General features: G+C 57.3%; 51 protein-coding genes (1 of these 51 running past the window's edge). 27 read left to right on the top strand and 24 right to left on the bottom strand.

From position 1 onward, the window contains the following. On the top strand, positions 1-1,420 hold the 3' portion of the coding sequence (locus ARC85_RS15915) for a dihydrolipoyllysine-residue acetyltransferase (RefSeq protein ID WP_286715404.1). The gene continues 167 nt to the left of window position 1, outside the view; the window shows 1,420 of its 1,587 coding nt (coding positions 168-1,587); the start codon falls outside the window, past its left edge; it ends in the stop codon at positions 1,418-1,420. Positions 1,421-1,429: 9 nt separating this feature from the next. Continuing rightward, positions 1,430-3,271 carry a protein kinase domain-containing protein gene (locus ARC85_RS15910; RefSeq protein ID WP_286715414.1) on the top strand — a complete coding sequence of 614 codons (1,842 nt, stop codon included), beginning with the start codon at positions 1,430-1,432 and terminating at the stop codon, positions 3,269-3,271. Here ARC85_RS15910 and ARC85_RS15905 read toward each other — a convergent pair. After that, entirely contained in the window at positions 3,264-4,253 is a 990-nt protein-coding gene (locus tag ARC85_RS15905; protein ID WP_286715402.1) for an XdhC family protein, read from the bottom strand. The genes ARC85_RS15910 and ARC85_RS15905 overlap by 8 nt on opposite strands. A gap of 209 nt (positions 4,254-4,462) precedes the next feature. Between ARC85_RS15905 and ARC85_RS15900 the strand changes: the two genes are divergently transcribed. Further along, the gene (locus tag ARC85_RS15900) at positions 4,463-5,362 is read left to right on the top strand and encodes a peptidoglycan-binding domain-containing protein (protein WP_286715400.1); all 900 of its coding nucleotides are present in this window, start codon (positions 4,463-4,465) and stop codon (positions 5,360-5,362) included. 17 nt (positions 5,363-5,379) lie between these two features. On the opposite strand, the gene ARC85_RS15895 is transcribed toward ARC85_RS15900, so the two are convergent. Continuing rightward, on the bottom strand, positions 5,380-5,961 hold the full coding sequence (locus tag ARC85_RS15895) for a hypothetical protein (RefSeq protein WP_222197780.1): 582 nt from the start codon (positions 5,959-5,961) through the stop codon (positions 5,380-5,382). 123 nt (positions 5,962-6,084) lie between these two features. Here ARC85_RS15895 and ARC85_RS15890 point away from each other — a divergent pair, with 123 nt between their 5' ends. The 6 genes from ARC85_RS15890 to ARC85_RS15865 all read left to right on the top strand — a co-directional run bounded on the left by ARC85_RS15890 (position 6,085) and on the right by ARC85_RS15865 (position 12,222). Then, positions 6,085-7,140: an NAD(P)-dependent alcohol dehydrogenase gene (locus ARC85_RS15890; RefSeq protein ID WP_222533682.1), complete on the top strand. Its 1,056-nt coding sequence runs from the start codon at positions 6,085-6,087 to the stop codon at positions 7,138-7,140. 128 nt (positions 7,141-7,268) lie between these two features. After that, positions 7,269-8,237 carry a beta-ketoacyl-ACP synthase III gene (locus tag ARC85_RS15885; RefSeq protein ID WP_286715398.1) on the top strand — a complete coding sequence of 323 codons (969 nt, stop codon included), beginning with the start codon at positions 7,269-7,271 and terminating at the stop codon, positions 8,235-8,237. Positions 8,238-8,354: 117 nt separating this feature from the next. After that, complete coding sequence (cysP, locus tag ARC85_RS15880; protein WP_011784865.1) at positions 8,355-9,359, top strand: thiosulfate ABC transporter substrate-binding protein CysP; 1,005 nt, start codon at positions 8,355-8,357, stop codon at positions 9,357-9,359. A gap of 9 nt (positions 9,360-9,368) precedes the next feature. Further along, positions 9,369-10,241: a sulfate/thiosulfate ABC transporter permease CysT gene (gene cysT, locus ARC85_RS15875; RefSeq protein ID WP_011784864.1), complete on the top strand. Its 873-nt coding sequence runs from the start codon at positions 9,369-9,371 to the stop codon at positions 10,239-10,241. Beyond that, on the top strand, positions 10,242-11,099 hold the full coding sequence (cysW, locus tag ARC85_RS15870) for a sulfate ABC transporter permease subunit CysW (RefSeq protein ID WP_011784863.1): 858 nt from the start codon (positions 10,242-10,244) through the stop codon (positions 11,097-11,099). Position 11,100: 1 nt separating this feature from the next. Further along, the gene (locus tag ARC85_RS15865) at positions 11,101-12,222 is read left to right on the top strand and encodes a sulfate/molybdate ABC transporter ATP-binding protein (RefSeq protein WP_014421629.1); all 1,122 of its coding nucleotides are present in this window, start codon (positions 11,101-11,103) and stop codon (positions 12,220-12,222) included. A gap of 7 nt (positions 12,223-12,229) precedes the next feature. On the opposite strand, the gene ARC85_RS15860 is transcribed toward ARC85_RS15865, so the two are convergent. Then, positions 12,230-14,635, bottom strand: coding sequence for a YbcC family protein (locus ARC85_RS15860; protein ID WP_286715397.1), 2,406 nt, complete (start codon positions 14,633-14,635; stop codon positions 12,230-12,232). Then, positions 14,632-16,245 (bottom strand): NADH-quinone oxidoreductase subunit L, encoded by a 1,614-nt coding sequence (locus ARC85_RS15855; protein WP_041656279.1) that lies wholly within the window; start codon positions 16,243-16,245, stop codon positions 14,632-14,634. The genes ARC85_RS15860 and ARC85_RS15855 overlap by 4 nt, the downstream gene beginning before the upstream one ends. Before the next feature lie 107 nt (positions 16,246-16,352). Here ARC85_RS15855 and ARC85_RS15850 point away from each other — a divergent pair, with 107 nt between their 5' ends. The 4 genes from ARC85_RS15850 to ARC85_RS15835 all read left to right on the top strand — a co-directional run bounded on the left by ARC85_RS15850 (position 16,353) and on the right by ARC85_RS15835 (position 20,624). Next, positions 16,353-17,261 carry a LysR family transcriptional regulator gene (locus ARC85_RS15850; RefSeq protein WP_011784859.1) on the top strand — a complete coding sequence of 303 codons (909 nt, stop codon included), beginning with the start codon at positions 16,353-16,355 and terminating at the stop codon, positions 17,259-17,261. A 67-nt stretch (positions 17,262-17,328) separates the two neighbouring features. Beyond that, a complete protein-coding gene (locus tag ARC85_RS15845) occupies positions 17,329-18,810 on the top strand; it encodes a flavin-containing monooxygenase (protein ID WP_011784858.1) in 1,482 nt (493 codons plus the stop codon). Between the two features lie 113 nt (positions 18,811-18,923). Next, a complete protein-coding gene (locus tag ARC85_RS15840; RefSeq protein ID WP_011784857.1) occupies positions 18,924-19,598 on the top strand; it encodes a FadR/GntR family transcriptional regulator in 675 nt (224 codons plus the stop codon). A gap of 3 nt (positions 19,599-19,601) precedes the next feature. Further along, positions 19,602-20,624, top strand: coding sequence for a bile acid:sodium symporter family protein (locus ARC85_RS15835; RefSeq protein ID WP_286715396.1), 1,023 nt, complete (start codon positions 19,602-19,604; stop codon positions 20,622-20,624). On the opposite strand, the gene ARC85_RS15830 is transcribed toward ARC85_RS15835, so the two are convergent. Next, positions 20,580-21,272: a J domain-containing protein gene (locus ARC85_RS15830; protein WP_011784855.1), complete on the bottom strand. Its 693-nt coding sequence runs from the start codon at positions 21,270-21,272 to the stop codon at positions 20,580-20,582. The genes ARC85_RS15835 and ARC85_RS15830 overlap by 45 nt on opposite strands. 189 nt (positions 21,273-21,461) lie before the next feature. On the opposite strand from ARC85_RS15830, the gene ARC85_RS15825 reads away from it, so the two are divergent. The 3 genes from ARC85_RS15825 (at position 21,462) to ARC85_RS15815 (ending at position 26,572) form a co-directional block, all read left to right on the top strand. After that, positions 21,462-23,609 carry a TonB-dependent receptor plug domain-containing protein gene (locus tag ARC85_RS15825; RefSeq protein ID WP_486429119.1) on the top strand — a complete coding sequence of 716 codons (2,148 nt, stop codon included), beginning with the start codon at positions 21,462-21,464 and terminating at the stop codon, positions 23,607-23,609. A gap of 117 nt (positions 23,610-23,726) precedes the next feature. Next, entirely contained in the window at positions 23,727-24,641 is a 915-nt protein-coding gene (locus ARC85_RS15820; protein ID WP_041656790.1) for an ABC transporter substrate-binding protein, read from the top strand. Beyond that, the gene (locus tag ARC85_RS15815; RefSeq protein ID WP_011784852.1) at positions 24,638-26,572 is read left to right on the top strand and encodes an ATP-binding protein; all 1,935 of its coding nucleotides are present in this window, start codon (positions 24,638-24,640) and stop codon (positions 26,570-26,572) included. The genes ARC85_RS15820 and ARC85_RS15815 overlap by 4 nt, the downstream gene beginning before the upstream one ends. Before the next feature lie 50 nt (positions 26,573-26,622). On the opposite strand, the gene gorA is transcribed toward ARC85_RS15815, so the two are convergent. From gorA to gspE, 11 genes are all read right to left on the bottom strand, one after another. Beyond that, the gene (gorA, locus tag ARC85_RS15810) at positions 26,623-27,984 is read right to left on the bottom strand and encodes a glutathione-disulfide reductase (RefSeq protein WP_011784851.1); all 1,362 of its coding nucleotides are present in this window, start codon (positions 27,982-27,984) and stop codon (positions 26,623-26,625) included. Positions 27,985-28,001: 17 nt separating this feature from the next. Continuing rightward, a complete protein-coding gene (locus ARC85_RS15805; RefSeq protein WP_011784850.1) occupies positions 28,002-28,673 on the bottom strand; it encodes a GNAT family N-acetyltransferase in 672 nt (223 codons plus the stop codon). A 39-nt stretch (positions 28,674-28,712) separates the two neighbouring features. Further along, on the bottom strand, positions 28,713-29,246 hold the full coding sequence (locus ARC85_RS15800; protein WP_011784849.1) for a type II secretion system protein M: 534 nt from the start codon (positions 29,244-29,246) through the stop codon (positions 28,713-28,715). A gap of 4 nt (positions 29,247-29,250) precedes the next feature. Further along, on the bottom strand, positions 29,251-30,558 hold the full coding sequence (gene gspL, locus ARC85_RS15795; RefSeq protein ID WP_011784848.1) for a type II secretion system protein GspL: 1,308 nt from the start codon (positions 30,556-30,558) through the stop codon (positions 29,251-29,253). A gap of 2 nt (positions 30,559-30,560) precedes the next feature. Further along, entirely contained in the window at positions 30,561-31,559 is a 999-nt protein-coding gene (gene gspK, locus ARC85_RS15790; RefSeq protein ID WP_011784847.1) for a type II secretion system minor pseudopilin GspK, read from the bottom strand. Further along, complete coding sequence (gene gspJ / locus ARC85_RS15785; RefSeq protein ID WP_286715394.1) at positions 31,552-32,316, bottom strand: type II secretion system minor pseudopilin GspJ; 765 nt, start codon at positions 32,314-32,316, stop codon at positions 31,552-31,554. Before gspJ ends, gspK begins: the two co-directional genes overlap by 8 nt. Next, positions 32,316-32,693 (bottom strand): type II secretion system minor pseudopilin GspI, encoded by a 378-nt coding sequence (gspI, locus tag ARC85_RS15780; protein ID WP_011784845.1) that lies wholly within the window; start codon positions 32,691-32,693, stop codon positions 32,316-32,318. Before gspI ends, gspJ begins: the two co-directional genes overlap by 1 nt. After that, the gene (gene gspH / locus ARC85_RS15775; RefSeq protein WP_014421646.1) at positions 32,690-33,217 is read right to left on the bottom strand and encodes a type II secretion system minor pseudopilin GspH; all 528 of its coding nucleotides are present in this window, start codon (positions 33,215-33,217) and stop codon (positions 32,690-32,692) included. Before gspH ends, gspI begins: the two co-directional genes overlap by 4 nt. Positions 33,218-33,223: 6 nt before the next feature. Beyond that, positions 33,224-33,670, bottom strand: coding sequence for a type II secretion system major pseudopilin GspG (gene gspG, locus ARC85_RS15770; protein WP_031210904.1), 447 nt, complete (start codon positions 33,668-33,670; stop codon positions 33,224-33,226). Positions 33,671-33,758: 88 nt separating this feature from the next. Continuing rightward, positions 33,759-34,970 carry a type II secretion system inner membrane protein GspF gene (gene gspF, locus ARC85_RS15765; RefSeq protein WP_286715393.1) on the bottom strand — a complete coding sequence of 404 codons (1,212 nt, stop codon included), beginning with the start codon at positions 34,968-34,970 and terminating at the stop codon, positions 33,759-33,761. A 3-nt stretch (positions 34,971-34,973) separates the two neighbouring features. Continuing rightward, positions 34,974-36,482 carry a type II secretion system ATPase GspE gene (gene gspE / locus ARC85_RS15760; RefSeq protein ID WP_014421649.1) on the bottom strand — a complete coding sequence of 503 codons (1,509 nt, stop codon included), beginning with the start codon at positions 36,480-36,482 and terminating at the stop codon, positions 34,974-34,976. A gap of 206 nt (positions 36,483-36,688) precedes the next feature. On the opposite strand from gspE, the gene ARC85_RS15755 reads away from it, so the two are divergent. From ARC85_RS15755 to ARC85_RS15725, 7 genes are all read left to right on the top strand, one after another. Beyond that, positions 36,689-37,345, top strand: coding sequence for a type II secretion system protein N (locus ARC85_RS15755; protein WP_011784840.1), 657 nt, complete (start codon positions 36,689-36,691; stop codon positions 37,343-37,345). An 8-nt stretch (positions 37,346-37,353) separates the two neighbouring features. Then, complete coding sequence (locus ARC85_RS15750) at positions 37,354-38,013, top strand: transglutaminase-like cysteine peptidase (protein WP_286715392.1); 660 nt, start codon at positions 37,354-37,356, stop codon at positions 38,011-38,013. 123 nt (positions 38,014-38,136) lie between these two features. Further along, on the top strand, positions 38,137-39,741 hold the full coding sequence (locus tag ARC85_RS15745; RefSeq protein WP_286715390.1) for an FAD-binding oxidoreductase: 1,605 nt from the start codon (positions 38,137-38,139) through the stop codon (positions 39,739-39,741). A gap of 7 nt (positions 39,742-39,748) precedes the next feature. Continuing rightward, entirely contained in the window at positions 39,749-41,347 is a 1,599-nt protein-coding gene (locus ARC85_RS15740) for a glycerol-3-phosphate dehydrogenase/oxidase (RefSeq protein WP_286715388.1), read from the top strand. Then, the gene (locus ARC85_RS15735) at positions 41,340-42,899 is read left to right on the top strand and encodes an FGGY-family carbohydrate kinase (protein ID WP_286715386.1); all 1,560 of its coding nucleotides are present in this window, start codon (positions 41,340-41,342) and stop codon (positions 42,897-42,899) included. The genes ARC85_RS15740 and ARC85_RS15735 overlap by 8 nt, the downstream gene beginning before the upstream one ends. 66 nt (positions 42,900-42,965) lie before the next feature. Next, positions 42,966-43,331, top strand: a complete 366-nt coding sequence (locus ARC85_RS15730) for an MbcA/ParS/Xre antitoxin family protein (RefSeq protein ID WP_278349981.1) — start codon at positions 42,966-42,968, stop codon at positions 43,329-43,331. Beyond that, positions 43,328-44,122, top strand: a complete 795-nt coding sequence (locus ARC85_RS15725; RefSeq protein WP_278349982.1) for an RES family NAD+ phosphorylase — start codon at positions 43,328-43,330, stop codon at positions 44,120-44,122. Before ARC85_RS15730 ends, ARC85_RS15725 begins: the two co-directional genes overlap by 4 nt. Here ARC85_RS15725 and ARC85_RS15720 read toward each other — a convergent pair. The 4 genes from ARC85_RS15720 to ARC85_RS15705 all read right to left on the bottom strand — a co-directional run bounded on the left by ARC85_RS15720 (position 44,070) and on the right by ARC85_RS15705 (position 49,336). Beyond that, a complete protein-coding gene (locus tag ARC85_RS15720; RefSeq protein ID WP_278349983.1) occupies positions 44,070-45,515 on the bottom strand; it encodes an efflux transporter outer membrane subunit in 1,446 nt (481 codons plus the stop codon). The genes ARC85_RS15725 and ARC85_RS15720 overlap by 53 nt on opposite strands. A 4-nt stretch (positions 45,516-45,519) precedes the next feature. Continuing rightward, positions 45,520-47,454 (bottom strand): MacB family efflux pump subunit, encoded by a 1,935-nt coding sequence (locus ARC85_RS15715; RefSeq protein ID WP_286715383.1) that lies wholly within the window; start codon positions 47,452-47,454, stop codon positions 45,520-45,522. Then, on the bottom strand, positions 47,451-48,605 hold the full coding sequence (locus tag ARC85_RS15710; RefSeq protein WP_286715381.1) for an efflux RND transporter periplasmic adaptor subunit: 1,155 nt from the start codon (positions 48,603-48,605) through the stop codon (positions 47,451-47,453). The genes ARC85_RS15715 and ARC85_RS15710 overlap by 4 nt, the downstream gene beginning before the upstream one ends. A gap of 125 nt (positions 48,606-48,730) precedes the next feature. Beyond that, positions 48,731-49,336 (bottom strand): LysE/ArgO family amino acid transporter, encoded by a 606-nt coding sequence (locus ARC85_RS15705; RefSeq protein ID WP_278349986.1) that lies wholly within the window; start codon positions 49,334-49,336, stop codon positions 48,731-48,733. 89 nt (positions 49,337-49,425) lie between these two features. Here ARC85_RS15705 and ARC85_RS15700 point away from each other — a divergent pair, with 89 nt between their 5' ends. From ARC85_RS15700 to ARC85_RS15690, 3 genes are all read left to right on the top strand, one after another. After that, on the top strand, positions 49,426-50,298 hold the full coding sequence (locus ARC85_RS15700; RefSeq protein WP_278349987.1) for a LysR family transcriptional regulator ArgP: 873 nt from the start codon (positions 49,426-49,428) through the stop codon (positions 50,296-50,298). A gap of 246 nt (positions 50,299-50,544) precedes the next feature. Continuing rightward, positions 50,545-50,751, top strand: a complete 207-nt coding sequence (locus ARC85_RS15695) for a cold-shock protein (RefSeq protein WP_011784828.1) — start codon at positions 50,545-50,547, stop codon at positions 50,749-50,751. Positions 50,752-50,944: 193 nt separating this feature from the next. Beyond that, on the top strand, positions 50,945-51,691 hold the full coding sequence (locus ARC85_RS15690) for a DUF3581 family protein (protein ID WP_278349988.1): 747 nt from the start codon (positions 50,945-50,947) through the stop codon (positions 51,689-51,691). On the opposite strand, the gene ARC85_RS15685 is transcribed toward ARC85_RS15690, so the two are convergent. Continuing rightward, on the bottom strand, positions 51,673-52,524 hold the full coding sequence (locus tag ARC85_RS15685) for a putative RNA methyltransferase (protein ID WP_286715378.1): 852 nt from the start codon (positions 52,522-52,524) through the stop codon (positions 51,673-51,675). The genes ARC85_RS15690 and ARC85_RS15685 overlap by 19 nt on opposite strands. A 149-nt stretch (positions 52,525-52,673) precedes the next feature. Between ARC85_RS15685 and ARC85_RS15680 the strand changes: the two genes are divergently transcribed. Beyond that, positions 52,674-54,404 (top strand): putative bifunctional diguanylate cyclase/phosphodiesterase, encoded by a 1,731-nt coding sequence (locus tag ARC85_RS15680; RefSeq protein WP_286715376.1) that lies wholly within the window; start codon positions 52,674-52,676, stop codon positions 54,402-54,404. A 29-nt stretch (positions 54,405-54,433) separates the two neighbouring features. On the opposite strand, the gene ARC85_RS15675 is transcribed toward ARC85_RS15680, so the two are convergent. From ARC85_RS15675 to ARC85_RS15665, 3 genes are all read right to left on the bottom strand, one after another. Then, positions 54,434-54,754 (bottom strand): metallophosphoesterase, encoded by a 321-nt coding sequence (locus tag ARC85_RS15675; protein ID WP_379944482.1) that lies wholly within the window; start codon positions 54,752-54,754, stop codon positions 54,434-54,436. 118 nt (positions 54,755-54,872) lie between these two features. Then, positions 54,873-56,363, bottom strand: coding sequence for a Fic family protein (locus ARC85_RS15670; protein ID WP_199452636.1), 1,491 nt, complete (start codon positions 56,361-56,363; stop codon positions 54,873-54,875). A 528-nt stretch (positions 56,364-56,891) separates the two neighbouring features. Beyond that, positions 56,892-57,152, bottom strand: a complete 261-nt coding sequence (locus ARC85_RS15665; protein ID WP_286715375.1) for a hypothetical protein — start codon at positions 57,150-57,152, stop codon at positions 56,892-56,894. Positions 57,153-57,671: the final 519 nt, after the last annotated feature.

Below are 57,671 nucleotides of genomic sequence, written 5' to 3'. Positions count from 1 at the left end.
GCGTCTCTATTACAAGGAAGGCGATATCGCGAAGGTGCATGCGCCACTGTTCGAGTTGGTGGATGAGAGTGGCGAGGCCGGGGCGCCGGCACCAGCAAGCGCTGAAGAGTCGTCGAAGGTAGACTCTGCCCCGGAAGCTGTAGCCAAAGCGGAACCCGCACAAGGCGGGGACGATATTGCGACTGAAGACTTTATTTTGCCGGACATCGGCGAAGGCATTGTCGAGTGCGAGGTGGTTGAATGGCGCGTGGCCGAGGGCGATGAGATCGAAGAAGATCAGCCGGTGGTGGACGTCATGACCGACAAGGCCATGGTTGAAATCACCGCCCCCAAGGCCGGCCGAATCACCAAGCTCTACCATGAGCAGCAATCCATGGCGCGGGTGCATTCACCGCTGTTTGCCTTCGTCCCGCGAGATCGTGAAGAGGCCCCACAGCCAAAGGCCGAATCCAGGCCGGCGGCAGACACTGCGCCCACAAAAGCGACACCGGTGGCAACCGGCACCCGGGCCCGGATTCCAGCAAGCCCGGCGGTCCGTCGGTTGGTGCGCGAGCACGAGCTGAACCTGGGCGACATTGCCGGTTCCGGCAAGGATGGCCGGGTGCTTAAGGCAGATGTTCTGGCGCATTTGGAACAGCCCAAATCAGAGCCCAGCGCCACCGAACGTCAGGTTGACCCCGGCACGGCGCCTCGCCGCCACGCCGAAGGTGATCAGCAAGTCCGCGTGGAACCGATCAAAGGCATGAAAACGGCCATGGCCAAGGCGATGGTTCAGTCGGCAACCACCATCCCTCACTTTATCTACAGTGAGGATATTGATGTAACCGACTTGCTCATGCTGCGGGAACAGCTGAAGCCGGAGGCTGAAGCCAAAGGCACCCGGCTAACGCTCATGCCATTCTTCATGAAGGCCATGGCTCTGGCTGTTCAGGAATACCCGGTATTGAACAGTCAGTTAAACGAGGACGTGACCGAAATCCACTACCTGCCCCACTGCAACATTGGCATGGCGGTAGATGGCAAAGCTGGCCTGGTGGTGCCCAACGTCAAGCACGTTGAACAGCTCACGCTGCTGGGGATCGCCGAGGAAATCGCCCGGTTGACTGAGGCCGCCCGTTCCGGACGTGTCAGCCAGGATGATCTCAAAGGCGGCACCATCACCATTTCCAATATCGGCGCATTGGGCGGCACCTACGCTGCGCCCATCATCAACGCACCGGAAGTGGCGATTGTGGCGCTGGGCCGCACCCAGAAGCTACCGCGTTTCGATGCCAATGGTCAGGTGGTTGAGCGGGCGATCATGACGATCAGCTGGGCCGGCGATCACCGCATTATTGACGGCGGCACCATCGCGCGGTTCTGCAACCTCTGGAAGAGCTATCTGGAGTCGCCCCAGACCATGCTGTTGCATATGGGCTAACGGGCTGTGATGGAGCAGGAAAAGCATCTTCAGCAATTCTATATACCGGAAGAGCAGTCGATCTACCTGCTCAGCCACGATGATGCCAAGAAGCTCAAGGACTGGGTGGCGCTTTGCGTTGCCCAGCTCCGCCAACTGGGTTACCGGGATGTTGAACTGATTGGCAAGGGTGCCTATGGCTTTGTGTTTGCCGGCCGCTTTCCTGGTCTGGATACGCCGGGGCCGGAACATGTGTTCAAGTTCACCCGCATCAACCTGCCCCAGCACCTCCAGGATCGTCTGGAAGACGAAGCCTTCATTCTGGAGCAGGTGCACCACCCCAGAGTACCGCGACTGATCGCCTTCCAGCGCGCCAACAACCAACCTATCCTGGTCATGGAGCGCGCTGCAGGGCTCAACCTGGAAGAGGTCTCCCTGCAGGAAGGCCGCCTGAAACCCCGGCTTATTATTCGAATTGCCGATCAACTGGCGGATATCCTGCGCTGCCTGCGCCGGGAAAACGGGCCCGCCGGCCGCCCCATTGTTCACGGCGACATCAAACCGTCCAATCTGGTGTTTGATGCCCGTACCGAGAACATCGCGCTGATTGACTGGGGGTCCTCGGTGTTCGCCCAGCTGGATGCCAATCAACAGTTCGTCACCGCCAATGTGATGGAACTGATGTCGGATAACCTGCAGCAAACCAATGCCAGACTGGGCGATGTCTATTTTATCGGCGAGGAGCAGCTGAACGGCGGGCTCTCCTCGCCCCGCTTTGATGAACAGGGGGCTGCCGGAACCCTGTATGCCCTCGCCTCTGCCCAATCCTGTCGGTTTGGGCACCGGGCGATTCCAGCTGCGTCTCTGGGGCTTCCCATGGAATTTGCCCGAATGCTTGATGGCATGCTGTCGCCCGACCCGGAGACTCGCCGCAAGGCTGGTGATTACTACTTGCGGGAAATGCCCCGAATGGCCCGCACGGTGATGATTGACCTTCCGGCACGGCCGACCACTCCGCAGGTGCCGGTATGGGTGCGGGCGTCCGGGCAGGAAATTGATACCGTGGTATACAGTTCCCGGAAGTCGTTTTTGCGGGAGGAAGGTGCCCCGGAGACCCTGAGTGATGTGAACGACGTCCAACTCGACCGCTACTACAAGAACTTCATGCAGGGCATGGGAGAAACCGAGAAAGCGTTTCTGGCGGCGGTTAGTCGGCTCGGACGCTACCCCGTAGAAGGTGGCCTGGCGGTACGCTGGGAAACCGACGGCATCTATATCGATACCTCTCTGAACCTGCATGATCCGACGTTGAAATCGGCCTTTGTCCAGGCCGTCAACAACATGGTGTACCTGGCCCAGGCCATCTACCGCAAAGGAATATTCAAAAGCTGCCTGTTCAACGCCCGTAACACCCTGCACATTGATCGTGAAGATCCGGGCAAGCCGTTTCTCGTCTCCCCCGGCATGAATCTACACTACGAAGTGAGCGCAGCACCGGAAGTGGAAGATGAAAGCCGCGTGCACTCCTATTTCGAGGATGGACCAGACCCGGAAGAATTCCTGGTATTGCCCGAGACGATTATCCGGGCACTGGAACGTCTGAACGACATTCACCACACCGGTATGATCATCTTCGAAGCCCTGCCCCGGCACCTGAAGATCCACAGTCATTACCGGCTGCTGGACCCCGAACGGGAGCCGGAATTCCGGACGCTGCTGGGCGAGATCCTGTCTGCGGTGGAACAGATCACCGGACTTGGTGTGTCCGGGTATATGAAGATGCCCTACAAGGACACCCGGTTTTTCCCCCACATTGAGCGGCTACCCGACCGGTACTACCCCCGAAACCCGAGAACCGAGAGCGTTAGCTGACCGCCCGGGATAACTGGCGCCGGGCACGAACCACATCTGCCATAATCGACAGGGCAATCTCGGCCGGTGTTTTGCTGCCGATATCCAGTCCTACCGGCATATGAATGCGCTGAATCTCGGCCTCAGTGAGCCCACCACTGCGCCTCAACCGTTCCGCCCGGGCTTTTGAGGTGCGCATTGAGCCCATGACACCGATATAGCCCGCTGGCGTTTTGACCGCGGCCATCATCGCCAGGTCATCAATCCTTGGATCGTGCGTGGTGGCCACTACGGCCGTCGAGGGAGCACAGGCACCGTCTTTGCCGAGGTATACGGAGGGCAGTTGAGCAATAAACTCGACACCTTCGGGCAAATTGTGGGTGCCGGCGATGTCTTCCCGTGGGTCGCAAAGCACCACCTCATAACCCAGACCCAGAGCAAACCGGGCGCAGGCGTCCGCTACGGTTGAATATCCGGCCAGAATCAATCGCGCGACGGGTGCGACGACAATCTTTATGGTCTCGCTACCCTGCTCCCAAATGACCCGGCTACCGTGATCATCGACAGGGTGGAGACTGACGTTGCCACCAGCCAGGCCTACTTCCCGCTCCAAAGCTTCACCACTTGAAAGCCGTTGCAGCAGCGTCCGCAGCTGATCGACAAAATGTGACTCCGGAGATCGCTTTTCCACCAGTACTTCCAATGCGCCTCCACAGGGCAGCTTCACCTTTGGATTGCGGTTTTCCTCGCTGTCGCCACCATATCTAATAACAACGGATGGCAAGGTATATTCCCCCTGCACCAGTCGATCTAGGAAATCCTCTTCAACACAGCCGCCGGACAATGACCCAACATGCGCTCCGTCGGCTTTCGCTACCATCATCGCTCCGGGTTCCCGGGGGGAAGAGCCGAACGTGGACAGCACGGTGCACAGCCAGATCGTCTGCCCTTGCTCCAGCCAGTCAATGGCCTGCTGTATAACGCGATAATCGAGATTCTGCATGCTTGCTCTACCAAAACTGCCGGGGACGCCCTGCCCGTTCTGTGCCTGATGGGTTGTGACAATACCAGCAACCTCCGCAACATCCTACGGGCACCTTGCGCCAACTTGTTAACCACTTCATAGGCGCAACTATTAATCCCTGATACCGTGAAGACACTCGGTAACAATATGTAAACAACAATACCAAAGAGCCTCTGGAGGGATTCGCCATGAAACGCTCACCGTTGCAGGGACGCTGCAAGACTACCGCGCAAGGCATGGCCCTTTTTTCAAGCATAGCCATCTGTGGCTGGGCCCAGGCTAATTCTCCAGTTCACACCGTCTTTGCTGCTGAAAATGCGCTCTATGGGTCCGGCTACGATATCGGTACGGCTGACGGTTGGATAGACGACAAGCTGCGCACGGCCGTTCGTCAGTACCAGTCCGATCGCCCAGAACTTTCAGCAAGTGGAAATCTGGATTCAGCCACCCTCAAATCCCTTGGTGTGGCGGCGGCTCCGGCCCTAACGATCCAGAGCAATTCTGTGGCTTCCCGGTCTGCCGCTCGCGATCAGCTCGGTCTTGCCGCAAAGGTCCCGTCACCCGCCCGTTCCGTTGCCGCTATTGCACCAAAGCCCAAGCCGGAACCGGCCCCCAAAGTTCAGGAGCCTGAACCGGAAACCGTCGAGCCGGAGGTCGTGGATACTACGGAACCGCGAGAAAATCAGGTGGCGGCCGTGGAGATGGCAGAACAATCGCTCCCCGCAGAAAACCCTGAACCAAACCCGGATGAAAACACGCCAGAACAGCATGTTATGGAGCTTTCTTCATCCGTTTCCGAAAGTTATCAAACGCCAGTCACCGCAGATCAGGAGCCGGCAGAAGTCGTCGAGGTGGTCACTGGCGATAACGAAGAACTGATCGCCCAACTGCCCACCGAGCCCACCGCAGCGGGCCCGGACGAGCCGCTCGTCGTTGAAGAAGAACCGGAACCCGTGATTGTTGATGCGCCAGTGGCAAACGCCAGCAAGCCGGTTGCTAACCAGGAAGCAAAGGCCGAACCGCGCCCACAGAGCAGCGGCGGCTTCTTCTCCTGGCTGTTTGATTTCTTCTTCGGCTGGATAGCCTGATATTGAAGGCGGCAGGCTCAGTCCTGCCGCTTCATGCGCTCCACATCGGCTTTCGCATCTCTCAGGAAGGATTCAACCGTCTCGCCGGGCAGCAGCAACTGCTGTTCAATCATTGAATCCCGCCAGTCTGATTCTTCAAAGATGCAACGATACTCGTTGGGAAATTCTACATACAGGCGCTTGAAGTACTCCCGCGCGAGCACCTTGTTGGGTTCCTTGCGGCGCGACTGCAACACCGCCATGTTGTACAGGGCACCGGCCCGGATATGATCCGGCTGACTTTCATCCTGATAGATCTTATCCAGTCGGCCCAGCACTTCCTTCAAACCGGTTAACCGGTATTCCTTGAGAATCTCCGCCGCAGACTCCATTACCCGGTCTTCCCCGTGCCTGCACGGAGAGTTGGCGTGGTCTTCGACGTACTGATCCACCGCCCGCTCCACTTCATGGCGGTGCTTGTGGTCCTGTTTCTGCTCATACACAAAACCGGTGCCAACGCCGGTGGCAATGGTTCCCGGCATACAACCGCCGACCAGGCCCGCGCCCAGCGCGATTGCGCTCGCCAGCCACACAGCTTTAAGAGATTGCGTGTTTGTCATCTGGTCATCCCTGATGGAGTGGAATACGTAGGTTACAATTGATATGTGCTGAGTAACACAAGGTAACTGTCCTGCTGCAACAGAACCGTGATCCTTGTTCTAAAACTGAAAAGGAGTGAACGAATGGCCAATACCAAAGCATACGCCGCCACTGCCCCGGACTCCGGCCTGGCCCCCTACGCCATTGATCGCCGGGAACTCCGTGCTGACGATGTAGCGATCGAGATCGACTACTGCGGTGTCTGCCACAGTGACCTCCACACCGTTGAAAATGACTGGGGCGGCTCAAAATATCCGGTCATTCCGGGCCACGAAATTGTTGGCCGGGTCACCGCCGTTGGGCCGGAGGTCAGTCACTTCAAAGCCGGCGACCTGGTGGGCGTGGGCTGCATGGTAGACAGCTGTCGCAGTTGTTCCGCCTGCGACTCCGGCCTGGAGCAGTACTGCATTGAAGGCTCCACCATGACCTACGGCAGCCTGGATCGTCACGATGGCTCGGTCACCCACGGCGGCTATTCCGAGCGGATTGTTGTCAGCGAACGTTTTGTGGTCCGGGTACCGGAAAAACTCGACCCCGCCAGTGCGGCTCCCATTCTGTGCGCAGGCATCACCACCTATTCCCCCCTCAAGCACTTCAATGTCGGCAAAGGCCACAAGGTAGGCGTACTGGGGATGGGCGGTCTCGGCCACATGGGCGTAAAATTTGCCAAAGCGCTGGGCGCCGAAGTCACTATCTTCACACGTTCCGAAGCCAAGGTGGCGGAAGCGAAGAAGCAGGGCGCGGACCACGTCATCATCTCCACCGACAAGGAGCAGATGAAAGCCGCCGCAGATTCCTTCGATTTTCTGCTCGACACCATTCCTGTAGCCCACGACCTCAACCCGTACCTGAAGTGTCTGAAGTACGACGGCACACATATTCTCGTGGGTTTGCTCACCCCAATTGAACCCGCCCTTCAGGCTGGCCTGCTGGTGACCAAGCGCCGCGTGGTAGCCGGCTCTCTCATTGGCGGAATGCCGGAAACACAGGAGGTTCTGGATTTCTGTGCGGAGCACGACATCACCTGTGATATCGAGATGCTGGATATCCGGAACATCAACGAAGCCTACGTGCGCATGAAGAAAGGCGATGTGAAGTACCGCTTCGTCATTGATATGAAAACGTTGAAAGAAGGCTAATATCCCACCCCTTGCCCGGGCGCCCAATGTGTCGCCCGGGCAGTCTTTGACAATCCGCTAATAACCAATCCGGTTGCAAAGGTTTAGCATGGGTCTATCGTTACCCTATAAACCCCTGGAAATTGTCCATGACCTTTGCACGCATTGCCGGAACCGGTTCCTATCTGCCGGACAACATCGTTACCAATCGCGACCTGGAACAGAAGATGGAAACCTCTGACCAGTGGATTCGCGAACGCACCGGTATCGAGCAACGGCATATTGCCCTGCCCGGACAAAGCACGGTGGATCTTGCTGAGCAAGCGGCCCTGAACGCCATTGAAGCCGCCGGCATTGAAACCACCGATATTGATCTGATTGTTTTTGCCACCACCACGCCAGACAAGGTATTCCCCAGTTGCGCCTGTATCCTGCAGGCCCGGCTCGGCATTCAGGGCTGCCCCGCCTTTGATATTCAGGCCGTGTGCAGCGGTTTCGTCTATGCGCTGGCCACTGCCGAGAAGTTCATCCGTACCGGTTCAAGCAAAAAAGCGCTGGTGATCGGCGCGGAGGTATTCTCCCGCATCCTTAACTGGGAAGACCGTACCACCTGCGTGCTTTTTGGCGACGGCGCCGGCGCTGTTGTGCTGGAGGCCAGTGAGGAGACCGGCATTCTGTCTACACACCTGCACGCCGATGGACGGTATGAAGAGTTGCTGCACGTCCCCTGTGGCATCGCCAACGATTTTGAGGCTGTAAAGGCCGGCCAGGCGTTTGTGGAGATGAAAGGCAACGAAGTCTTCAAGGTGGCAGTGAATACTCTCGGCCGGATTGTCGATGAAACCCTGGAAGCGAACCAGATGCAGAAATCCGATATCGACTGGCTGGTTCCGCATCAGGCCAACCTGCGGATTATCGCAGCCACGGCCCGCAAACTGGACATGCCGATGGATCAGGTGGTGGTAACCGTCAACCGCCACGGCAACACCTCGGCGGCCTCCATCCCGTTGGCGCTTGATGAAGCCGTTCGCGATGGGCGAATCCAGCGTGGGCAGGTTGTTCTGCTGGAGGCCTTTGGCGGCGGGTTCACCTGGGGCTCGGCACTGCTACGCTATTAATTGCTGACGCTCATATACCAAACAAGCCTTTCAATATTTATTTTTAATATTTTTCGTTCTTAAAACCTTTTGTTAGATTGCTCCTCAGATTAGAACCATCATTCTGAGGAGCTCGTTATGAAGCAATTGTTCAAGGGAATCGCGCTCGGCGCCGCCCTGCTCTCCGCCCAACCGGTACTGGCTGCAGACCGGGAGCTGCTCAACACCTCTTACGACATCGCCCGCGAACTGTTCGCTGCCTACAACGAAGAGTTTAAAAAGCACTGGCAGGAAAAGACCGGTGAAACGGTCGAAATCAAACAGTCCCACGCAGGTTCATCCAAGCAGGCGCAGGCCATTATCCAGGGCCTGAAAGCCGATGTTGCAACGTTTAACCAGGTGACCGACATCGACATCCTGCACCAGCGCGGTCGTCTGATTCCTGAAGACTGGGCCGATCGCCTGCCGAACAACAGCTCGCCTTATTACTCAACCATGGCGTTCCTGGTACGCGAGGGTAACCCAAAGAATATCGAGAACTGGGACGATCTTGTTCGCGAAGACGTTCAACTGGTGATGCCGAACCCTAAGACCTCTGGAAACGGCCGTTACACCTACCTTGCCGCTCTGGGCTACGCCCAGGACCAGTTTGGCGACGATCAGGAAAAAATTGATCAGTTCATGGCGGACCTGCTCGGTCAGGTACGCGTTTTTGACAGCGGCGGTCGTGGTGCCACCACCACATTCGTTGAGCGCGGCATTGGCGATGTCCTGCTGACCTTCGAGTCGGAGGTTCTGAACATTGCAGACCGTTTCGAGAACGGTGAATACGTGGCTGTCACGCCGAAGGTAAGCTTCCTGGCTGAATTCCCGGTGACCTGGATTGACGACTACGTTGAACAGAATGGCACCGCCGAGCTGGCCAAGGAGTACCTGGAGCACCTCTATACCGAAGACTCCCAGCGCCTGCTGGCAGGCTTCAACTACCGTGTTCACAACGACGCCGTGAAAGCCGAGAATGCCGATCGCTTCCCGGAACTGAAACTGCTGTCCATCGAAGAGATTGCCGGTGGCTGGGAAAACGCTATGAGCACCCATTTCAGCAGTGGCGGCAAGCTGGACCAGTTGCAGCGGCGCCGGTAAGAGCAAGCTATGCCCACCTCCGCTCAAGCAGGCGTCGCCCCCGTGCGGCGCCTTGGTCGTCGTAACAAACGGGTATTGCCGGGGTTCGGTCTGAGCCTCGGCATTTCGCTGTTTTTTGTCAGCCTGGTTTTGCTGCTGCCGATGACCGGGCTGGTCGTTGAAACCTCCGGCATGACCTGGGACCAGTTCTGGTTCACCATCACCGATCCGCGCGTGGTGGAGTCCTACAAGGTTACCTTATGGACGGCCCTTGCAGCGTCACTGTTCAATGGCCTGTTCGGGTTGCTGTTGGCCTGGGTGCTGGTTCGCTATGAGTTTCCGGGCAAGCGCATTGTCGACGCCGTGGTCGACCTGCCCTTTGCCTTGCCAACTGCTGTCGCCGGCATCACCCTGGCAACGCTGTTTTCCCAGAATGGCTGGTACGGCCAATGGCTGGCCAAAATCGGTGTGGAGGTTGCATTTACACCCCTGGGCATCGTTGTAGCCATGGCATTTACCAGCATCCCGTTTGTGGTGCGTACGGTGCAGCCAGTGCTTGAGGAGCTGTCGCCAGCCGATGAAGAAGCTGCTGTTAGCCTGGGGGCATCTGACGGGCGTGTGTTCCGCAAGGTTATATTCCCATCACTCTGGCCCGCCCTGGTAACTGGAATCGCGTTGTCCTTCACGCGGAGCCTAGGAGAGTTCGGTGCGATTATCTTTATCGCCGGCAACACGCCCTATGTCAGCGAAGTCACCAGCCTGATGATCTTCATCCGTCTGCAGGAGTATGACTACGCGGCCGCCAGTGCCATTGCCTCGCTGGTATTGCTGGCGTCGCTGATTCTGCTGTTCTCCATCAACCTCTGGCAGGGTCGCTACCTGCGCAGGCTGGAGGGTCGATAGATGGCTGCGCAAAACCGCCGTATTGGCGACCAACCCTGGGTGCGCCGCAGCCTGATCGGGCTGGCCCTCGCAATTACTCTGATCATGCTGGTGATTCCCGTAGTGGTGATCTTTACGCAGGCGCTGAGCACAGGCTGGAGCGCTTTTGCCGGCAATGTCCTGGATGAATACACCCTGGATGCCATCGGCCTGACTTTGTTTGTGGCCGCACTCACGGTGCCGCTTAACCTGGTTTTCGGGACAGCCCTCGCCTGGTCTGTTACTCGGTTCCGTTTTCCCGGGCGCAAGCTGTTGATCACCCTGATCGATATTCCATTTGCGGTATCACCGGTTGTTGCCGGTCTGCTGTACCTGCTGCTCTATGGCCGGAACGGCTGGCTGGGCAGTTGGCTGAGCAACTACGACGTTCAGTTGATGTTCTCCTGGCCCGGCATCGTGATGGTCACCGTATTCGTAACCTGTCCGTTTGTGGCCAGGGAGCTGATCCCCTTGATGCAGCAACAAGGCAGCGAGGAGGAAGAAGCCGGCGTGGTGCTGGGCGCTTCCGGCTGGCGGATTTTTCGCAAGATCACACTGCCTAATATCAAGTGGGCATTGATCTACGGTGTGGTGCTGACCAACGCCCGGGCCGTGGGTGAATTCGGCGCGGTCTCGGTGGTATCCGGCAATGTTCGCGGAGAAACCAATACCTTACCGCTGCATGTTGAACTGCTTTATCAGGATTACAATATTGTCGGGGCCTTTGCCAGCGCTTCGCTGCTGGCCGGTATCGCCATCCTGACACTGATTGCAAAAGCATTTGTCGAATGGCGTCAGTCCCGAGCTGAACACGCGACGCCCGAAGAAGGAGGTGCGTGACATGAGTATCACCATTGACCAGATCAACAAGCACTTCGGCGGCTTTCAGGCGCTGAAGAATGTCTCTCTGGATATTCCCGAAGGCCAGCTCACCGCCCTTCTCGGCCCCTCTGGCTCCGGCAAAACCACCTTACTCCGGATTATTGCCGGACTGGAGTCTTCGGATTCCGGCCGCATCCTGTTCGGTGGTGACGATGTCAGCCAGTTACACGTTCGCGACCGCAACATCGGGTTTGTGTTTCAGCATTACGCCCTGTTCCGGCACCTGACCGTTGCCGAGAACATCGCGTTCGGCCTGGAGTCGCTCCCCAAAAAGCAGCGTCCCTCGAAACCGGAAATCCGCCAACGGGTGGCCAAGCTGCTCGAGATGATTCAGTTGCCCGAACTGGCCAAACGCTATCCGGCACAGCTGTCTGGTGGGCAGAAACAGCGTGTTGCTCTGGCTCGCGCGCTGGCAACTCAGCCTCGTATTCTGCTGCTGGATGAGCCCTTCGGCGCCCTGGATGCCAAAGTAAGAAAGGATTTGCGCCGCTGGCTGCGAGCGTTGCATGACGAGTACCACTTCACCAGCATTTTCGTGACCCACGATCAGGAAGAAGCGCTGGAGCTGTCAGACCAGGTGGTGGTTATGAGCCAGGGTCAGGTGGAACAGGTGAATTCACCGACCGGACTATATGCCCGGCCAGAAAGCCGGTTCGTTTTCGACTTCCTGGGCCACGTCAACGTGTTGTCGGGCTTGGTGAAAGGTCAGAAACTGGTTCAGGGCGATGCCTGGGTATCCTTGCCGGGGATTCGTCAAGATCAGGAAGCCCAGCTCTACCTGCGTCCCCACGAAGTTCAGCTGTCCCGATCCCCCGCGGCCAAGGCCCGCCTGCCCCTGCGCATTGAAGCCATCAGCCTGATCGGCTCGGAAGTGCGTATCGAACTTGCCCCGGAAGGCTGGCAGAGCGATGAAATCTGGGAAATCGGCATGAGCCATGCGGAGTTTGCGCGCCAGAACCCCACCCGTGGTGAACTCTGGTACGCGGTACCAGACGTTGGCCACCTCTTTGTCGCCGACAGCGTTCAACCGAGAACGATCGACTGGCAATACACCGAGGCAGCCAACGCCAGCAATATGTGATCGGCGGTCAGGTGGTTACCCACCTGCCGTCGTCGTAACGCAGCGTCTGGTCGCCCTCCACTCGGTGCAGCCAGAGCCAGCGGTTTTCCACCAGAGCCCGGACATCCGCGTTACCCCGGATGACCGCTTCAATGCGTTCCGCTGGTGCATCGATCACCACCGCAAGGCGCATTGGCTCATGGCGCCAGTGCTCACCGTCGAATACTGACTGCAACGGAAGTCCGATCTTGAGATCGACGCCATTCCCCTCGATGACACCCAGGTTGCCGCCAACCACCGAGTGCAGCAGTTTGTTGCCGGCACCGAAGATATCCGGCCTGGCAACCGAACCGAAGTACTGCAGATTAATCCAGTTTGCCACTACCATGGGCGCAGACATCAGCAGGGTCAGAACCTCTCCGGACGGGTCCTGCGACGGATCATAGTCGTGCAGGAAGCAGCGCCCCCCGAGATCCAGTGAGCGAGTAAGTGAACGGGGGCCGATCACCATCCCGGCATTGTTGGCCAGGCCCCACTCAGGCCGCACTTCCGCCCAGTTGCAAGTCCGGCGTTTGAGTTCGGCAAGCAGGTCATCATCGCTCTTGCCATTAAGCCCAAGACTGGTGGCTCTTTCTCTGCGACAGGCCTGGCCAGCAGCCTCAAGCTTCTCAACCAGCGTATTCAGTACCCGATGATGGCTGTCGGGTATCTGGTCCCGCCCGTAAATGGTTATTCTGTCCGTGATCGTGCAATGCTCAGCCGCCAGAGCAATGGTGCTCTCGGGCATAACAACGCCGCGCTCTGCCAGGCCCGCCCTCACCTGCCGGTCATTCAGCAGCTCGGCAGCCACTCTGGCATTTACCCCTCCATTTTTGCCGCCACAGGCTCCGCAGGCCAGACCAGCTTCGTTGGGGTTGTTGTCCGTATGGGCACCATGGCCCACCAGCAACAACACGCTGGCGAAGCCTTTGGTCAGGGACATCGCCCGCAAAAGCCCCTCCGCCAGATTTACCCGCTCAAGGTCTGACAAAGGATAGCCGTCCACGCAGTGGTGGAGCCTGCCGGGCTCCACCGCCTCTACTTTTGCAGAGTTTCTGTTCAGGCTGTCGCGAACCAGCTTCCAGGCCCAGGCAAGGCCAGTGGTTTCCACCAGTGTGAATGTAGACAGGCTGGAGTATTTGGCCCGGCGTACGGACTCCCGAACCTGTTCGCGGCTGTCCAGTTTCCGGTCCAGCTCCCGGTCTTCTGACGGACTGCCCAGGGTTTCCGAGTACCGATACACCGGCGCCAGCAGACCTGGCAGCCGGGCTTCGTCATCGGTTGGACCATGCCTGTGGTGAACAATGGGCATGCCGAAAAAGCCCGCCACTCCCAGCGTTCTGATTTCAGGGTATACCTTCTCCAGCTGTCGACGAATGACTTCGGACCTTACGTCTATGCAGAAGGCGGCCTGCACTTCAGCCACAGTATCCGGTTCCGCCAGCGGGCTCCGCTCACCGGAGCGGATATCGTCGATGAAACGGGACTGCCAGGCCAGCTCATAGGCCCGGTGCCATATCCAGAGTGCCTGTTCATTAGCGGAGGCCGGCGCCAGATCGAACGCATTGACGTAACGATTCTGCCAGCTCTCACGCTCTGCCTCAGTCATATTGATCAGCGCATGGGCCTCATGAATGAGCCAGATGGTCGCCAATTGCGCGCAGAAGTGTTCGGTACCGCTTTCATGAGGATCGCCCAGTGCTGCTCGCCAGTCCACACCTCTGCACCAGGATGCCCAGCCCAGCAACTGTCCGAGCAAATGGTGGATCACCAGGGGCAGTTGGCGGCTGCTGTAAGGCAGCTCACGAGCTACCGTTGTAGCGGCTTCCTGCCAGTCAGGCTTCAGCAACATTTCCATGCTGGCTTTCCGGGCCAGTGAGCGTCCGGACTGACTAAGCCAGAACTGATACAGATCCTGTTTTGTACCAGAAACCCGCCAGCGATTCTGACGCAGGTCGAAGTAGCGCGCACAGGCGCGGCCGATCTCTTCCCGGACCTCCTCGAGGGACGGTTCCTGTTGACCACGGCGGGTGTAACCAAGAGCCGACACAAACCCGGGCTGATTTGATGCCGCCCCGGAAAGCTGGGCCAGGAGCGCCTGGCTATCATCTTTCAAACCCGCTTCGCGGGCAGCTTCCTCAAGGTGCGGACGCTGAATACGACCGCCATCCCAGGCTTCCCGGTAGAAAGCCGGAGGCATCAACAACCCTGCCCCGAACAGGTTGTCCAGTTCTCGGGAAACCTTTTCGACAGGTCCAGTCCTGCTGCCCCACCAGGGGTTAACTGCGATCCAGCGATCTAACGGCCAGATGGGCGCAATTCGTTCGCAGGCTTCATTAACAAGCTCCGGAATGACCTGTTCACAGGAAGCAGAATACGTAACAGGTGCGTTCATGATCTTTCTCCAGTCAGAGCCCCGTGCCGCAATCGGATGTCGGCCGGTTTACCGTGGGCATTGAGCCAGGTTTGTGCCCAGCGGCGGGTAAGCTTTTCGAAAGGCTTGTCGAGATAGAGTCCTTGGCTGAAGTGCCAGTGGAGCTTCTGCGCCACCACGCCCTGCGGGCGGGCGAATAGCACCAGCGACAACATAAACAGCACGGCCAGAATTACCCAGGCGAACCACTCAGCACCAACCGGCAAGGCTGTGTGCGCGGTCTGAGGCAAAGCGGTGCTCAGCAGCCAGTTAAGCACCCCGTACAGGGGGACCAGGGTAACGGCCAGCAGCAACACGACGACACGGGCGCCTTTTTGGCTTGCTCCCGGTGTACCCAGAACGGCAGCGCCAACGGCGAACACCAGCAAGGCCGCCAGTACCGGCTTGTGGGCCACCAGTTGTGGGGCCTGCCACAGCAGGGCGGCGGCCAGACCAGAGGCCAGCAGTGCGAGACCGGCTTGCGACTTGCTGATTTGCTCTGAAAACGCAATCCGGGAGACTTTGACGGTACGGCCAACGGCCAGGAACGAGTGCGCCTTGTACAGGGAGTGAGCCAGCAGGTGCAGTAGTGCCAGCGTGTAGGCGCCCAGCGCAATCTCGAACAGCATGAAGCCCATCTGGGCATTCGTGGACCAGACCAGGCCATGTTTCGCTGAATTCTGGGTCATCATGGTGAACACGGCGACGATGGCGGTTGCCCCGCCAACAACCAGCAGGATCATGTGCCCTGCCGTGAAGCCTTCAAACACCGGGAACAGTCGCAGCCAAAGGAAACCGCCCAGGTTGACTACGCCCGCATGCAGAAGTGCTGACACAGGGGTGGGAGCTTCCATCACCCGGATCAGCCAACCGTGGAACGGTAGCTGGGCACATTTGAGCGCAGCAGCCACCGCCAGCAAAACAGAAGCGATGGTAAGCGACTGGGATTCACGGCCCAGGTCTTCGCCCAAAGCATAGATTTCAGGGATGCGGAAGCTGCCGTAGTGATTCCAGATTAACAGTACGGCTGCCAGAATGGCGGCATCGCCAAGCCGGCTGGCAATAAATTTCTGAGCTGCCGCGAGGCGAGCCTGTGGCCTTTCCGCATACAGCGTCAGGAGCTGGTGCAATGAGAGGCTTACACCCACCCAGGCCCCAGCCAGCACCAGCAGGTGATCGGTAAACACCAGCACCAGTACACTGACCACTGTAGTGAGGAACCAGGGCAAAAACGCATTATAAGCCGGGTCGCCACGCAGGTAGTCCCGGGTATAACGAAGAATGACCCAGGCAATGAAACAGACCATCAGAGCCATCCATACCGCCAGACCGTCCGGGTACAACCCCAGTCGAATGCCGAGCTCCGGCAGACCGGTATCAAACACCAGCCGGTCAAACAACAGGACTGCACCAATGGTGGCAGTTGCCAGCAGCAACAGCCTGAAACCGCTTTCCGCCAGGCGCCAGCAATGAGCCAGTTTGAGAGGGTTTTTCGTCCAGTTGGCGAATCCAGCCAGCGCCAGCAGGGCAACAGGCAGGGCCAGCCAGGCCATCAACAGCACGAGCGAAGCAGTCGTGGTAAGTGTTGTCATGTTGGGCTCCTTCAGGTTCACGCCTACTTTGCCGTTAATGCACTCATACATAAAATGGTTTATAAAGATCAAATCGTTCACTTTTAAAGAACAGACAAGAGACCACCATGCGTCTGAACTACCATCACCTCTACTATTTCTGGACTGTGGCTCGAACCGGACACCTCACCCGGGCAGCCGAATCACTGCATATCTCACAGTCCGCATTGTCCGGCCAGATACGAAAGCTGGAGGAAAGCCTTGGCTACGATCTTTTTGTCCGGGAGGGGCGGCGACTGCGACTATCGGAGGCCGGGCGGGTAGCCTTTACCTACGCTGAGGAGATTTTCCGCCAGGGGGAGGAACTGGAGGCGCTGTTTCGTACCGGGCGTCAGGCCAACCGGGAAACTCTGAAAGTCGGTGCGGTCGCAACCCTCTCCAGAAACTTTCAGGAAGGCTTCCTGCGGCCCCTGCTGGGACGAAAAGATCTGGAGCTCAAGCTGCAAAGCGGGAGCCTTGACGACCTTCTTCGCCGTTTATCAGCGCACCGACTCGATCTGATTCTGTCGAATCAGCCAGTACAAGGTGACGAAGAAACGCCCTGGCGCTCACGCCGTATAGCCCGCCAGTCGGTCAGCGTAATCGGGCCACCGGGCAGCCAGGATGCCCCCGGGTTTCCCGATATTCTGCGCGACCGACCTCTGATTCTGCCCGGGCCTGACAACAACATCCGGCAGGCCTTCGATCAGCTCTGTGATCACCACCACATTCACCCTGTAATCATCGCTGAAGTTGACGACATGGCCATGATGCGTTTGCTGACCCGGGACAGCGGCCACTACGCCATACTGCCGCCGGTGGTGGTCCGGGATGAGTTGAGAAACGGCGAGTTGAAAGACTACGGCGCCCTGCCCGGCGTATTCGAGGAGTTTTACGCCATTCGTATCCGGCGCCAGTTTGAGTCGCCGGTATTGCGGGAGTTGATGGCTCAGAAAGCCGAGGAGTTACTGACCTTTTCGGACAATCAATCTGGTTGATTCGGCCTATGTATTACACAAACGGGCCGTTATAGTCGTTGGTGTACAACAATAACAAGGATTATCCATGGTCCACGCTCGCACCCGAAAACCCTCTGTTCTCATTATCGGTACCGGATTCGGCGGAATCGGTATGGCCATCAAACTCAAACAGGCAGGATTTACGGACCTGACTCTGCTGGAAAAAGCCGGCGGTGTGGGCGGAACCTGGCGTGACAACACATACCCCGGCGCGGCCTGCGATGTTCAGTCCCACCTCTACTCCTACTCGTTCGAGCCCAAACACGACTGGAGCCGGAAATTCGGAGCTCAGCCTGAAATCCTCGAATACATGGAAGCCTGTGTTACCAAATACCAACTGGAGCCTCACATCCAGTTCAATCAGGCGGTAACGTCCGCAACATTTGACGATCACAGCAACCAGTGGCGCGTGGTGACCGAAACCGGCGACACATTCAACGCCGACGTGTTAATCACCGCCACTGGCCAGTTGAACCGGCCAGCCATACCGAACATTCCGGGGCTCGAGACCTTCCGGGGCGCCTGCTTTCACTCCGCCCGATGGCAGCACCACACCGAGCTTCGCAACAAGCGCGTTGCGGTAATAGGAACCGGCGCCAGCGCGATTCAGTTTGTGCCCGAAATTACGCCACTGGTCGGGCAACTGGACCTTTACCAGCGCTCAGCCGCCTGGGTATTGCCCAAGCCGGACCGGCCGTTTCACCAGTTTGAGCAAGCACTGTTTAAAAAGCTGCCACTGTGGGACCGACTCTACCGGGGCCTCATCTACTGGAAGAACGAATCCCGGGCTCTGGCATTTACCCGTTTCTCGTGGATTCTGGATCTGTTCGCCCACCAGGCCCGGAAAGAAGCCCGCCGCTGGGTAACAGACCCGGATAAGCTCCACCATTTGATTCCCGATTACCGCATTGGCTGCAAGCGAATCCTTATATCCAATGATTGGTACCGAGCGGTCAATCAGCCCCACGTGAACTTGCTCACAGACGGCATCGCCCGAATAGACGAGACCGGGATTGTGTCTGAAACAGGCGAGCACCGGCCTGCCGACATCATCATCTTCGGTACTGGCTTTCGGGCCAGCGAGTTTCTCTCGCCCATCCACATTGCCGGCCGTGAGGGTCTGACGCTGAATGACGCGTGGACCAACGGCAGCAAAGCCTTCAAAGGCATCTCAGTCAGCGGATTCCCCAATCTTTTCATGCTCTATGGCCCGAATACCAACCTGGCCCACAATTCGATACTGTTCATGCTCGAATCTCAGTACCGGTACGTGTTAAGTGCCCTGGACGCCCTCTCCCGCTACCCCGGCGCGGCCATGGATGTGCGGGAGGATCGCCAGAGCCGATACTGCCAGGTGGTCCAGCGCGGCCTGGAAGGCAGTGTATGGGATGCTGGCTGCAGCTCCTGGTATCTGGACGAGCATGGGCGAAACACCGTGAACTGGCCCGGCTTCACCTTCAGTTACCGGTTTGCGACCCGGTCAGTGGATACCGCCGACTACCAGTTTCTTGACCCGGTGAACGCCTGAGCCCGGCAGCACGGAACCGCCCCGCCGAGGTCTCTCATGAATTTCAACGCCAGGGTTGAACCGCGCTCTTATACATAGGATGATTGGATCACCATATAGAGGGATGATCCATTATGCTGACACCAATCCGCAAAGGTTCGCTGGTCGAAACCGCCATTGACAGTCTCCGGAAAACGATTGAGAGCGGGGAATGGCCGGTAGGTACTCGCTTACCCGTCGAGGCAGAGCTCTCGGAGGCTTTAGGGATCAGTCGCAATACAATCCGCGAAGCCGTAAGGGTTCTGGTGCACGTTGGCATGCTGGAAACCCGACAGGGAGACGGGACCTACGTGCGCGCAAACAGGGACGCCGGAGAAACACTTAGGAGAATTGCCCGGAGCCGACTGGCAGAGCAGATTGAGGTCCGGATTACGCTGGAGACGGAAGCGGCGCGCCTGGCAGCAAGGCGCCGCAACGAAGCGGACCTTAAAGCCATGACCGAGGCCCTGGATGCGCGAGCGGCGGCCGGAGAAGTCATTACGGACCGTATACGGCACGACGAGCGGTTTCATCACTCATTGGTGCGTGCATCTCACAATTCTGCCCTGATTGAGCTCTACGACTATTTCTCTCACGCGGTCAGCCAGACCATCGAGCGAACCGAAATGGATTCAGACCTCCCGGAACCCAGCCAGGAAGCCCACGAACTGCTGTTGGCAGCCATTCGCCGGAAAGATGCCGATAAAGCGGAGGCACTGTCGAGGGCGCTTCTGACACCAAGCCTCAATGCCCTCAGTGGTAAGGAGTAAGCTGTGAAATTCCGGATAGACACCTTTACCCTGCTGTTACTTGGCGCCATTGTTCTCGCCTCGTTCCTGCCGGTGACGGGACAGGCGGCAGAAGCGCTCGGCACCGCAGGCACCATCGCAGTGGCCTTACTGTTTTTCTTTCATGGCGCAGCCCTGTCCAGACAGCAGATCATCGACGGCGCCACCCATTGGCGGCTGCACATCCTGATTACCGCCCTCACCTTCGTGTTTTTCCCCCTTGCCGTACTGCCGGTCAATGAGCTGAACACTATTGCGCCCGAGTGGATGCCCAAAGACCTGGGGCTGGGTTTTCTGTATCTGGGCGTACTTCCATCCGCTGTATCTTCTTCGATTGCCTACACCGCCATGGCCCGGGGCAACGTACCGGCTGCCATCTGCAGTGCGGCCGCATCCAATGTGTTCGGCATGATGCTGACACCGTTTCTGTTGCTGCTCCTGGTATCCACCTCGGGTGCCGGAGAGTTCTCGGTTGCCGTGGCACTGAAAGACATCGTGCTTCAGCTACTGCTGCCATTTGCGGTTGGCCATGCCCTGCGCCCCTGGCTCGGCGGCTACCTGTCACGCAATGAGTCACTGATGGCGCGCTATGACCAGTGTGTGATCTGGATCATCGTATACTCCGCCTTCTCTCACTCCGTGGTTAGCGGGTTGTGGCAGAACCTTCCGGTACAGGCCATCGTCCTGGCGATTCTGATCTGCTTCGGCTTGTTGGGGCTGTTTATGCTGATCGCTCGATTGATGGTGAGAAAGCTGGGGTTCAGTCTGGAGGATGAAGCCGCGGTGGTTTTCTGTGGTTCGAAGAAGAGCCTGGCATCTGGATTGCCGATGGCCAAAGTGCTGTTCTCTGGCCATCCGGGGTTTGGCATGATCGTGTTGCCGATTATGTGCTACAACCAGATCCAGGTGATTGTCGGGGCCATTCTTGCGCAGAAGTATCGTGAGAAAATTCAACAGGCAAAATCAGCCCCCGCCCATGCCTCCGAAAATGGTTGCCAGAATCGCTAAACCCACAATCCAGCCAATAACCGCCGGCCAGAAATTGACCATCTGTGGAGGCTGGTCGGCGGAATCGCTTTCCCCCTCCCCCATGCCTCGGCCAGATAGCATATCCGACTCCGGGTAAGTCCGTGGATCCGGTTCTTCAACAACATCTTTCAGGCTGAACCACTCGAACCAGTCCCCCAGAAAGCGCGCGACCGGAGCCGGAAGCGCGCCGTTTTCTGCCAGCGGGCGAACCTGGGGCTCCAACTGGCGACCAATCTCCCGGCGAACATCAACACGATCTGCCGGGGGTTCACACAGGATGGCCTTCCAGATAGCAACGTCCTGCTGGCGGTAATTATCGTTCATCAACGCCCTGATCTGGATAATGACTTCCCGGGTAACCTGGGCCTCTTCGGACGTCAGCGCCCGGGAATCAGCGTCTTCATAGCGGAGTTGTCCGGAATCATTGTCTGTCGGGCTTGATGACGGGCCCCCGTCCGGCGCATTGGCCGTCGATTGGGGCTCCGCGCCACCGGTCGCTTCACGGTAGGCCCGCTCCAGGGCTTGAGCCTCATCGCCTGACGCAAACTTCAACTGACGCTCGTAGGCCTGGCGTATCCGATCCTGGTCGCCCGTCGGCTCGATTCCGAGAAGATCCCAACAGTTCATACAACAGCAACTCCGATAATGGAAAATCTGTATTCTTTATAGAGACAAACGAGGCTCTCTCACTTAGGATTAGTTGAGAACCATAACAATATTTTCATCTCGGCAAATTATAGAACGACACACATGGCCATTACGAATTACCTGTTTGCAAAGCAACGCTCTCTTCATCGCTTGCAAGGACGCATATGGTTGTCGGTTTCTCTCTCTGCGGCCCTGAGCGGGACGGCATTACCCGGCACCGCACAAACTCTCGATTCCGGTTTCGAGGACAGTATTCCCGGCTTGAACGCCGCGATACCGGAAGTGCTGACCACCACCAGACTGCGGCAGCCCAAAACCCGAGTGCCCGGCAGTACGACGGTGATTGCCGGAGACCTGATTCGGGACCTGGGTATCAGAAGCCTGTATGAAGTCTTCCGGCTGGTGCCAGGCATGGTGGTGAACTTTGTTGGCAGCCATCAGCCCGTGGTTACCTACCACGGCACAGTCCACTACGAACAGCGGAGAATGCAGGTTCTGGTAGACGGCCGGACGGCTCACCGGGCAACCCTGTCCGACATGGACTGGGAAACCATGCCTGTGCCCCTCGAGCTGATCGAGCGCATTGAGGTTGCCAGAGGACCGAATTCGGCCGCCTATGGTATCAACGCATTTCTGGGCACCATCAACATCATTACTCGGGATCCTGCGGACAGCGCCAACCTGGAAACGACGGTCACCAGTGGCTCCAGAGGCTACCTGCGCACGTTTGCCTCCACCGGCAATGCGGATTCGAGTTACGACTGGCGCCTGAGTTTCGAGAGACGCAAGTTCGACGGATTTGATTATCAGGTCGATGACGATGAACGCTTCCCGTTCAATGATGGCCACGATATCAACTCTTTTATCTACGATTCTCGACTGACATTTACGCCGGGGACTAACCTGGAACTTCAGGGCGGCGTGGTCGATGGCACCAAATACCAGGACAAGGACAAAAGCGGCGAACTCAATCCGCTGGACCATCCGGACATCGACGTGCGGGACTACTATCTGCAAAGCAAGCTCAACCATAGTTTCTCAAGCGAGCATTTCATCCACTTGCAGGCCAGCGTTGAGAACTTTGACCGGCGCCAGGAATATGCCATCAGTTTCCCGGACAGCACGGTGGAATGCCTCCGAAACAACACTCCATTGTACGAGTACACGTACACGGCCGGCGGGCGGGAACGGCGCTGTTTCATATCCCAGGGCGGTCCCGACGCTTTTGCAGTAGTGGATGCAGATTCCGAAGATACCCGGATTGAACTGGAAGCTCAGGATACGCTGATTGTCAGCGACAGCCTGAAACTGGTTTCCGGCGCGGGTTTCCGTAAAGATATCTTCCGTTCAGAAACCTACTTCAACGGGCGCGGAAACAACTATCAGTCCCGCTTGTTCGGCAACCTGGAATACAGTCCCTGGCAATGGGTCACCTTTAATGCCGGCGGCAACTGGGAGCGAACCAGCACCACAGGCGACAGCTATTTCTCTCCCCGCGCAGCCGCAAACTTCGTGGTGAACAATAACCACGCCCTGAGGTTTGTGTTCTCCCAGGCTGTCAGAACTCCTGATGGCTTTGAACAAAGCCCTGACTGGGGATACACCCTGCGTAATGTCAGACCGGCAATCTATTCTGACCTTGATGGTCGCCGCGTCACGATTGAGGACGCCGCCCAGGAAACAGGTATCCTCACACTGGGTAACGATCTTGAGGAGGAGACCATAACCTCTCACGAAATCAGCTACTTCGGGCAGTTTCCTCTGGATCAAGCGTTGTTCTCGCTTGAAGTCAGAGGCTTTCGCGATGAGCTCAGAGACATGATCAGTGGCGTTATCCAGCTCAAGGAGTGGACGCTGGAAAACAACGTGGCCGTTGACCAGAAGGGCTTTGAGGTTGAAGCCAGCCTCGATTTTCCCGGCACCCTGCTTCGAGCAAGCTACGGTTATCTTGATCAGGAGACCTGGTATACCGGCGCGCCGATTCTGGAATCTGACGGCACGGTAAACGAAAACGAGCAGCGCTACATGACCGAACTGCTGGAGCGGATGTCTGTCCGGCACTCGGGTAGCCTGGCGATTATTCAGGATCTTCCCGCAGGCTTTAAGTGGTCTGGTGCATTTTACTGGGCCGACGAATTCAACACCCGGTTTGAACGCTTTGATACCCGGTTGGTGAAACAGATATTCCAGCCCCGTTATACGGCTGAAATCGCGCTATCCATGCAACATTACCTGAACCGGGAACCTGAGCTAAGCTCAGACAACAACATCGAAGATCATAACCAGTTTTTTGTTGAAGCCGGTATTCGCTTTTGACGGTGTGCAGGGCAGGAAACTAAACAGTCAATGGAATGGGCCAGCTGTCAGACGATGCTCAACCCTAACGGTAACGTTACAACGGGCCGTACACTCAAACTTGCCAGATTCACCTCTATGTTGGTCTGGCTGATGGCTTTGCTGTTCGTGAATTCTGGTCTCGCGCTAGGCCAGGAATCGGGGACCGGATCAGCCTATATTGCTGGATCTGGAAACGCGGCTCTGGATGACCACGTTGCTCGCCTGCTGACAGAACAGCTTGGCGACCAGGTCACACTGGAGCCACTGACTGAAAGCCAGCTCGCCGTTCTCGAGAATGAACCAGTGATCGCAATAGGGCCTGCCGCATTCTCACGGGTGCGCCAGGCCAACAGAGATCTTCCGGTTTTGGCATTACTGGTTGATAAGGATTTCATCGAGGGGTATACCACACGATTTTCCGGCCAGGTTTCTGCCGTCTATTACGATGCGCCCTTATTACGGCAAGCCTTGACCGGCAAGGTCATCCTGCCCCAGGCAACCCGCGTCGCCTTGCTTGCCACGACCGAAAGCGTAGAACTTTACGAACCCCTCATCGATCAACTGGCACCCTACGGCCTGGAGGCCAAGGTCTTTATTGCCGATACCGAGGATCAACTTATCCCAAGCCTGATTCGTGCCCTCAGCTTCGGTGATTTTCTGCTTGCCGGACAGGATGATGCCATTTACAACCCACGCAATATCAAACACATTCTGCTAACCGCCTATCGCAGGAACAAGATCCTGATCGGCCCGAGCCAGGCCTACGTCAAGGCCGGCGCCCTCGCCTCCAGCTACGCGCCGTTCATTGAGATGGCTGAGCTTGCAGCCGGTCACCTGATAGCCTATTTCGACTCCGGTACCTTCCCGGCGCCAACCTACCCGGACGAATACCGGGTTGAGGTAAACCAGCAGGTTGCGCGATCCCTGAACATCCCGATGCCAGAACGGGAGTGGATTGCCCAGGCGGTACAAAACATGATTAGCGAGAACAACCAGGAGGCCGGCCAATGAGCAACACAGCCAACACTCCCGGCATGTCGCTCTCGCGGCGCCTTCTCCTGCTTGGCGCCCTGCCCGCGGTCGTGATTTTTGTGGCGTTGATGGTTTTCTTTACCTCAGCCCGTCTCGAAGATGCCCGTCTGGATCTGGCCCAAAGCAGTCAGATGCTCGCAGACAGCCTCGCCCCAGCACTTGAGTATGCCGTGGTCTCCGGTAACTCAACGGCTCTGGAGCAGGTCCTCGGGCAGTCCCTGAAACGCAGCAAAGCAGACTGGATTCGCGTGACCGACGTCGTTGGCGAAGAGCTCGGTTTTGTCAGCCGAGGTATCGAATCGGAACATACAGCAGACGGAATCTTCGACATCTATGACGCCGAGATTCTGCAGGAACCACTGGAGATCGGTTCTGGTGGAGCGGGTGACTGGTTTACCGGCGGCTGGAACTTCAATTCCGGATCGCTTCGGGTGGGACTGGTGCAAGTCGGGGTGAACCCCGACGTTCTGGAAACCCGAAGGCAGGATATTCTCTGGAGCTCCCTGACCGTGGGCTTTGCCTTGCTGGTGTTCAGCCTGCTGCTGGCAAACCATTTCCTGAACAATATCCTTCAGCCCATGCGACAACTGTCCAGCCGCGTTGGCAAGCTGATTGTTGGTGACTACACCACGCAACCGGTCTCCAGCAAGGGCAGTGCCCGGGAAATTGCGGAGATACAGCAACAGTTGAACGAACTCGCAGTTCATCTGGAACAACTTCGGTCTGCCCGGGACCAGACACTGGCGATTTCTGAAAGTGCCCGGGAGAAAGCGGAACACGCCAGCCAGGCCAAGTCAGAGTTTCTTGCCACCATGAGCCACGAACTTCGGACTCCCCTGAACGGCGTGCTCGGCATGGTTGACCTGATTCATGAAGAGCCGTTGACCAAGCGCCAGAGCGACTACCTGACCACGGCCCGGCAATCCACGGAAGACCTGCTGACCGTGATCTCCGATATCCTGGACTACGCCAGAATGGACAATGGCAATCTGGTATTGGACCAACAGGCCTTCGATCTTCAGAGCCTGTTCACCAATTGCGTCGCCTCCTACCGTCACGCCGCAGAAAAGCAGGGGCTGAGCCTGGATCTCCAGTTCCTCGGTGAATGGCCACGGCATCCTGCCGTGCTTGGAGATGCGCCGCGGGTGAGGCAGATTCTTGCCGGGCTGATCGACAACTCACTGAAGTTCACCAGCGAAGGATTCGTCGGCATCCGGGTGAACTGGCTTGAGCTTGAAAACCACTGCGTACTCGTCCAATGCTCGGTTAAGGATTCAGGCTCTGGTATTCCTGCGGAACGACTGCAAAGTGTCTTCAACAGCTTTGAGCAGCTGGACGCCGGCGATAACCGGGCTCACGGTGGCACAGGGCTTGGGCTGTCGCTGGTTCAGCGCCTGGTCGAATTGATGGGTGGGCATGTGCAGGTGGAGTCCGACATCGGCCAGGGATCCTCATTCCGGTTCGAGCTGCCTTTCGAGCTAGCCTATCAGAATCCTCCAACCGATGAGCCACGGGAACAGGTGACCGGTACCGCCCGGGCCCTGGTGGTCGAGGATAACCTGGTGAACCAGAAAGTAACGGAAGCGCTGTTGCGGAAGTTCGGATTCCAGACCGAATGCGTGACCAATGGTACCGATGCTGTTAGACGAATCAAAAATGACCACGAAGGTTATGATGTCATTCTGATGGACTGCCAGATGCCAGTAATGGATGGCTATGATGCCACCCGTATGATCCGCGACTGGGAACAGGGAAATGGTCAGAGCGGCGTACCCATTATCGCACTGACCGCCGATGTGTCTGAGGATACTGAGAAAGCCTGCAAAGAAGCAGGTATGAACGACTATCTGACCAAGCCCGTGCGAAGGGATACGTTGCGGGAGGTACTCTCTCGCTGGATTCGCGTGTAATAACGAGCGCCGGAGCTGGCAGGCTTTGCACTCCGGCGCTATCCACCCTGTCAGGCCACCGGCTCTCGCATGGTGACAAACTCTTCAGCGGATGTCGGGTGAATGCCCATCGTAGCGTCAAACTGGGCCTTGGTGGCACCGGCTTTAATAGCCACCGCCAGTCCCTGGATGATTTCACCGGCATCCGGCCCAACCATATGGGCGCCCAGTACCTTGTCTGAACTATCATCCACAATCAGCTTCATCAGACAGCGCTCATCACGGCCGCTCAGGGTGTACTTCATGGGGCGAAACTCGGAACGGTAAATCCGCAGCGAATGCCCCGCGTCCCGCGCTTCTTTCTCGGTCAACCCGACCGTTCCGATATTAGGCTGACAGAAGACAGCGGTCGGTATTGCGCTGTAGTCCATATCACCCTGGCCATCACCAAACAGCCGCCGGGACAGCACCATGGCCTGCGCCAGCGCAACCGGCGTTAGCTGCGGCGTTCCGATGACATCACCAAGGGCGGAGATGGACGGTACCGCCGTCTGGAAATGATCGTTCACCTCAACATGACCCGAAGCATTGAGTTCCACTCCCAGATCGGTCAGCCCGAGTCCGTCTACGAGCGCGCGGCGACCTGTCGCAGCCATAACCAGCCCGGTCTCCATGCTGCTGCCATCGCTCAGATTCACCTGGTAGTGAGCATTCAACTGCTCGACAGATTCAATCGTGACATTGAACCGGAGATCCACGCCTTTCTTGCGCATCTCCTGTTCCGTGAACTTGCGGATATCCTCGTCAAACCCTCGCAGGAACAGCTCGCCCCGGTACAGCAGCGTGGTCTCCACACCAAGACCCGCGAGAATGCCGGCGAACTCGACGGCAATGTAACCACCGCCCCAGACCACGGCGTGGCGAGGTAACTGTGGCAGGTAAAACATCTCATTGGAGGTGAGCAGAAATTCCTTGCCGGGAACATCCGGAACCACTGGCCAGCTGCCCGTGGCAACTGTGATGTGCGCTGCCGAAAAAGCTCTATCACCAACGATCACCGTGTGAGGGTCGCGGAGACTGGCCGTACCCTCAATGATGGTGACGCCGGCATTCTCGAGCAATCGGCCATAAATGCCATTCAAGCGCTCTATCTCGGCATTCTTGTTGGCGACCAGCGTTGGCCAGTCAAACGAGACATCGTCTGTTGGCACAGACCAGCCATATCCATTTGCATCTTCGAGCTCTTCCCTGACGTGCGCTCCATAGACAAAGAGTTTTTTCGGAACACAACCCACGTTAACGCAGGTTCCTCCCAGATAACGGGATTCAACCACCGCCACCCGCGCACCGCGCTGGGCCGACATGCGGGCGAGCCGGACACCGCCGGAACCGGCCCCGATAACGATCAGATCAAAATCATGGCTCTCAGACACTGTTTCTCCTGTTTACTTCAAGATTGCTGCTGCCGGGGCTCACTCGACTGATCTTCGTCTGCGAGCACTTCCCGGAACAACACGTGGTCTTCAAAATCACCAAGCCGGATCTTGCCCAGGCTTCGGAACCCCTCGGATTCATAAAACGGCAGGTAACGGCTGTTCCCGGTATCGAGCACCAATCCACTGCCCCGGGGGGTTTCCTCACACAGGCGCTCCACTGCCTGCAGCAACATCCGACCATACCCCTTGTGCTGGTATTTTGGGTTGACTCCCATCAACGGCAACTGATGCGCCTGCCTCTGCGGCAAAAGGTCGCGAATCCTGCGATGATACTCCAGATACCGGCGCGTAGATGAAAAGCCCGCCGTCAGAACCATACGCACCCGCCAGCCAAGCTGGTCTGCCAGATTCAGCCTGAGTTCCGGCTCACCTACAAACGCAACCGCGACCAGTGTTTCGTCCACCATCACACCGATGGCATCCTGATTCAGCTCCAGATAAAGGTCGATCAGTTCCCGGATGGTCGCCCTCACCCTCTGGCTGTAACCGGGTTTCCGGTGATCGAACAGGTACTGGAATGTCGGCTCCTCCCGATAGGCATGAAAAAGCACCGACTGGGCCTCGTTTCGTGCCGTCTCGTCCAGGCGAACCAGAACAGCTTCAGCATTATTGTTGTTGTCTGCCATCGTGTTGCTCCCTCGCTAGTGTGGGGTCACGCTTGCCGGTCAGATCGCCAGCGTAAGCCTCACGGATACCTGCCCGGGCCCATTGCCCCGATCAAGTGCGGCCTGGTCAATCACCACGCCATGATTACTGTGCAAACGCTCAAGCCAGGCTGCCACATCCGCATAGGCGGCGTTTTCAAGCCAGACCCGGATGGCACCCTCACCGCTGGGCTCGAAGCGTTGCAAAGAAAGCCCCGCCTCTCCGGCTGAACGAGTCACCAGGGCCATCAATGCCCGCCCGTCTTCCGGCTTGTCAGCCCCTGCCGCAGTTGTCGCTGCGCCACCAGCCGAGCCCAGGCGCTGAATGGTCGTCTCGTTAGCCCGCATCCAGGCCAGGAGTTCTGCGGCATTCTCACGACTCGAGGCAGCCCGGTCATGAAACTGAGTCACCGGCTGCCAGATCAGCAGATAAATCAATGCCAGCAACAGGGCTATACCCAGAGCAGTCAATGCCTGACGGTCGCGGGTGGGTAACTGATCATAGCGAGCAATCAGTTTGCCCACGGCTGGTTGATCCTTGATGCGTGACCACATGGGCTTATCCTCCTGAGACCGTGAGGCGGCCTCGGGCGCCGCTGGATTCGTTGACCACGGAACCGATCTGGGCCTGCAGCCCTTCGCTGGCCAGTCCGTTACGCAGACGGCTTAACCGATCATAACTGTCGGCCCGGATATCCACCACGAGTTCGCCCCGGCTCCGGCTGTAGTTGATCGAGTTAAAGGTAACAGCTCCGGGATTCTGCAGCCGGCCGTACTGATCGCCGGTGTATTTCATCAGGGTGATAAAATCGACGTCAGAGCCCTGGGAGCCAGCAACCCGTAACTGGCCTTCGATCACACGTCGTACGTTTCCGGCATGGGTTCGGCGGTCCGAGGGAAAGGCATTCCGGTAAACTGCCATGGCCTGGCTTTCAAGCTGCTCCGCTTGCTGCTGCTGGTAGATTCCCATACCGATCTCCAGCCCCATCTGGATCACGAACCAGAGTGATGCTACGGCGATAAGCGGCTTCCAGGGTTTCAGGGGGCTGCTGCCCTCCGCCTTGAACGCGAACGCCCCCTGGCACAGATTAATGGGCTGGCTCAGGTGATGGTGGTACGACCACGCCAGGAACTCGGTTACTGAAAACTCCAACGGCTTCTTTTCGATACGAAGAAGCCCGGTGGTTCCCGAAAGCTCGCTCACCAGGGCCTGGCTCGCGTCCAGATCTGCCTCGGTGCCATATAGCTGCACCGGAATTTCGGCCACCACTTCGTCAGACGAAGGCGCAGCAAGTGTCACTGCAAGCAGCGGAAGATTATCTGCCTGCATGCGCAGCCACTCTCCCCGCTGGCTCTGCAGAAGTGCCGACTCTGCATCCAGGCAGATGACCCATCCGGATTCCGCCGCTGGCAACAGTGAAGCGTCTGGATAGACGGCCTCCAGACGGGCGTGGTACCAGCCAGAAAACAGTTGGCGCCAGCGAGCCATCTGCTCGCGATCGATGGCAGCAACCCGGTAGCCCTCAGGCGTGTGCGGCCCCAGCGCGAGATGAACCGAGTCAATGTCCTGGGCTATCTGCTCCTCAACGGCATACGGCAAGGCCTGCTGAATAAAACGGGTCTGTTTCGCCGGTATATCCGCCAGACAGAAAACTGCCTCATCACCGGGAATCAGTCCGATCAGCAGCACTTTCTCCAGCGCATTCTGTGCCAGCGTTTGCTCGATATGCTCCCGTGTATCAGCCGTGCCTCTGGCCTGAGCATCGCCACTGGCATCCTGGAGCACCCAGCTGAACAGCTGGGCATCGGGGCTCTGGTCCGGGTCCGCATACGGAGGCACCGGCCGGACAAAAAGGCGGTAAGACATGGTTATCCTTCTGAGAAAGTGTAAGGTTCCTTGGTAATGCGATTCTTCTGCCCGGTATCCCTGTGAACCGTCCGGACTTCGCCCTCCGGGTTTCTATACACGGTGCTGACCATATTGACGACACGATTATCGTAGGTAATCCGTGAGACAACTTCAAAAAAACGGGTCTGAAGCGTTAACCCGTTGGCTTTCAGCCCCATCCCCGAGAACTCCGGCAGTGCCAGGAAATCCTGAAGGTTTTCGAATCGTTCTTCTTCGCGCTTGGCAATAATCGATTCCGCCTGAGCCTCATTCATATCCTCGTGCAGACTCATCAGAACCTGGGCCGTCGCGGTATTCACGTTAATGCCGACGCCGGAGACTGGCAGCGCCACCAGATGAGGCCGCAGCGCAGCATAGATTTCCTCGGTCATGCCCTCAATCAGACGCAACTCGGTAATGGAAACAAAGGGCTGGTTGCCAGTGCGATACGGAGGGTCTGCCATCAGATACTGGCCGTCTTCGGCGCCATAAGCACTGATGGCCTGGTCGTCGGCGTCCATCCAGTCAATGAGCGGGTCTACGGTGAGGCCGGTGATACCCAGAGCACGAAATAACCGGGTGAGCCGGTCTTTGGTGATGGGGTCCACTTCTCCGCTCGCGGTAACCAGATTATTCAGGTTGATTCTTCCTCCAAGATCATCGATCTGGACCTCGGCAACACCACTGTCGTCCAGAGGCAGAATGGCAGCGTGCATGGCCCAGAACTCATCCGGGCTGTCGACCATCACACTGTTTTCCTTATCCTCTTCGTAGTCCCGAACCAGAATACGCTTGGCAAATTCCTCGGCACCCAGAGCAATACTCTGGCCTTGTTGCTGGGCCAGGTAATGGCCAGCCTTGAACACCCGCAGGCTTTGCTGGCGGGTCATGCCCGATGCCATCAATACCACCAGAGCCATCGCCAACAGCACCATGATCAGGGCGACGCCCTGCTGCCTGCTCCCGGCAAACTTAATCATTGCCGGTCACCCCGCCCGCGGCCTGGCCAGATCCGTCTTCAGTCGCGTCATCTTCCGACTCGGCCTGGGTCTCCTGTTGCTGATTGATCACCGCCTGAGCCTGCGACGGTTCAAAATCCGGCAAACTGAACGTGCGGACCAACTCACCAAAGCGTTCATGTTCCAGTGTAATCTCAATCCCGCGAGGCAATGAGATGTCGGGTCGGGTTCCCGGCGTCATCTGCGCCAGAGCATCATCTTCCGGCCATTGCTCCTGCCAGTTACCGTTCTCATCCAGAAACCGGATTTCAAACTCCAGAACCCCGTCCAGCATCAGAATGTCCAGGCTTTCGTCTTCCTGCCCCTGATCCACCACAGGCCAATACCGACGGCGCAGTTCAGTTCCGGTATATTCCCAGCCGACGCGCTGCAGACCGCTACGCCGGAGACCAAGCGGATTGCGCCAACCCTGGCGGGTCAGCATCAACGCAAACGCATCATCCCTTGAGGTTAAGGACGGTGAATAATCACCATAAACATCCCGGGCGGGCCGGTTGATGATCTGGGTGATGTCACGTTCCAGCAGCAACATGGTTTTCTGCAAACCGTCGAACGCCTGGGCAACCTCATCCACCCGGTCCCGGGAGTTCATTACACTGCTCACCACCTGCCAAACACCCAGCCCGATCACGGCTGTGATAGTGACGGCAATCAGCACCTCCATCAGCGTAAAACCGGACTCCCCGGCTAACCTGACCTGGCGCGCGGGCATGCTCATCAGGTTTCTCCCAGGAAGGCAGCCAGGGTATGGACGGCAAACGGTTCCGATTGCGCCCCGGAGTATTTGGCTACGGTTACCTCAATCCGCCGCATCGTGGGCTCTGCCGTAGCCTCAACAACGGTGGTGACGCGCCAGCGGAAATTTCCGAAGTCGGTATCTTCCGAATTCTCCGAAATCCCCGGCAGCTCATCCTGAAGCCGTAGTTCGTTAATCCGGTTTTCCGCCACCCAGCCTGCCAGCGTCTTGTCACGTATGCGCTCGAAACTGGTGATGTAATTCCCGCCGACTTCGGCGGCGGCCGTTGCAATCAGACCGAACACGAGCAATGCGACGAGGACTTCAATCAGGGTGAAACCACGCTGAGGCCGACTCATGACTCATCCCCGGAACCAGGTTTGCGCCATTCCAACGGCGAGACGCCATCTGAAGCAACCACGTGCATCAGGTCAGTGTCCCGGCCCAGGGTGAATTCGATTTCAAACGGTGTGGTTTCCCCACTGGAGAAGAACACCACGTCTGGCCTGAGCCGATCCTCGGCCGAGGCCAGTCGCGGAGCGTCACTTTCGATATACTGGGTAACGGTCAACCATTCCGGGAGGGTTCGCTTGTGGAATATGCGCTCACCTGAGGATTTCCACTCGCCTGTCTTATCCTGAAACGCCACGAACCGATAGCCGTCTTCTTCCAGCAGCAAACCCATTTCCAGGTTATTGAGAACCGCCTGTTCCTGTGCCGTTTGCATCAGGAGGTAGAGCTCCCGAACCTGGCTTTCCAGCTCGCGCTGCTGGGAGCTGCCGGCCATATTGAACACCGCCAGTGCCGCCAGCAGTCCGACGATGATCAGGACAACCAGAATCTCGATCAGCGTAAAGCCGTTTTGGTCAGCCCTGCGGCCCACAATCAATCAGTTCCCGCTGTCCCAGACGCTGATATCAGCTGCGTCGCCATCCCCGCCTTCCTGGCCGTCAGAACCATAGGAATACAGATCGTACGGCCCGTCCACACCAGGGCTGACATACTGGTAGTTGTTACCCCAGGGGTCTTCGGGAACATTTTTCAGGTAGCCGTCCGGGTTCCAGTTTTTCGGCTCAGGGCTGCCGCTGGGCTTGTTGACCAGAGCTTCAAGGCCCTGCTGGGTAGAGGGATAATGGCTGTTGTCCAGGCGATACAGGTCCAGTGCGTTGGCGATGTTACTGATCTGGGTTTCGGCCACCGTCACTTTGGCCTGATCACTCCGCCCCATGATGTTGGGCGCCACAATTGCCACCAACAGGCCGAGAATGACCATCACTACCATGATTTCGATCAGGGTGAAGCCCTTGGTCCGGGCCAGCGCTTTCGGTTGGTTCATGCTCATAGTTTCACTCATCTTGGGTCCGTTGTTTCTCGTCACTTTCAGAAAGATTGTCTGGCTTCCTTGCTGGCCCGACGGTGGGCCATTATCCCACCAGGTTGCTCATGTTCAGAATCGGCAGCATGATCGCCAGAACAATAATCAGCACCACCGCCCCCATGAACAGCAGCATCATGGGTTCAAACAGCCCCACAATAGCGGCGATCTTGGATTGCAGGGTGTTTTCCTGCATGCGGGCCGTGCGTTCAAGCATACTGTCCAGCTCGCCACTGGCCTCGCCACTGGCAATCATATGCAGCATCATTGGCGGGAAGTAACCGGTCTGGTCCAGTGAACGGTGCAACGATCCCCCTTCACTGACCTTCCGGGCAGCCTCCCGCAGTTCCTGCCGGAGATAATCGTTGGAAAGCACCTCCCCGGCAATGCGCATCGCTTCAACCAGTGGTACACCACTGGTGGTCAGAATGCTCAGGGTACTGGCGTAGCGGGCCGTATTCACGCCTCGTACCATGCCTGCAAACAGCGGCAGGTGAAGTAGCCGCTTGTGAAACTTCAGACGCACCGCCGGCTTGGTCAACGCGAAACGGAACCCGATGATCGCCACCACCAGCAAGACTAGAAGGTAGACTCCGAAATTGCCGAGAAATTCCGACACCGAGAGCATAGCTACCGTCAGCGCGGGCAGCTCCTGCCCCTGCTTAAGAAAGACTTCGATAATGTCGGGCACCACATAGGTGAGCAGGAACACCACAATGGCAATAGCTACGACACTCAGGATAATCGGGTAAATGGCAGCCAGCTGAATCTTCTGGCGGGCTTCCTGGCGGCTTTCCGTGTAGTCCGCCAGCCGGTTCAGCACCAGGTCAAGATGCCCGGCATGTTCACCGGCAGCGACCGTGGAGCGGTAGAGCCGGGGAAAGGCCTTGGGGAATTCACCGAAGCTGTCCGCCAGTGTGTAGCCTTCCATCACCTTGGCCCGGATAGCAATCAGCATGCTGCGAATCCGCGGCTTGGTGGATTGCTGGGCGGCCGCACTCAGTGCCTGCTCGACCGGAATCCCGGACTGGATTAGCGTGGCCAGCTGTCGGGTGACCAGCGCGAGATCAGCTGCGCTCAGAGAACCGCGGCTACTTAGTGGGTTGCTACGGGCCTGTTTTTCTACGGCCGCTTCCACCGCCAGCGGGGTCAGCCCCTTTTCCCGGAGTTGCTGGCGCACCGCCCTGGGCGCGTCGGCTTCCAGCACGCCCTGTTTCTGCTTGCCTCTGGCATCCAGTGCTTTGTATTCGTAGGCCGGCATGGATTACTGGCTCCGGTGGGTCACACGCAGTACTTCTTCCACCGTGGTTACGCCATCCAGAATCTTCTGAACGCCATCGGCATGAATACTCGGGCTGTGCAGGCGGGCCTCCCGTTCCAGATCCAGCTCCCCTGCGCGTTTATGAATAAGGGTGCTGATTTCTTCCGTGATCTCGACCACCTCGTAGATACCAATCCGGCCCCGATAGCCCAACTGGTTACAATGCTCACAGCCTTTGGCGCGGAAGATGGTGGGCGGGTTGGCCGGGTCCTGCTGGAGGAACTCACAATGCTCTTCGGTAGGAATATAGGGCTCGCGGCAGTGGGTACAGAGTACCCGCACCAGCCGTTGCGCAACGATACCGACAAGACTGGAGGAGATCAGGAAAGGCTCGATACCCATGTCCATCAAACGGGTAATGGCACCCACGGCGGTATTTGTGTGCAGGGTAGACAACACCAGGTGCCCGGTCAGACTCGCCTGAACGGCAATCTCCGCGGTTTCCAGATCCCGGATTTCCCCGATCATCACCACATCCGGATCCTGGCGCAGAATGGCTCGCAGGCCCCGAGCAAAGGTCATATCCACTTTCGGGTTCACCTGGGTCTGCCCAATCCCCGGCAGGTTGTACTCGATCGGATCCTCGACCGTCAGTATGTTGCGGCTGCGATCATTGATTTCCTGCAGAGAGGCGTAAAGCGTGGTGGATTTACCGGAACCTGTGGGACCGGTCACCAGCAGAATACCGTACGGACGATAGATCAGCTTGCGCAGGGTTTTCAGATCCTGCCCGGCCATGCCGAGTGACTCCAGCCGAATGGTGCCCGCCTGTTTGTCGAGCAGGCGCAGTACCACCCGTTCACCACTGGACGAAGGCATGGTCGACACCCGGATATCAACTTCCCGGCCGGCCACCCTCAAAGCAATGCGGCCGTCCTGGGGTACCCGCTTTTCTGCAATATCGAGTTTTGCCATAACCTTGATCCGCGAGACCAATAATGGTGCCAGCGCCCGCTTGGGCTGGACCACTTCCCGCAACACGCCGTCAATCCGGAACCGGACAATCAGCTGTTTCTCATAGGTTTCGATGTGAACGTCCGAGGCGTTGGTTTTGACCGCCTCGGTAAGAATGGCGTTAATGAGGCGGATAATGGGAGCGTCGTCTTCCTGCTCCAGCAGATCCTCCGTTTCCGGAACTGAGTCCGCCAGGGAGGCCAGATCCATGTCGTCACCGATCCCCTCCACCATTTGCATGGCTTCCGCCGAATCGTTCTGATAGGCGGCATTCAGGGCCTGGTCGAAGCGGTCCGGCTCAACGGTAGAGAACTTCGCCCGGCCACCGCTCACGCGGTTTGCCTCGGCCAGTGCGGTGTGGGAAGCCCCCGGGCGCACGAGAATGACCGGCTCGCCCTCTTCGTTGCGGGTAAGGATGACTCCGTTACGCTTGGCGAAGGTAAAGGGAAGTCTGCCCAGCGGCGCATCCTGCGGCTGAATGTCGGTTTGGGTGGTCAAGCTCGTCCTCGTTAAATCCGTCTGGTCACTGATTGTTCTTATGGGGCCACCCATTACGACGGCCCTCCACGTTGTCAGCGTAAGCAAAAAGGCTACCACAGGAATGGGAACCACTGAACAACTCTATACACTATACTGCCACTAATTCATTGCAGTCTGATAACCTGTGAGCTTTTTACGATTTCCCAATGCATTCAGGAACGACAATGCTTGCAATTGATCGAAGGACTCCGCTGCTTCTGGCCATAGCAGCAGCAACGGCCATGCTGGCGCTGACCGGCTGGCAAGGCTATCAGTTCTGGCAGAATGAAACCCAACGTACCCCGCCCCAACCGACCCGGGAAGCTTCAACAGGTGCAGATCAGGCCAGAACCGTGCCTGATGTTCAGTTGTCGGATCTGGAAGTGTTCGGCTCGGCGACTGCCACCCCGCAAAGTGAAGACACCAACACAGAAAATCTGCCGGAAACCAATCTGCGCCTGTCCCTGCGTGGTGTCCTGGCAGCAGACGGCGACTTCCCCGGCAGCGCCCTGATCGAAGATGACAAAGGCAAAACCGAGGCCTTTCTGGTAGGTGATGAACTGCCCGGAAATGCCAGGCTTCGTACTGTGTTTGCCAATCGGGTCATCATTGAGCGATCCGGCAAACTGGAAAACCTCTACTTCCCGGAGACCGAAGATCGCTCCGGGGTCGATTTCGCAAGCAATGACGAGCCTGCTTACGAAGCTCCCCCACAGCAAGAGGTTCAGGTGCAGAGAGCACGCCCCCAGACCAGCGCCTCGTCGGCCGACCAGCAACAGCGGCGAGAGGAAATTCGTCAACGGCTGGAACAGTTACGCCAGCGGCTTCAGAACAACAACTGAGGCCCGCCATGGAAGCAGCAAGCAGACTCACACGTTGCCAGTCCCTGTTGCTTCCCCTCATCCTTACCGTGTCTGTTGTCAGCGCTCTTGAACTAAGCAGCCGCCTGATGACCTATGTGCTGGAAGAGTTCGGCGAAGCCGCGCACCAGCGACTTGAGAACTGGCAACGCCTGCACGCGCTGGCTGCCAACGCTCCGACAGATCGCCAGCTTCGGCTGGTTAATTCCTTCTTCAATCGGGTGACGTTTGTCAGCGACATCCGCCACTGGGGCCAGGAAGACTACTGGGCCACGCCGGTGGAGTTGCTCACCACCAACGGCGGTGACTGTGAAGACTTCTCCATCGCCAAGTACCTCACCTTGAGGGCCATGGGCGTCCCCGATGACCAACTCCGGATTGTCTACGTCAAGGCACTGGAGTTGAACCAGGCCCATATGGTCCTGGCCTGGTATAAAACGCCGGGCTCCGACCCGTTGATTCTCGACAACCTGATCAATGACATCAAACCGGCATCCCAGAGAAACGATCTGGAACCGGTATACAGCTTCAACGGTGAAGGCCTGTGGCTGAACCGCACATCCGGCGACAATGCCAGAATTGGCGATGCCCGGAAGCTGGAGCATTGGCGGGATCTTAACGACAGGCTGACCGAAGCCCTCCGCCCTTAAAAAGAAGGCGCTATGAGTACCGATTGTCGGTAAATGACAGCGAGCTTGTCGCTCTCTGACACTGGTAACGGCCGGCCAGCCGTTAGAATGCCCGCAATTCGATAAACGATGGAGCAGTACAGAATGCGACGCTGGAATGGATGGGGTGACGAACAGTTCTCACTGGAATTACCGGAGCAAGGTCAGGCCTTTCTCGCTGACCGTGTGGGCGGCGGCTCCCCGCTGGCGGATATCACCCTGCATGCAGCCTGTGAGCAGGTTCCGGAATCCCGGTTGCCCTCAGCCCCACAGGTTGACGACCTGATCGACCGAAGCCCGGAAACCCGGGTCCGGCACGCCCGGGGCCAAAGCCTCCCAGACTGGCTGGCCATGCGCAGCGGTGATATTGGCGAGTTCCCGGACGGCGTGGCCTTCCCGAATACCAGTACCGATGTACGCGCCCTGCTCCATTACGCCAACGACAAGGATATCCAACTGATCCCCTACGGGGGTGGCACCAGCGTGGCTGGCCACATCAACCCGGTAGACCAGGGCAAACCGGTTCTGACCGTCAGTCTTGCAAATCTTAACCGCCTGATGGACCTGGATCGGGAAAGCCAGATCGCCACCTTCGGAGCAGGCACCCCCGGCCCACTGGTGGAATCCCAGTTAAGAGCCCATGGCTATACCCTGGGACACTTCCCTCAGTCGTTCGAGCTCTCCACGATTGGCGGCTGGGTGGCATCCCGCTCCAGTGGCCAGCAGTCACTGCGTTACGGCCGCATAGAACAGCTGTTTGCCGGCGGCCGGATTGAAACCCTGCAAGGCACCCTGACAATCCCCACCATTCCGGCCTCCAGCGCCGGCCCGGATGTCAGGGAAATGATCCTCGGTTCGGAGGGCCGGCTGGGCCTGATTACCGAGGTCAAAGCCCGGATCAGCCGTCTGCCTGAACAGGAAAGCTTTCATGTGGTGTTCTTCCCGGACTGGGACAAGGCCCGAACCGCCGCTCGCAAGCTGGTTCAGAACCGGGTTCAGCTTTCCATGCTACGACTGAGCAACGCCATTGAAACCGAAACCCAGCTGGCACTGGCCGGGCATCCGAAACTGATCGGGCTACTGGAACGTTTTCTGGCTTTCCGCGGTGCGGAAGACGGCAAATGCATGATGACCTTTGGCGTAACCGGCAGCAAAGCCCAGTGCCGGGGAGCACTTGCGGAGGCCCGCAAACTCTGCAGTGACTACAAAGGGGTCTATACCGGCACAAAACTTGGCGCCAAGTGGGCGGAGAAACGCTTCACCATGCCCTACCTGCGCGAAGCCCTGTGGCAAATGGGCTACGCCGTGGACACCCTGGAAACCGCCACCGACTGGGACAACGTTGATACCCTGATGAACCGGATTGAAACCAATCTCAGGGAAGGTCTGGCAGACAGGAACGAGCGAACCCACGTATTTACCCACCTGTCTCACTTTTACGGCCAGGGTTGTTCCATCTACACAACCTATGTTTTCCGGGTTGCGGATAGCTATGACGAGACCCTGAGCCGCTGGCAACATCTGAAGAACACCACCTCAGACCTGATCGTGCGGAACCGGGGCACCATCAGCCATCAGCATGGCGTAGGGAAGGACCATGCCCCCTTCCTCCCTGTCGAAAAGGGAGAGCTGGGTATGCGTGCAATTCGTTCGCTGACCCAGAGCTTTGATCCGGACCAGCGCCTGAATCCCAAAACACTGCTGGATTGAAGTGATCATGGATCGACAACAGATACTGGAAAACCTGAAGGGCGAAACGCAGACCTTCGATGTGGTAGTGGTGGGCGGCGGCATTACCGGCGCCGGAGTTGCCCGCGAAGCCGCGGGCAGCGGATTGAAGACGTTGCTGGTGGAGCAGAAAGATTTCGCCTGGGGCACCTCCAGCCGCTCTTCCAAGATGGTCCATGGCGGACTTCGCTATCTGGCCAGCGGACACATCGGGTTAACCCGCGATGCTGTCCGGGAACGCGAACGCATGTTGCTGGAAGCGCCTGGACTGGTCGATCCACTGCCTTTCCTGATGCCCCACTACAAAGGCAGTTTCCCGGGCCCCGGGCTGTTCCAGATACTGCTGGCCATGTACGACCGCCTGGCCGGCACCCGCAGCCATCAGAAATATACGCCAGCGGAAACCCTGAACTGGGCCCCGGGGCTCGATACTACCAACCTGCGCGCCACCAGTCGTTTTACCGATGCGGTGACAGACGATGCCCGCCTGGTCCAAAGGCTTATTGCCGAAGCCTCCCACGACGGCGCCATGTGCCTGAACTATGTCGCCGCGACCGCCGTCGATCGGGATGATAACGGAACTGTCTGCGGATTAAGACTGACTGCCGAAGAAAATGCAGAGCAGAGCGCCATCACGGTCAATACCCGATGCGTTATTAACGCTACCGGCGCCTGGGCCGATCGGTTGCAGAAACAATCAGCGACGGATCACCCGCTCACCATCCGACCGCTGAGAGGCAGTCACCTGGTCATTCCGTGGCACAAGCTGCCGGTGACCTGCGCGGTTTCTCTGATGCACCCGGATGACCGAAGGCCAGTATTTGCCTTCCCCTGGGCAGGTGCCACGGTTCTGGGAACAACCGATCTCGAACACGCCAAAGATCTTAACGAGGAGCCGGCCATCACCGGTGGGGAAGTAAATTATCTGCTGCAAATTGCCACCCGTTTATTCCCCGGTGCGACCATTGAACGGGCCGACGTGCTATCCACCTGGGCGGGCGTTCGACCTGTGGTCACCGACGGCGGAGGTAAAGCTCCGTCCCGGGAGAATCGGGAACACGCCATCCGGCACGACAAGGGCCTGATCAGCATCGCCGGCGGGAAGCTCACCACCTTCCGCCAGATGGCACGACAGGCGTTGGCCATGGCCCTGGGTGATCAGCATGAAGATCGGCTTCGTAGCGACGAGCAACGGGTATTCACGGCCACGCCAAACGACCGTAAACCCGATGATATTCCGGCGCTGGCCTGGCATCGGCTGGGCGGCTATTACGGCCCGCACCGCCAGTCTATCCTGAAAAGCGGTGACGCCACCGGAATCCCGGACACCGGTGTGCTCTGGGCCGAACTGGAATGGGCCTGTCGCCATGAACAGGTTCAGCATCTGGATGATCTGATGCTGCGGCGTACCCGCCTGGGGCTGATCCTGCCTGACGGGGCGGCCAGTTTGCTTCCTGAAATCCGTAACCGATGCCAGAGCCTGCTTGGCTGGGATGATGCCCGCTGGCATCAGGAGCAAGAGCGATATCTGGCAACCTACCGTAAGGGCTATCAACTGCCGATGGGCGAGGATGCCCGGGATGCCTGAGACCCCACTGATACTGGCGATCGACAACGGCACCCAGAGCATCCGCGCCCTGCTGTTTGACACCCAGGGTAACTTGTTGGGTAAGGGCAAGCAGGAAATCGAGCCTTACTTTTCCGAGCAACCCGGCTGGGCAGAACAGCACCCGGAGTACTTCTGGGACAACCTTGGCATTGCTTGCCAGCAACTCTGGCAAACCACCAGCGCCCGCCCGGAGCAGGTGGTGGGCGTGACCGTCACCACGCAACGCGGCACGGTGGTCAACCTCGATCGTGGGGGCAAGCCCCTGCGGCCCGCCATCATCTGGCTGGATCAGCGGCATGCACGGGTAGACGGGGCGGTGAAAGGCCCCTGGGGCTGGCTGTTCAAGCTTGCCCGCCTGGAGGAGACCATTGGCCGCTTCCGGGAAAAAACCCAGGCGAACTGGATCGCGCAGAATCAGACGGACATCTGGGCGAAAACCCACAAGTACCTGCTGTTATCAGGCTATCTGAATTACCGATTGACCGGTGAATACCGCGATTCCACCGGCAGTCAGGTGGGCTACCTGCCCTTTGATTATAAACGCCAGCGTTGGGCGGGGCCCCGGGATTTCAAATGGCAGGTGATGCCGGTGACCCCGGGTATGCTGCCTGAACTGATACCGCCTGGTGAACAGATCGGAACCCTGCTGCCTGAGGCGGCGGCGCACCTTGGCCTGCCGGGTGGACTGCCCGTCATCGCCGCGGCATCAGACAAAGCCTGCGAAATTCTCGGCTCCGGCGGTCTGTCTCCGGAGACCGGCTGCATGAGCTATGGAACCACGGCCACCATCAACACCACCAATGCCCGCTATGTGGAACCCACCCGGTTCATGCCGCCGTATCCGTCTGCCCTGCCCGGCCACTACTCCACCGAAGTCATGATCTATCGGGGTTTCTGGATGGTGAGCTGGTTCAAGCGGGAATTCGGGCTGCGTGAGCAAAAGCTGGCAGAACAGAAAGGCATTGAACCCGAAGCCCTGTTTGACGAACTGGTGAATGCGGTGCCGCCAGGCTCCATGGGTTTGATGCTACAGCCCTACTGGAGCCCCGGCGTGCGCCAACCTGGCCCGGAAGCCAAGGGGTCCATTATCGGCTTTGGCGACGTGCACACACGAGCTCACGTCTATCGGGCCATACTGGAAGGGCTGGCCTACGCCTTGAAGGAAGGCAAGGAACGCATCGAGAAACGCAGCGGCCAGGCTATCAAGCGGCTTCGAGTGGCAGGCGGCGGGTCCCAGAGTGATGCGGCCATGCAATTGACGGCGGATATATTTGGCCTGCCGGCGGAACGCCCGCATACCTATGAAACCTCCGGACTGGGAGCGGCTATTGATGCCGCCGTGGGGCTGGGATTACACCCGGATTTCGACACGGCGGTCACGGCTATGACCAGAACCGGCCGGGTATTCGAGCCCAACCCCGAAGCGTCTGCGCTCTATCAACGCCTCTACCGGGAGGTATATCAGGATATGTACCCCCGCCTGCAGCCACTGTACAAAAAGATCAGGGAAATTACTGGCTATCCGCGCTAGCTCTATTGGTGACTTTTTATTCACCCGCGCCTATAATGATGAAAATTCATCAAAGGAGGCCAGAGCATGCCAGAAGCGGTTAGCGTAGCACCGGAAACCAGCGATAAAGCTCTGCTGTCCAAAGCCCTGCTGAACGCAGCGAAAGCCTTTGGTCTGCCACAAGCGGAAATCGCAGCCGTGGTTGGCCGAAACCGCACAGGTCTGACCCGCGACGGCATCGATCCGGCCAGCAAGTCCGGTGAACTGGCATTGTTGTTTATCCGGCTTTACCGCAGCGTCTATGCATTGACCGGCGGTGAAAGGGAGGCCATGACCCATTGGCTGAACACGCCCAACCACTATTTTGAGGATACACCCAGAGAGATGATCCAGAGTACGGAAGGCCTGGTTCGGGTGGTTCACTACCTGGACGCCATGCGGGGGCGGATTTGAATTATCGGGAACGGATTGCCCAGTCCATCGCACCGCTGCAAGGCAGCCTGTTCCGGGTAGTGGAAAGCCAGGAAGACATCGCGACGGCGCGCATTGTCGACAGTATGCAGGAACAGAATCGACTGGAGGAACTGCTGGAAAGCAACAAGCCACCGGTACCCGGCACGGCACGAAAACGCCATTACCTGCTGACCACACCGTTCCGCTACCCGCCCCTGAAATACGGCTCACGTTTTGGCCGCAATTTCGAGCCAAGCCTGTTCTACGGAGCCATGGCCATTCCCGCTGCCCTGGCGGAAACCGCGTTTTACCGGTTTGTGTTCATGAGCCACCTGAAAACCCCGTTCAAGCGCCCGTTAACCACCTTGCACACGGTGTTCAGCGCGCGATTCCGAACGGAACGAGGTGTTCGGCTGCAGTCTGAACGCTGGCAGGATCTTCATCATACGCTGACAGATCCAGTCAGCTACCGGGAAAGCCAGGCTGTGGGTACCGACATGCGTAGCCTGCAAGTGGGCGCCTTCCAGTTTCTCTCAGCCCGCGCCCTGCAAGCCGGCCTTTACGCTCTTCCGTACCATCCAGACAACGGCGTTGAGGGCGTCAATGTGGCCTTGTTTAACGTCAGCGTGTTCCGGGACGCCGCACCCAGGAGTTATCAAAAACTGATTGCCGTGACGTCGCCCAGCCAGGTGTCCATGAGCCTGTCGGAACCGGATGGCAGTAAACAGGTTTACGAATTCAGCCTGGATCAGTTTCTGATCGAAGGCGAACTGCCTCAGCCGGCGCCGTAGCTTCTGCCGTTTCTCTCTTCTGATGATCGGCCTGCCAGCCGCCTCCCAGCGCCTTGTACAGATCCACCGCTGCAATCAGCCGATTCAACCGCACCTGGCTCAGCTGCTGGCGAGCATCAAACACGGTCCGCTGGCTTTCCAGCAAGGTGAGCAAGTCATCTGCCCCTTCCCGGTAACGCACCTCGGTCAACCGCAAGGCCTCTTCCGCCTGAGTCAGAATACTCTGTAACCGCTGCTCCTGGTCCAGGTACAGCGCTTCTCTGTCGAGTGCATCCCCTACTTCCTGGAATGCCGAGAGCAGGCTGGCACGGTAACTCGCCAACAACGCCACCCGCCGAGATTCCGAAATGGCAACATTGTTGCGACGCTGGCCTCCATCAAACAGAGTCTGGCTGAGGGCAATCAGGCCATTGGCGGTTTGCAGTGGGTCCGCCAGGCTTACAAAACTATTGGTGGAGAAGCGAACCGCGCCGCTGAGCGACACCGATGGCATCAAGGCCGCCCTGGCCTGCTCGACGTCCGCACTGGCGGCCATCAGCCGAGCCTCCTCAGCCGCCAGGTCCGGTCTTCGGGTAACCAGGCTGGCCGGCGTTTCCGGGTTGATCTCCGGCACTTGAACCGCAAGTAGCCCAGCCTCCGGAATCTCTTCCGTAAACGGATAATCCCCGGTCAGTAGCCGCAAGGCCGCTAACCGTTGCCGGGCCTGATACTCCAGTGGCGGCACCGCATTCTTCAGGTTCAGTACGGAGGTTTGCTGGCGGGACAATTCCGAGCGATCGGCCACACCGTTACGATACCGGGCCTCGACGAGGGCCAGTGTTTTTTCACCCAGTTCCAGATTCCGACGCGCAATATCCACGCGCTGCTGCAACTCCTGCCATTCGAACCAGGTACTGGCTACCGAGGCCACCAGCGTCATTCGGGCGGCGTCATAGTCATACTCCGAGCCCTGGAAACCCGCGAGAGCCCCGGCTTCCGCGGCGGACAGGCGACCCCAGAGATCCAGCTCGTAGTCAACCGACAGCCCGAGGCTACTCGAACCACTGGTGACACGATCCTGGCCGGAGGCCTCGCTTGCCTGTTTACCCGTGCTTCCCGACGCACCAAGGGTCGGCAGCAAGGCAGCTCCGGCGTTGCGCAACTGCAAGTCTGCCTGAATCACTGCCTGAGCGGTGGCGGCCAGGTCCGGATTATTCGAGAGTGCCCGGTCGACCAAACGGTTGAGCTCTTCGTCACCGAAGGCATACCACCAACGCGAACCAACCGCTTCACCGGCGCCAGCCCCGATGTGCCAATGGGCTGGCGGATTCAACGGCAGCTCAATGGGTTGTGGCGGAAAGCTCGCGCACCCGGTCAACAACACCGACAACAGTGCAATATGGCGAAGGCTCATAACATTACTCCGAGGCCAGGGCATGAACAGGGTCCAGATGGGCGGCCTTACGGGCGGGCAGAAACCCGAACAGCAGGCCTGTGGCAAAAGCGCAACCAAAGGCCAGAGCCATGGGTAGCAGCGTCGTGTGAATGGGTGTGCCCAGAGAGCCAATAATCCGGGTTGCGGCAATGCCGATGACAACACCAATCAACCCGCCTATGGCCGATACCAGCCAGGCCTCGGTCAGAAACTGCTGCAGGATATTCCACGCCCGGGCACCGGTGGCCATGCGAATACCGATTTCGCGGGTACGTTCAGTGACGCTCACCAGCATGATATTCATCACCCCGATGCCACCCACAAGGAGGGAAATTGCTGCAATAGAGCCCAGCAGCCAGGTGAGTGTATTCTGGGTTTCCGAAATGGTTTCAATCAATGAAGCCATGTTGCGGATAGTAAAGTCCTCAATGCCATGGCGGGCCATCAGAGTGTCGTGAATGAGGGCTTCGATCTCATCCATACGGTCGATGTCGGCCACAGCCACGGTGATGTTGCGCAGGTGCGTTTGCCCGAAAATGCGCAGGCTGCCCGTGGTGTAGGGAACAAACACCACATCGTCCTGGTCCTGTCCCATGGGAGAGGCGCCTTTTTCATCCATCACGCCAATCACCTGAAACAGCACGTTGTTAACCATCAGGTGTTTACCAAGGGGGCTTTCGTCAGGAAACAGAGCGTTGGCGGTGGTTTTGCCCAATACTGCTACGGCTGCGTAACTGGCTTCATCCTGGGCGCTGAAGAAGGTGCCCTCAACAACAGGCCACTGGCGGGCCACCGGGAACCGGAAGGAGGTGGCATTGATCTCAGCCGAGTGATCCCGGTTGGAATAGCGCAGCGTCTGGCCGCCAGTAAGCTCAGGTATTGCTGCAAGAACACCCTCTATCTCATTGATTGCTTTGAAGTCAGATGGCACCAGTGTGGTCACGCTCCAGCGCCCACCCCGCTGATCGGGACCACCCGGGCGCACCAGCAGCAGATCACTGCCCATGGTGCTGATTCGGTCGACGACATCCTTTCGGGCCCCCTCCCCGATCGCCAGCATGGTGATCACCGAGGCAACCCCGATCACGATGCCAAGCAGTGTCAACGCCGTCCGAAACAGGTTGCTGTGCAGGGAACGCACAGCGCTTTTCAGGGCCTCCTGCCAATCCCCAAGACGAGAGTGGCGACGGCCATTCTGGTCAGTTTCTGGTATTTGCGCGGATGGCATTTCGGCGCCGGTGTCCTCAACAAGCTCACCATCGGCAATGCGGATTTGACGGCGGGCCACTTTTGCCACGTCGGGATCGTGGGTAATCAAGATGATGGTATGGCCTTGTCTGGAAAGATCGGTTAACAGCCGGATCACTTCCTGGCTGCTTTTGCTGTCCAAAGCACCAGTCGGTTCGTCTGCGAAGATTAACTGGCCGCCGTTCATCAGGGCCCGGGCAATTGACACTCGCTGTTGCTGACCACCCGATAACTGTGCCGGCCTGTGCGACAGACGCTCGCCCAGCCCAAGCCCGGTGAGTAACCGTTCTGCCCTTGCGTGCCGCTCGGCCGGCGCCATTCCGGCGTAAATGGCGGGGATCTCCACATTCTCACGGGCAGTCATCCCGCGCAGCAGGTTGTAACTCTGGAATACAAAACCAAAGGCGTCACGCCGAAGCAGTGCCAGTTCGTCCCGGTTCAGGGCGGATACGTCCCTGCCATTGAATCGGTACTGGCCAGCGCTGGGCTGATCCAGACAGCCGAGGATGTTCATCAGGGTAGACTTGCCGGAGCCCGATGGCCCCATGATGGCCACAAACTCACCGGGCCAGACCTTCAGATCAATGCCCTTGAGTACCGGAACCGCCAGTTCACCCTCACCAAAGGAACGGGTAATGCCTTGAAGCTCAATCAACGGCCGCGGACTCATCTCAGCATACCCCGAAAGGCAGATCTGCCCTCACCCTGAGCGGCCCGTGGATCACGGTTTGCGAGCACCACCTGATCGCCCTCGCTCACCCCGGACCGCACCTCCACGTATACCCGGTTGCTGATGCCGGTTTCGATGTCCCGAATCTGTGGCTGCCCCTTTGCATCCAGGACCTTGACCTGGTTTCTCGCCACCGCACTGACTGGCACCCGCAATACATTCAGTGCCTCCTCCTGAATAAAGAACACCTGGGCGGTCATCTGGGGCAGCAACCGCCCCTCCTGGTTATCGACCGTAAACAGGGCGTTGTAGAGCACCACGTTGTTGGTTACTTCGGGAGTTGGCTCAATGTACTGCAACTCTCCATAGAGCTTATGCTCGGCATCACCGAGTGTGGTGAAGTACACCCGCATGCCCGGTTGCAGCTTGCCGACGTCGGCCTCGGACACCTGGGCACGCACCCGCATGGTGCTCAGGTTGGCAATGCGCATAAGCAACGGCGCGGTCTGACTGGCGTTCAGGGTTTGTCCCTGGCGGGCTTCAATGGACACCACGGTCCCGTCCATCGGCGCATAGATTCGCGCATAACCCAGGTTGGCTTCTTCGGCCCGCAGTGTGGAGGAGGTCTGTTCAATCTGGGCTTCAAGCATGGCCAACTGCGCCCGGGCGGACGCTAACGATGCTTCGGCAGTCTGCAGGGATTCCCGTGTGGTCGCGTCTTCGCGCCACAGGTTCTGCTGGCGCTGGAACTGGGTCTCCGCCAGCCGCAGCTGGGCCTTGCGATCGGCTAACTGGGCCTGCTGGTTCTTCAGCTGGGCGCGGGTGGCATCCACTTTCGCCACATAGACGGTAGGGTCGATTTCCGCCAGCAGATCGCCGGTGCTAACGGGTTGGCCTACTCGTACGTGAATCAGCTCCAGCTGGCCGGAAACCTGTGCACCCACATCGACATAATTGCTCGGTTCAAGCACGCCGGTGGCCGAAACCAGATTCTGGATGTCGCCTCGGCTCACCGCCACGGTATTCAACGCCGGCTCATTGCCGTTACCGTTGCGGGCGTACCAAAAGGCAGCGAAAGCCAAAGCGCACAGTACAATCAGAAATCCAACCCACTTCAGCCAGCGATGCCCGGCACGGGTAGCAGAGGCCATTCAGATATCTCCATGAGTTCAAATCAGACCGAACCATAGAGAACTGATACGTGAAAAAGAAGTCGGGGATCAGGGTTTTGCGAAACCTTTACACGAACGATCTCAGGCGCAAAGAGGATATAGGGTTACAGCCCTCCTGCAGCGAGCTGAATAGCAATCGCAGCCATCATCAGGCCGATAACACCGTCAATCACACGCCACGCCGCAGGCCTGGCTAGCCATGGCGCCAGTCGGGAACCGGCCCAGGCCAGCGCACCAAACCAAAGCACGGACGCGCTGCTGGCACCTGCCACAAACGTGGCCGGATCCTGCTGCTGAGCACCCACGGCCGGAATCAGCAGTAACGTGTCCAGATAAACCTGGGGGTTCAGCAAGGTGACAGCCAATGTTGTAAGGATCACACCTTTGACGGTGCTGCGCCGAGCTTCCCCGGCCTCCAGCGACGCGCGCCCCCTCAAAACCCGATAGAACGCCTGGCCTGCGAGCAGCCCCAGGAACGCCACGCCCAACCACCTGAGCACATCCAGCGCCTCGGGCATGGCCATCAGTGCTGCACTCACGCCAAACATGCCCAGGGTGAACAGCAGGATATCCGAAGTCATACACAAACCTGCTGACCACCAATGGTGTTCACGACGAATGGCCTGGCTGAGAACGTAGGCATTCTGGGCACCAATAGCCACGATGATACCGCCACACACAACCAGGCCTGTCAGATAACTCTCAAACACCACTGCACTCCTTATGATTAATGACGAAAGCCTACCCCGTTACCGCTATACTTGAAATTCATCCTGTTAATACCTGATAAGTTTTTCTTATGCTTGACTACAAATTGCTGGAAGCCCTTGCGGCCGTGGTCGACGCCGGCGGTTTTGACAAAGCCGGCGACATGCTGGGCATTAGCCAGTCCGCCATTTCTCAGCGAATTCGTACACTTGAAGTCAGGCTTGGCCAACCTGTGCTGGTGCGAAGCCAGACTCCGAGAGCAACGCCCGCAGGCCAGAGATTACTCAATCATGTTCATCAGGTGCGCCTGCTGGAACGCGACCTGACCAGTTCCATTCCCTCCCTGGCCGAACCAGCCACTCGATTTCGCGTCGCGCTCAATGCCGACAGCCTCGCAACCTGGTGGGCCTCTGCCGTCGGCGACTTCTGTACCGAAGAAGGAATACTTCTGGACATGGTGGTAGAAGACCAGGACGTAGGACTGCGGCGCATGCGCGAGGGCGACGTAGCCGCCTGCCTTTGCAGCAGCCCTCAGCCGGTTGCCGGCGCCCGGTGCATACCGCTGGGAGTGATGACGTATCTGCCATTGGCCACACCGGAGTATACCCGCCGCTATTTTCCAGACGGGCTGAACAACGGGAGCCTGCAATCCGCGCCCGCCATTGTGTTTGGCCCCAACGACCAACTCCAGCATCGATTTCTGGCCCAGGTAGGCTATCAGGGCAAATTTCCGCACCACCTGTGCCCCTCATCCGAAGGCTTCGTAAAGCTCGCGCTGGCCGGCATGGGCTATGGAATGATTCCGGAAATTCAGGCCCGGGAGCATATCCAGGCAAATCAACTGGTTAATATCGCCCCTGGCAGCGGCCTGGAAGTACCGCTTTACTGGCACTTCTGGCGGCACGGTGGGGAGTTGATGTCTCGGTTGACCCGGAAACTTCAGGATTCTAACGGGCTGGTTTAAGTGGTTTCTGGTGATCAGGGTATCTGCCTAGAAAAAATAGCTATGCAAACCATCCAGACAGGAGTACAGTGGCGGTCGTTGGAAAGATTTAGCAAAGCATTCATCAATAAGACGCATCCCTGTTGTTATAAGTAGTGTTCGTCCTGTTTTTGATCACGCCAGTTTTTATGTTTCCGCACACCGCTGACCTGCCCTCACAACGAGATCAGGCGGCACATTAAATGATTGAATTCAGGATAGTAAAATATGTCTACTGTTACCGGTACTGTTAAGTTCTTCAACGAATCCAAAGGCTTCGGCTTTATCACTCGTGAAGGCGGCCCGGACGTTTTCGTTCACTACAGCGCCATTCAGGGCGGCGGCTTCAAGACTCTGGCAGAAGGCCAGCAGGTTGAATTCACCGTGACTCAGGGCCAGAAAGGTCCTCAGGCGGAAAACGTAGTTGGTCTGTAATTAACAGCCCAGTACGATCAAAAAGGCAGCTTCGGCTGCCTTTTTTGTTGCCTGAAATTCCGTGTTAGTCCGTATTCATCCTTATTAGTACCATGGTCGGGCTCACCTTGAGCCACGCTAAGGCCTATAATGCCTGCTCGGGTGAATTCACTCCCCAGGCCCTCGAGGCTCAGCAAACCAGAAAAGGCCCACCATGTTTTCTGAACAGTTCTATTCCGTCCAGGACGGACGTATTGTGATTTCCGCACCCCAGGCCAGCTACTTTGCCAAAGAGATCGCCGGGGACTTCAATCCGATCCACGATCCGGACGCCCGTCGTTTTTGCGTGCCCGGCGACCTTCTGTTCACCATTGTGGTGTCCCGTTTCGGGCTCTCAGAAAATATGACCTTCAAGTTCCGTAACCTGCTTGGTGCCGAGGTTCCGCTTGAGTTCCGCGAAAGCGAAAATGGCGAAGCCATCAACGTTGTCGACGAAGCCGGTAAGGTCTACCTGGAAGTTACCCGTAAAGGCGCGGTAACCCGGGATGAAAAAGTGATTGAAGAGTTCAGTCGGTGCTATGTTGCGGCGTCCGGGAAAAACTTTCCGCACACGCTCAAGCCCTTGATGGAATCACACGGGGTGATGTTCAATCCCGACCGGCCAATGGTGATGTATGAGAGCATGAGCCTGGCTCTCACGCAGCTGGAGAACCCTCAGCCAGACCTTGAGTTGAATAATGCGGATCTGGAAGTTGCGGGGAAACGCGGCAACGTAACGCTCGAATACAATTTGCAGTCTTCTGGAAAAACCGTTGGCGAGGTTTCCAAGCGCCTGGTGCTGGCTGGCCTTCGGGAATACTGCCCTGAAGCCATGGCCGGCATCGTCGAAGAATTCTACCGGCTCAAGGCAAGGGGTACCCGCTGGGGGATAGAGAGCGAGGATCAACCTGCCGGATTGTAACGTTCAAACGTTTGCAGGCAGACATCCACGGTTACCGATAACGTTTTCAGCGCCGCAGCCCGTGCCCTGCCTTCCGCACTCGCCCGGTAGAGGTGCGGGGTCATTGCCAATAAATCGGCAATAGGATCGGCGCCCTCGAGATGCAGTGTAAAGCGTAAATCCTGGGTGCCAATTCGCCGAAATCCTTCTGGTACCAGAGCCACTTTACGAGAGTCTGCGCGAACTTCCGGATAGACAATCTCCCGCAACTCCCTCAGATGATCCTGGCCGGCGTCTACTTGCACCAGTCGCCCACCCGGCCGCATAACCCGGGCAAACTCCGGATACACCGGAAATCCGAAAAGGCAAAGAAGACGGTCCACTGAAGCCGACAACACCGGCAGATTAGCATTGCTGCCAACCACCCAACATGCGCGCTTTTCCCTGCGCGCCGCCGCCAGCACCGCCCACTTGGAAATGTCCAGTCCGAGCAACGATAGTGAGATTTCGTCCTCCTGGGACGCTAGTTGGCGCAGATAATAGCCCTCACCACAGCCGGCATCCAGACAACTGAGTTCGCTGCCCGTCGCAGCGTCGTTCAGGATTGCAGCCGACACGGCATCCGCAATCGGGCGATAGTACCCCGCCTCAAGAAAGCGCTGGCGCGCCGCCACCATGGTTTTACTGTCGCCGGGATCTTTCGAGCGCTTTTTCTGAACCGGCAGCAAATGTACGTAACCCTGCCGCGCAATGTCGAAGCTATGGCCCTGCGGACATCGCCAGGCTTTATCTACCCGCTGCAGCGAGTTGCCGTCGAGTGGGCAGGCGAGGGATTCGAAGGAAGTGATGTTCACTGAGCGTCCAAACGTTGGAAATGCCGGGCCATTCTAACAAGGAATACCCCATCAGGCTCGCAAACTGCGGAATGGCTTCCTATTCTTGTTGTGAATGACTCGAAAACGCTTAGATGCGTTCTCACCCACCGGGAGGAGTCTCGTCCGTCATGGAGAGGAATAAGGACAGATCGTCGTTACCGTCACAATCGGAGCAAAGTGAACAAAAGTTCCATGAGTTGATTGAGAGCCTGCCGATGGTTGCCGTTCAGGGTTACGACCGGAATCGGAGGGTCATCTATTGGAATGAAGCCAGCACACGATTGTATGGGTACTCCAGAACTGAGGCTCAGGGAGAGCTGCTGGAGGACCTGATTATTCCGGAGCCCATGCGCGCAGCCGTCATTGAGGCCCATACTAACTGGCTTGATCACAACATCAGCATTCCCTCGGAAGAACTGGAACTGAAACATAAGGCGGGCCATCTGGTGCCGGTTTATTCCAGTCACGTCATGATCAAACAGGACACTGGCGAGTGCGAGATGTTCTGTATCGACATCAGCCTGGAAGAGCAGAAGCAAACCAGGGAAGAGCTGGTCCACCGCGCCAGTTTTGATGACCTTACCGGGCTGCCCAACCGCCGTTTGATGGAATCTGAGCTTGAAAGCCGTTTGGCGGAGGCAGAACGCCAGGATCGTGAAGTTGCCGTGATCTTTCTGGATCTGGACAACTTCAAACTGATCAACGATACCCTCGGCCACCATCACGGCGACACCCTCCTTAAATCGGTAGCCGACATTCTAAAGCAGGAACTAAGGCACAGCGATCTGCTCAGCCGTTTCGGAGGCGACGAGTTCGTGCTTCTTCTGTTTGATTTTGACGGCCCAGAGGGAATTCATGAATTGCTCCAGCGTCTGATCAAGGCGCTGGAAAACAAAGTGCAGCTTCAAGGTGATTGCTATCAGGTATCGGCAAGTTTTGGCGTCAGCCTTTACCCACACAATGGCGGCACCGTAGCAGAACTCATGGGCAACGCAGACGCGGCCATGTACCGCGCAAAGGAGATCGGAAAAAATACGGTCTGCTTCTACACCTCTGATATCAACGACCGGCTGGTCGAATACCAACAGATAACCGCCCTGCTGCGCCAGGCCCTGACAAATGGTGGCCTGGAGCTTTACTACCAGCCACAAATAGACCTGAGAACTGGTGGGACGACCTCCTGCGAGGCGCTTTTACGATGTTTCGATAAAGCATCAAACCTTGTCTCTCCGGCGACATTTATCCCGGTCGCTGAAAAATCCGGACTTATAAACCGTATCGGTGACTGGGTCATCGATGCCGCATGCAAACAGCTCAAAGCCTGGCAGGGAACTGAGCTCGCGGGCGTGCGTATTGATGTCAATCTGTCCGGTCGCCAACTGACCAATCCACACCTGGCTGACCAGATCCTGGAAACCATCCAACACTATGGCTTGAAACCTGAGCAACTCGGGGTGGAGCTCACGGAGAACGAGGTGTTTGGCAGTGAAGAAAGCCAAACCAGGCAACTGGAGCGCCTCAAGGCTGCGGGGCTCCATATATCCATTGACGACTTCGGCACTGGTTACTCTTCCCTGGTTTATCTTCGGAAGCTGCCGGTATGCAGCATCAAGATCGATCGAAGCTTCCTTCACTATGCTATGGAAAACGAAAGCGACATGTCCATCATGAAAGCCATGGTTACGGTCGGCCAGAGTCTCGGGTTGAGCATTCTTGTAGAAGGTGTAGAGACGGAGCAACAGGCAAAGCTGATACGTGATCTCGGTTGCGATTTCGCTCAGGGCTTTCTTTACGCCAAACCGATGCCGGCGAAAGCGGCAGAGGCGTTTATGAAGCTCCGGACTTCGCGCAATTTATAAGCAACGAACGAAGCCTGATTTCATTCGGATTAGCCTTGCTGAAGGGGTACGCCAGGGGGCCCCCAGAATCGGACTCCCTCGATTTCAACACCGCTGTCTTCCAAATAGATGGCTTCGGTTAATGCCTGCCGCGCGAGTTCCGGAGTTTCCTGAAAAGCCCAGTCATGGTTACCGGCAACAACAATCTTGTGCCTGTGAGGCAAAGTCCCAAGCCAGTCGTTGAAGTCTATGACGTTTTCTAACGTACCCTGCCCCAGGCAGTCCCCGGCATGAATCAGCACATCACCGTCCGGGATGCCTGGAATGCACCTATGCAGGCTGTGGGTGTCGGAAATACAGACCAATTTCATTTCATTCAATCTGTGTTTAATGGGTTAGAGATTTCGCTCCACTGTATACAAGATAACAGCAAGCTGTTGGCAATTTCGGTAACCCTTTTTCGACAATCAGGGGTAGAAGCCCTCGCTGCTACATAGGCTTGATGTCTTCATTTACCAGGATTCGATATGCCTGTTCCAGCGCATCGAAGATCTCTTCTGGAACCTTGTACTGATATTGCTTGCGTCGGTGATTCGAAATGCGGCCGTTCTGGTCCAGGCAGAACATCACCAGCCTGGAGAGATCGGTGTTGGGTATATCGAAGGACTGGTCTATGCGGCGGTAGATTTCGTCGTACCGCGTGAGGAACACGGTCTCTTCTTTCAGGTGTTGTTCAATAGCCTGTTTGGTTGCACGGGCCATAAATTCTGCGCAGTGGGTGCCATCCCAGTACCGGTAAAGGGCTTCATGGCCCTTAAATTCGAACTGAAACTGGTTTTCGTCGATGTAAGTAACATCCCAGTACTGCCTCGCTTGTTCCGAAAACGCTTGCAGCACACCTAGATATTCGGATTCATTCTGGCGTAACACTATGGATACAGGAAGCACCAGGCCATTCTGAAGGGCTCCACGCTGGCACAGTACCTGGTGAAACAAAAACCGGGACAGGCGGCCATTGCCGTCCATAAAGGGATGAACAAAAACAAAACCAAAAGATACGATGCTGGCCAATACCAGTGGGTCCGTATCTTCCGGCTGCTGGTTTGCCAGCACCATCAGATGTTCCATCAAGGAACGCGAGAGTTCCGGGGCCGGCGGCACATAGCTAACACCCAGCGCACCGCGCAGGCCGTTACTGAGATAGTTCTGTTCCGTTCGGAAAGACACCGCCTGGGAGAACACGTTGCTGATAACGGCGTTTTGCAGGTCTACCAGGTAGTCTTCATCCAGTTTTCGGGGGCTGTGGGCCTGTTTCAGCAGGTTCACAAAGCGGGTGGCTTTATCTTCCGACGGTGCTTCGTTTTCAATGGCGTAGGAATCCCTAGTTTCGTGCAGGTAGGCCCAGGCCAGCGTGCGGTTAAGAATGTCTTTCGGCAGCGACTCGGTAAACTCGGTTGCTTTTTGCAGCAAGTGTTCATCAAGCAACGCCTGAAGCTCTCTGGTTCGCCGCACTGTGATGCAGTAATCCAGTGTGCCCAGGCCATTGAATATCACTCGCCAACGGGGATTCTTCTGTCCCTGGCCGGTAATGTAGGCTTTGGGGTTAAACAACGGCACGTAAGCCTGCTGGATGCTCTCCGTGGCGCGTCGAATCGTCTCACCGGTAAAGTGTTCCCACAGGAAGCAGGCCTTGCGCAGGTATTGGCTGTTTGGGGAGGCATCAAAGGCCTGCCGGATCTCAGGCTCTGGGATGGCCGGCAGTGCCTGGGCCAATACTTGCAAGTTGATACCTTCGTGTTTGATGGCAAACAGAACGTGCCCCAGGCGATCGTCCGGGGCCGGGGCCAGCTTTGCGGGCACAGCAATAGTCTGGCCGATGGTTTCCTTGCGGGTGACCGAGCGCACTTCCGCAGATATCGCCGGCGCTATGGCCGAGATACTGTCCTGATTAATAAGATGTGCGTAACCTGCGTACTGCATGTTTTCCCTTTCATCCCCTCGCCAAAACTTTATTTACACGAAACTCCCTTTTTTTACACTTTTGATAATATAGGCAACATTTTTTACACGCAAGGTCCGGGTGCTCACATTGACTGTACCTGCTGCGAGGCACTAAAAGCGAGAGCAGGAAATCATCTCGCCGTTATAGTCAAAATCGACGCTGAAATCGCTGAGAGAGATGGAAAAAATTAGGAAAACGTTCGCGGGAAAGACGCCGGTTATTTTCCGAAATCGTAAGCAACTGAAAAGCAAGGGTAAAATGGAGGCGCGGGTCGGAATCGAACCGGCGTACACGGAGTTGCAGTTCGATTTTTTTACGATAACTAAAATTTTTATAAACAATAGGTTATACAGCTTAATTAATGCTGAGCGTTAGCTCAAAACAAGCATTAAGCGGCTAATAGAATCAATTACTTAGCAATGCATTGTCGCGGCGAAAAAAACACTTTTTGGACACTTTCCTGGCAAGCTTTTGAGCAAGCACTCCAGGATTTCGAGGCCCTCCGGTCAGAGGACCGAAAGGAAGGTTTTGATCTGGTCAGCAATCCAGCAACCTGACGCTGATACAACCAAAGCGACTCCCACCTTTCCTCTCAATATTGTTGCCACAGTGGCAAAGACCGGATCAAAAGATGACCATGCCTCAGTATCCTGGGAACCAGGAATAAAGGCGAACAGTGTTGCAATGATGGTTCCCCACAACACTGCTTTCAGTATGATCACGGCTTTGTATTTCTGCTTTATTTTTAAAAGTGCATTTTTAATCACGTCTTCAGTCTCTTGGTTGATATTTCAGATATCATTACACAATCTGACAAACACCCAAGTGCCGAAGAGTTCTCTAAAAACTCGCGTTAATTTTAAAAATATTCTTTTAAATCTTTACCTTATAGCAAAAGCTTTATTAAAAGATAAAAATCATAAGTATAATTTACTACAAATGTCACATCATGACAATTTCGCTAAATGCAATAAAGCAAAACCGGGTTTTAAATCATCTATCCTACATATATCTACTTGAAGAACTACCAATATTTATTAGGAACGAAACAACGCGAAGAATCATAAAAATCGCACATAACTTCACTATTAAAATTATAATTGGGGCAACATCTACTTTAGATGAAATCAAATGAATGCTATGCAGAGCCAGCCAAGAAATTACTAAGAAGTACAAAAGTAAGCGGACATCATTTATAATGTAGGCATTGTTCAACCGACCTTATCGGAGTTGCCTACTCATGCGCCATACTGACGGTCGTAAACTGGATCATAAAACTCTGGAAG

Origin of the sequence: Marinobacter sp. tcs-11 (genome assembly GCF_002049515.1) — a bacterium.
In the GTDB taxonomy this organism is placed as follows: Bacteria; Pseudomonadota; Gammaproteobacteria; order Pseudomonadales; family Oleiphilaceae; genus Marinobacter; species Marinobacter nauticus.
Note: the sequence above shows the minus strand (reverse complement) of the source record. Positions and strands in the feature narration are given on the sequence as shown.

Coding starts and splice junctions, on each gene's coding strand:
- ARC85_RS15910 (WP_286715414.1), top strand. CDS start 1,430: ATGGAGCAGGAAAAGCATCTTCAGCAATTCTATATACCGGAAGAGCAG.
- ARC85_RS15905 (WP_286715402.1), bottom strand. CDS start 4,253: ATGCAGAATCTCGATTATCGCGTTATACAGCAGGCCATTGACTGGCTG.
- ARC85_RS15900 (WP_286715400.1), top strand. CDS start 4,463: ATGAAACGCTCACCGTTGCAGGGACGCTGCAAGACTACCGCGCAAGGC.
- ARC85_RS15895 (WP_222197780.1), bottom strand. CDS start 5,961: ATGACAAACACGCAATCTCTTAAAGCTGTGTGGCTGGCGAGCGCAATC.
- ARC85_RS15890 (WP_222533682.1), top strand. CDS start 6,085: ATGGCCAATACCAAAGCATACGCCGCCACTGCCCCGGACTCCGGCCTG.
- ARC85_RS15885 (WP_286715398.1), top strand. CDS start 7,269: ATGACCTTTGCACGCATTGCCGGAACCGGTTCCTATCTGCCGGACAAC.
- cysP (WP_011784865.1), top strand. CDS start 8,355: ATGAAGCAATTGTTCAAGGGAATCGCGCTCGGCGCCGCCCTGCTCTCC.
- cysT (WP_011784864.1), top strand. CDS start 9,369: ATGCCCACCTCCGCTCAAGCAGGCGTCGCCCCCGTGCGGCGCCTTGGT.
- cysW (WP_011784863.1), top strand. CDS start 10,242: ATGGCTGCGCAAAACCGCCGTATTGGCGACCAACCCTGGGTGCGCCGC.
- ARC85_RS15865 (WP_014421629.1), top strand. CDS start 11,101: ATGAGTATCACCATTGACCAGATCAACAAGCACTTCGGCGGCTTTCAG.
- ARC85_RS15860 (WP_286715397.1), bottom strand. CDS start 14,635: ATGAACGCACCTGTTACGTATTCTGCTTCCTGTGAACAGGTCATTCCG.
- ARC85_RS15855 (WP_041656279.1), bottom strand. CDS start 16,245: ATGACAACACTTACCACGACTGCTTCGCTCGTGCTGTTGATGGCCTGG.
- ARC85_RS15850 (WP_011784859.1), top strand. CDS start 16,353: ATGCGTCTGAACTACCATCACCTCTACTATTTCTGGACTGTGGCTCGA.
- ARC85_RS15845 (WP_011784858.1), top strand. CDS start 17,329: ATGGTCCACGCTCGCACCCGAAAACCCTCTGTTCTCATTATCGGTACC.
- ARC85_RS15840 (WP_011784857.1), top strand. CDS start 18,924: ATGCTGACACCAATCCGCAAAGGTTCGCTGGTCGAAACCGCCATTGAC.
- ARC85_RS15830 (WP_011784855.1), bottom strand. CDS start 21,272: ATGAACTGTTGGGATCTTCTCGGAATCGAGCCGACGGGCGACCAGGAT.
- ARC85_RS15820 (WP_041656790.1), top strand. CDS start 23,727: ATGTTGGTCTGGCTGATGGCTTTGCTGTTCGTGAATTCTGGTCTCGCG.
- ARC85_RS15815 (WP_011784852.1), top strand. CDS start 24,638: ATGAGCAACACAGCCAACACTCCCGGCATGTCGCTCTCGCGGCGCCTT.
- ARC85_RS15805 (WP_011784850.1), bottom strand. CDS start 28,673: ATGGCAGACAACAACAATAATGCTGAAGCTGTTCTGGTTCGCCTGGAC.
- ARC85_RS15800 (WP_011784849.1), bottom strand. CDS start 29,246: ATGTGGTCACGCATCAAGGATCAACCAGCCGTGGGCAAACTGATTGCT.
- gspL (WP_011784848.1), bottom strand. CDS start 30,558: ATGTCTTACCGCCTTTTTGTCCGGCCGGTGCCTCCGTATGCGGACCCG.
- gspK (WP_011784847.1), bottom strand. CDS start 31,559: ATGATTAAGTTTGCCGGGAGCAGGCAGCAGGGCGTCGCCCTGATCATG.
- gspJ (WP_286715394.1), bottom strand. CDS start 32,316: ATGAGCATGCCCGCGCGCCAGGTCAGGTTAGCCGGGGAGTCCGGTTTT.
- gspI (WP_011784845.1), bottom strand. CDS start 32,693: ATGAGTCGGCCTCAGCGTGGTTTCACCCTGATTGAAGTCCTCGTCGCA.
- gspG (WP_031210904.1), bottom strand. CDS start 33,670: ATGAACCAACCGAAAGCGCTGGCCCGGACCAAGGGCTTCACCCTGATC.
- gspF (WP_286715393.1), bottom strand. CDS start 34,970: ATGCCGGCCTACGAATACAAAGCACTGGATGCCAGAGGCAAGCAGAAA.
- ARC85_RS15755 (WP_011784840.1), top strand. CDS start 36,689: ATGCTTGCAATTGATCGAAGGACTCCGCTGCTTCTGGCCATAGCAGCA.
- ARC85_RS15750 (WP_286715392.1), top strand. CDS start 37,354: ATGGAAGCAGCAAGCAGACTCACACGTTGCCAGTCCCTGTTGCTTCCC.
- ARC85_RS15745 (WP_286715390.1), top strand. CDS start 38,137: ATGCGACGCTGGAATGGATGGGGTGACGAACAGTTCTCACTGGAATTA.
- ARC85_RS15740 (WP_286715388.1), top strand. CDS start 39,749: ATGGATCGACAACAGATACTGGAAAACCTGAAGGGCGAAACGCAGACC.
- ARC85_RS15735 (WP_286715386.1), top strand. CDS start 41,340: ATGCCTGAGACCCCACTGATACTGGCGATCGACAACGGCACCCAGAGC.
- ARC85_RS15730 (WP_278349981.1), top strand. CDS start 42,966: ATGCCAGAAGCGGTTAGCGTAGCACCGGAAACCAGCGATAAAGCTCTG.
- ARC85_RS15720 (WP_278349983.1), bottom strand. CDS start 45,515: ATGAGCCTTCGCCATATTGCACTGTTGTCGGTGTTGTTGACCGGGTGC.
- ARC85_RS15715 (WP_286715383.1), bottom strand. CDS start 47,454: ATGAGTCCGCGGCCGTTGATTGAGCTTCAAGGCATTACCCGTTCCTTT.
- ARC85_RS15710 (WP_286715381.1), bottom strand. CDS start 48,605: ATGGCCTCTGCTACCCGTGCCGGGCATCGCTGGCTGAAGTGGGTTGGA.
- ARC85_RS15700 (WP_278349987.1), top strand. CDS start 49,426: ATGCTTGACTACAAATTGCTGGAAGCCCTTGCGGCCGTGGTCGACGCC.
- ARC85_RS15695 (WP_011784828.1), top strand. CDS start 50,545: ATGTCTACTGTTACCGGTACTGTTAAGTTCTTCAACGAATCCAAAGGC.
- ARC85_RS15690 (WP_278349988.1), top strand. CDS start 50,945: ATGTTTTCTGAACAGTTCTATTCCGTCCAGGACGGACGTATTGTGATT.
- ARC85_RS15680 (WP_286715376.1), top strand. CDS start 52,674: ATGGAGAGGAATAAGGACAGATCGTCGTTACCGTCACAATCGGAGCAA.
- ARC85_RS15675 (WP_379944482.1), bottom strand. CDS start 54,754: ATGAAATTGGTCTGTATTTCCGACACCCACAGCCTGCATAGGTGCATT.
- ARC85_RS15670 (WP_199452636.1), bottom strand. CDS start 56,363: ATGCAGTACGCAGGTTACGCACATCTTATTAATCAGGACAGTATCTCG.